Origin of the sequence: Massilia pseudoviolaceinigra (genome assembly GCF_030846505.1) — a bacterium.
Lineage (GTDB): Bacteria > Pseudomonadota > Gammaproteobacteria > Burkholderiales > Burkholderiaceae_D > Telluria_A > Telluria_A violaceinigra.
Window position 1 is genome coordinate 1 of sequence record NZ_JAVCWL010000027.1, and the last position, 57671, is coordinate 57671.

General features: G+C 63.0%; 42 protein-coding genes and 1 tRNA gene. 27 read left to right on the forward strand and 16 right to left on the reverse strand.

The window, feature by feature from the left end; genetic code table 11:
- Positions 1–644: class I SAM-dependent methyltransferase (locus RBA40_RS23560; RefSeq protein ID WP_306650441.1), on the forward strand; the 644-nt coding region annotated here is incomplete at its 5' end.
- 141 nt (positions 645–785) lie between these two features.
- Here the strand turns inward: RBA40_RS23560 and RBA40_RS23565 are convergent.
- Positions 786–1304: a hypothetical protein gene (locus tag RBA40_RS23565; protein ID WP_306650443.1), complete on the reverse strand. Its 519-nt coding sequence runs from the start codon at positions 1302–1304 to the stop codon at positions 786–788.
- Between the two features lie 311 nt (positions 1305–1615).
- On the opposite strand from RBA40_RS23565, the gene moaA reads away from it, so the two are divergent.
- From moaA to RBA40_RS23585, 4 genes are all read left to right on the forward strand, one after another.
- Positions 1616–2590 carry a GTP 3',8-cyclase MoaA gene (gene moaA / locus RBA40_RS23570; protein ID WP_306650445.1) on the forward strand — a complete coding sequence of 325 codons (975 nt, stop codon included), beginning with the start codon at positions 1616–1618 and terminating at the stop codon, positions 2588–2590.
- A gap of 64 nt (positions 2591–2654) precedes the next feature.
- Positions 2655–4601: a type IV pili methyl-accepting chemotaxis transducer N-terminal domain-containing protein gene (locus tag RBA40_RS23575; RefSeq protein WP_306650446.1), complete on the forward strand. Its 1947-nt coding sequence runs from the start codon at positions 2655–2657 to the stop codon at positions 4599–4601.
- 18 nt (positions 4602–4619) lie between these two features.
- Positions 4620–5279 carry a two-component system response regulator NarL gene (gene narL, locus RBA40_RS23580; protein WP_306650448.1) on the forward strand — a complete coding sequence of 220 codons (660 nt, stop codon included), beginning with the start codon at positions 4620–4622 and terminating at the stop codon, positions 5277–5279.
- 76 nt (positions 5280–5355) lie between these two features.
- Positions 5356–8004 carry a hypothetical protein gene (locus RBA40_RS23585; protein ID WP_306650449.1) on the forward strand — a complete coding sequence of 883 codons (2649 nt, stop codon included), beginning with the start codon at positions 5356–5358 and terminating at the stop codon, positions 8002–8004.
- Between the two features lie 7 nt (positions 8005–8011).
- Here RBA40_RS23585 and RBA40_RS23590 read toward each other — a convergent pair whose 3' ends face one another.
- Positions 8012–8257 (reverse strand): heavy-metal-associated domain-containing protein, encoded by a 246-nt coding sequence (locus RBA40_RS23590; protein ID WP_306650450.1) that lies wholly within the window; start codon positions 8255–8257, stop codon positions 8012–8014.
- 222 nt (positions 8258–8479) lie between these two features.
- Here RBA40_RS23590 and RBA40_RS23595 point away from each other — a divergent pair, with 222 nt between their 5' ends.
- Together RBA40_RS23595 and RBA40_RS23600 are read left to right on the forward strand one after the other, a co-directional pair.
- Positions 8480–9679, forward strand: a complete 1200-nt coding sequence (locus RBA40_RS23595; RefSeq protein WP_306650452.1) for an NnrS family protein — start codon at positions 8480–8482, stop codon at positions 9677–9679.
- Positions 9680–9732: 53 nt separating this feature from the next.
- Complete coding sequence (locus RBA40_RS23600) at positions 9733–9978, forward strand: hypothetical protein (RefSeq protein ID WP_099878816.1); 246 nt, start codon at positions 9733–9735, stop codon at positions 9976–9978.
- Here RBA40_RS23600 and RBA40_RS23605 read toward each other — a convergent pair.
- The 3 genes from RBA40_RS23605 to RBA40_RS23615 form a co-directional block, all read right to left on the reverse strand.
- The gene (locus RBA40_RS23605; protein WP_306650453.1) at positions 9959–11680 is read right to left on the reverse strand and encodes a L,D-transpeptidase family protein; all 1722 of its coding nucleotides are present in this window, start codon (positions 11678–11680) and stop codon (positions 9959–9961) included. The two genes, RBA40_RS23600 and RBA40_RS23605, sit on opposite strands and share 20 nt — an antisense overlap.
- 200 nt (positions 11681–11880) lie before the next feature.
- Positions 11881–12492 (reverse strand): hypothetical protein, encoded by a 612-nt coding sequence (locus RBA40_RS23610; RefSeq protein WP_306650455.1) that lies wholly within the window; start codon positions 12490–12492, stop codon positions 11881–11883.
- An 83-nt stretch (positions 12493–12575) separates the two neighbouring features.
- On the reverse strand, positions 12576–13751 hold the full coding sequence (locus tag RBA40_RS23615) for a glycerophosphodiester phosphodiesterase (protein ID WP_374710539.1): 1176 nt from the start codon (positions 13749–13751) through the stop codon (positions 12576–12578).
- Between the two features lie 222 nt (positions 13752–13973).
- On the opposite strand from RBA40_RS23615, the gene RBA40_RS23620 reads away from it, so the two are divergent.
- The 3 genes from RBA40_RS23620 (at position 13974) to RBA40_RS23630 (ending at position 20909) form a co-directional block, all read left to right on the forward strand.
- The gene (locus RBA40_RS23620; protein ID WP_306650458.1) at positions 13974–16685 is read left to right on the forward strand and encodes an RHS repeat domain-containing protein; all 2712 of its coding nucleotides are present in this window, start codon (positions 13974–13976) and stop codon (positions 16683–16685) included.
- 7 nt (positions 16686–16692) lie between these two features.
- Positions 16693–18030, forward strand: a complete 1338-nt coding sequence (locus RBA40_RS23625; protein WP_306650459.1) for an RHS repeat-associated core domain-containing protein — start codon at positions 16693–16695, stop codon at positions 18028–18030.
- Between the two features lie 1730 nt (positions 18031–19760).
- Positions 19761–20909, forward strand: a complete 1149-nt coding sequence (locus RBA40_RS23630) for a putative peptide maturation dehydrogenase (RefSeq protein ID WP_306650461.1) — start codon at positions 19761–19763, stop codon at positions 20907–20909.
- A gap of 22 nt (positions 20910–20931) precedes the next feature.
- On the opposite strand, the gene RBA40_RS23635 is transcribed toward RBA40_RS23630, so the two are convergent.
- Positions 20932–21186 (reverse strand): NHLP-related RiPP peptide, encoded by a 255-nt coding sequence (locus RBA40_RS23635; RefSeq protein WP_306650463.1) that lies wholly within the window; start codon positions 21184–21186, stop codon positions 20932–20934.
- Positions 21187–21286: 100 nt separating this feature from the next.
- The gene (locus RBA40_RS23640) at positions 21287–26293 is read right to left on the reverse strand and encodes a hybrid sensor histidine kinase/response regulator (protein WP_306650465.1); all 5007 of its coding nucleotides are present in this window, start codon (positions 26291–26293) and stop codon (positions 21287–21289) included.
- Between the two features lie 845 nt (positions 26294–27138).
- On the opposite strand from RBA40_RS23640, the gene RBA40_RS23645 reads away from it, so the two are divergent.
- The 3 genes from RBA40_RS23645 (at position 27139) to RBA40_RS23655 (ending at position 30401) form a co-directional block, all read left to right on the forward strand.
- Positions 27139–28068 (forward strand): choice-of-anchor Q domain-containing protein, encoded by a 930-nt coding sequence (locus RBA40_RS23645; RefSeq protein ID WP_306650467.1) that lies wholly within the window; start codon positions 27139–27141, stop codon positions 28066–28068.
- A gap of 303 nt (positions 28069–28371) precedes the next feature.
- Entirely contained in the window at positions 28372–29256 is an 885-nt protein-coding gene (locus RBA40_RS23650; protein ID WP_306650469.1) for an RNA ligase family protein, read from the forward strand.
- Between the two features lie 8 nt (positions 29257–29264).
- Positions 29265–30401, forward strand: coding sequence for an AAA family ATPase (locus RBA40_RS23655; RefSeq protein WP_374710540.1), 1137 nt, complete (start codon positions 29265–29267; stop codon positions 30399–30401).
- 123 nt (positions 30402–30524) lie between these two features.
- On the opposite strand, the gene RBA40_RS23660 is transcribed toward RBA40_RS23655, so the two are convergent.
- The 5 genes from RBA40_RS23660 to fusA form a co-directional block, all read right to left on the reverse strand.
- Positions 30525–32891, reverse strand: coding sequence for a hypothetical protein (locus RBA40_RS23660; RefSeq protein WP_306650470.1), 2367 nt, complete (start codon positions 32889–32891; stop codon positions 30525–30527).
- A 29-nt stretch (positions 32892–32920) separates the two neighbouring features.
- Positions 32921–32992 (reverse strand) — tRNA-Lys (locus RBA40_RS23665).
- A gap of 111 nt (positions 32993–33103) precedes the next feature.
- Positions 33104–33511, reverse strand: coding sequence for a hypothetical protein (locus RBA40_RS23670; RefSeq protein WP_306650472.1), 408 nt, complete (start codon positions 33509–33511; stop codon positions 33104–33106).
- Positions 33511–33978 (reverse strand): hypothetical protein, encoded by a 468-nt coding sequence (locus RBA40_RS23675; protein WP_306650473.1) that lies wholly within the window; start codon positions 33976–33978, stop codon positions 33511–33513. The genes RBA40_RS23670 and RBA40_RS23675 overlap by 1 nt, the downstream gene beginning before the upstream one ends.
- Positions 33979–34072: 94 nt before the next feature.
- Entirely contained in the window at positions 34073–36115 is a 2043-nt protein-coding gene (fusA, locus tag RBA40_RS23680; protein WP_306650474.1) for an elongation factor G, read from the reverse strand.
- A 567-nt stretch (positions 36116–36682) separates the two neighbouring features.
- Here fusA and RBA40_RS23685 point away from each other — a divergent pair.
- From RBA40_RS23685 to RBA40_RS23710, 6 genes are all read left to right on the forward strand, one after another.
- Complete coding sequence (locus tag RBA40_RS23685) at positions 36683–37870, forward strand: SEL1-like repeat protein (protein ID WP_306650475.1); 1188 nt, start codon at positions 36683–36685, stop codon at positions 37868–37870.
- A 136-nt stretch (positions 37871–38006) separates the two neighbouring features.
- Complete coding sequence (locus RBA40_RS23690; RefSeq protein ID WP_306620091.1) at positions 38007–38414, forward strand: MerC domain-containing protein; 408 nt, start codon at positions 38007–38009, stop codon at positions 38412–38414.
- Between the two features lie 327 nt (positions 38415–38741).
- Positions 38742–41375: a tail fiber domain-containing protein gene (locus tag RBA40_RS23695; protein ID WP_306650477.1), complete on the forward strand. Its 2634-nt coding sequence runs from the start codon at positions 38742–38744 to the stop codon at positions 41373–41375.
- A 445-nt stretch (positions 41376–41820) separates the two neighbouring features.
- The gene (locus tag RBA40_RS23700; protein WP_306650479.1) at positions 41821–42594 is read left to right on the forward strand and encodes an alpha/beta hydrolase; all 774 of its coding nucleotides are present in this window, start codon (positions 41821–41823) and stop codon (positions 42592–42594) included.
- On the forward strand, positions 42584–42967 hold the full coding sequence (locus tag RBA40_RS23705) for a ribosomal maturation YjgA family protein (protein WP_306650481.1): 384 nt from the start codon (positions 42584–42586) through the stop codon (positions 42965–42967). Before RBA40_RS23700 ends, RBA40_RS23705 begins: the two co-directional genes overlap by 11 nt.
- Positions 42968–43098: 131 nt before the next feature.
- On the forward strand, positions 43099–43872 hold the full coding sequence (locus RBA40_RS23710) for a PEP-CTERM sorting domain-containing protein (RefSeq protein ID WP_306650483.1): 774 nt from the start codon (positions 43099–43101) through the stop codon (positions 43870–43872).
- 125 nt (positions 43873–43997) lie between these two features.
- On the opposite strand, the gene RBA40_RS23715 is transcribed toward RBA40_RS23710, so the two are convergent.
- The gene (locus RBA40_RS23715) at positions 43998–45110 is read right to left on the reverse strand and encodes a DNA topoisomerase IB (RefSeq protein WP_306650484.1); all 1113 of its coding nucleotides are present in this window, start codon (positions 45108–45110) and stop codon (positions 43998–44000) included.
- A gap of 226 nt (positions 45111–45336) precedes the next feature.
- Here RBA40_RS23715 and RBA40_RS23720 point away from each other — a divergent pair, with 226 nt between their 5' ends.
- The 5 genes from RBA40_RS23720 (at position 45337) to RBA40_RS23740 (ending at position 51472) form a co-directional block, all read left to right on the forward strand.
- Positions 45337–46227: a TolB-like translocation protein gene (locus tag RBA40_RS23720; RefSeq protein ID WP_306650485.1), complete on the forward strand. Its 891-nt coding sequence runs from the start codon at positions 45337–45339 to the stop codon at positions 46225–46227.
- Positions 46228–46423: 196 nt separating this feature from the next.
- Positions 46424–47236, forward strand: coding sequence for an alpha/beta fold hydrolase (locus RBA40_RS23725; RefSeq protein WP_306650486.1), 813 nt, complete (start codon positions 46424–46426; stop codon positions 47234–47236).
- 269 nt (positions 47237–47505) lie between these two features.
- Positions 47506–50193, forward strand: a complete 2688-nt coding sequence (locus RBA40_RS23730) for a sensor domain-containing diguanylate cyclase (RefSeq protein WP_306650487.1) — start codon at positions 47506–47508, stop codon at positions 50191–50193.
- A 132-nt stretch (positions 50194–50325) separates the two neighbouring features.
- Positions 50326–50916 carry an acyl carrier protein phosphodiesterase gene (locus tag RBA40_RS23735; protein WP_306650489.1) on the forward strand — a complete coding sequence of 197 codons (591 nt, stop codon included), beginning with the start codon at positions 50326–50328 and terminating at the stop codon, positions 50914–50916.
- Positions 50903–51472 (forward strand): hypothetical protein, encoded by a 570-nt coding sequence (locus tag RBA40_RS23740; RefSeq protein WP_306650490.1) that lies wholly within the window; start codon positions 50903–50905, stop codon positions 51470–51472. The genes RBA40_RS23735 and RBA40_RS23740 overlap by 14 nt, the downstream gene beginning before the upstream one ends.
- Here RBA40_RS23740 and RBA40_RS23745 read toward each other — a convergent pair.
- Together RBA40_RS23745 and RBA40_RS23750 are read right to left on the reverse strand one after the other, a co-directional pair.
- Positions 51438–51974, reverse strand: coding sequence for a Cif family virulence factor (locus tag RBA40_RS23745; protein WP_306650492.1), 537 nt, complete (start codon positions 51972–51974; stop codon positions 51438–51440). The genes RBA40_RS23740 and RBA40_RS23745 overlap by 35 nt on opposite strands.
- A gap of 108 nt (positions 51975–52082) precedes the next feature.
- Entirely contained in the window at positions 52083–53270 is a 1188-nt protein-coding gene (locus RBA40_RS23750; protein WP_306650493.1) for an MFS transporter, read from the reverse strand.
- 136 nt (positions 53271–53406) lie between these two features.
- On the opposite strand from RBA40_RS23750, the gene RBA40_RS23755 reads away from it, so the two are divergent.
- Entirely contained in the window at positions 53407–53808 is a 402-nt protein-coding gene (locus tag RBA40_RS23755) for a GFA family protein (RefSeq protein ID WP_306650494.1), read from the forward strand.
- 12 nt (positions 53809–53820) lie between these two features.
- On the opposite strand, the gene RBA40_RS23760 is transcribed toward RBA40_RS23755, so the two are convergent.
- A complete protein-coding gene (locus RBA40_RS23760) occupies positions 53821–54558 on the reverse strand; it encodes a DUF481 domain-containing protein (RefSeq protein WP_306650495.1) in 738 nt (245 codons plus the stop codon).
- 2336 nt (positions 54559–56894) lie between these two features.
- Here RBA40_RS23760 and tnpA point away from each other — a divergent pair.
- Entirely contained in the window at positions 56895–57257 is a 363-nt protein-coding gene (gene tnpA, locus RBA40_RS23765) for an IS66-like element accessory protein TnpA (protein WP_306650569.1), read from the forward strand.
- A complete protein-coding gene (gene tnpB, locus RBA40_RS23770; protein WP_306650497.1) occupies positions 57254–57601 on the forward strand; it encodes an IS66 family insertion sequence element accessory protein TnpB in 348 nt (115 codons plus the stop codon). Before tnpA ends, tnpB begins: the two co-directional genes overlap by 4 nt.
- The last annotated feature ends 70 nt before the right edge of the window (positions 57602–57671 follow it).

Here is a 57671-nt window from a genome sequence, read left to right on the forward strand (position 1 = left end):
TGAACAATAGCGATCCATGGACGGATGCGGTGCGCAGCGGCGCCATCGCCAGCCGCACCCTCGTCACCAACCAGGCGATCGTCGACGCCGTGCGCAGGCGCGCGCCGGCCAGCGGTATCGATATCGGCTGCGGCGAAGGCTGGCTGGTGCGCGCGCTCGACGGGATCGCCATGGTCGGCGTCGATGTGGTCCCCGCGCTGATCGGGCAGGCGCGCGCGGCAGGCAAGGGCGATTTTCGCGTGCTCTCGTACGAAGAGATTGGCGCAGGCAAGCTCTCCATGGCTGCCGATGTCGCGGTCTGCAACTTCTCCCTGCTTGGAAAGGAATCGGTGGAAGGCGTGTTCCGCGCGGCCGGTTCGTTCCTGGCCCCCGGCGGTGCGCTGATCGTCCAGACCATCCATCCGGGGGCGGCCTGCGTCTCAGGCGACTACCGCGACGGCTGGCGCGCTGGCAGCTGGGCCGGCTTCAGCGACGCGTTTTGCGATCCCGCGCCGTGGTACTTCCGTACGCTCGCAAGCTGGCTCGGCCTGTTCAGGGATAGCGGCCTGAGCCTGGTCGACCTGCGCGAACCGGCACATCCCGAAACAGGCATGCCCTTGTCGCTGATTCTGATCGGCGAAACGAGGCACCTGCCAGCGGCATAGCAACAGGGCGGTCATCCGTGGTCTGAGCCCGTCCCCACAAGGGACCGCGGCGCTCCAAGGCTTGTCTTATTTAATCCCGGAAAGCAGCGCACTGTCGTAACAATCCGGGAGCCGCGCACAAGGCGCCGGCCGGGCTCGATCCTACTTCTTGTTCGGTCTCACTGATTCGGCCCTCACGCAAACAAGCTTTTCCCCTGTAGGACTCATACGGCGGAATTCACCGGTGGCGTTGACGGAACTTCCCGGGGCATCATGTGGTTCGCCATCCATACACAAACTATCCGGTAATTGATGCGCGTTCACCGTATGAAAATCATGCGCATAGGTATATCCCGGCCGCATGTCGATTTCGTTCTCGTACGTCCCGATCAGGAAATCCGTCGTCTGCCTGCTGATCGGCCAGCCCTCGATTCGGAAGGTGCTTAACTCCACTTGAAACACATGTTTGCCGGGTGCGAATTCGAGGACCCTGCCGCCATAGATGAAATCGACAGGCTTACCATCGATCATGCGGTACTTGCTGTTCGGACGCCCGTGAATGAACAGCAAGGCAAGCTCACTTCTATCGAGCGTCGGTCCCTGATACATGCGTGATGAGGCACATCCCGACAATGCCAGCAGCGGCAACAGCGCACCCAAGAATATTGCGTGTAATCTCATTCGTCGACCTCTCCAGTGAAGGCAATCATTGGCGGCTCTGCCACATAATTACTCGTTAATATTGGTATATTGTAAGCTCTCGATCCACATGCCGGTTCGGGTGCGTCGCTTGCGTCCATCGATCCGCATCATCGAACGGCATTTCCGGCGAGATCGCCGATGGAATGACGGTATCGCATTTCCCGTCACGATCAGTGGCGCCTGACGACATAGTCCTTTATGACTAGTCCAGCTAGCCCGTCATGGGCACATTCAAATCCACCCCATCCCGCTACAATCGGCCTGTCATTCATCTTCAGGGGAGTAGGGCTATGCTGCGCGACCGGTACGGGCGATCGATCGAATACCTGCGCCTGTCGGTGACGGACCGCTGCGATTTGCGCTGCAGCTATTGCATCCCCAAAGGCTTCAAGGGCTTCGAGGAACCGAAGCACTGGCTCACCTTCGACGAAATCGAGCGCCTGGTGGCGGCCTTTGCCCGTCTCGGCACGCGCCGCCTGCGCCTGACCGGCGGCGAACCGCTGCTGCGCCGCAACCTGGCCGAACTGGTCGGGCGGCTGTCCAGCCTGCCCGGCATCGACGACCTGTCGCTCTCGACCAACGCCACCCGCCTCGCGCACCATGCCAGCGAACTGCGCGCGGCAGGCGTGTCGCGCATCAACGTCAGCCTCGATTCGCTCGACCGCGCCTGCATGCAGCAGATCACCGGACGCGACAGCCTTGGCATGATCCTGGACGGCATCATGGCCGGCAAGGCGGCCGGTTTCGATCCGATCAAGATCAACATGGTGGCCCTGCGTGGCGTCAACGAGCACCAGATCGACGCCATGGTCGCCTTTTGCATCGAGCACCAGTTCGTGCTGCGCCTGATCGAAGCGATGCCCATGGGCACTACCGGGCGCGACGCCACCTGGCTCGATCTTGGCCCGATCGAACGCCACCTGCGCCGCCATTTCGGCCTGATCCACCAGTCGGCCACGCTCGGCGGCGGTCCTGCGCGCTACCTGGCCACGCCGGACGGGCGCACCAGCGTCGGCTTTATCACCCCGATGTCCCAGCATTTCTGCGCCGATTGCAACCGCGTGCGCCTGTCGGTCGACGGCACCCTGTACCTGTGCCTCGGCCAGGAAGACAAGGTCGAGATGCGGCCCTTGCTGCGCGGCGGCGGCAGCGATGCCGAGCTGGAGCAGGCGATCCGCGCGGCCATCGAACTCAAGCCCGAAAAACACGAATTTCGCGAGCAACCCGGAAAAATCATCCGCTTCATGTCGCAGACCGGCGGATGAGCGCCATTGCGGCGGGAACGTTTTGCACCGCAGCAGCGTATCATGGCGTCAGCAAGGAGTACCCATGACCCTCGACACCCTCATTCCGTCCCGCCACAAGCTCTCGACCAAGATCGTCGGTGCGCTGGTGGGTTTCCTCGCGCTGGCCCTGTTCGCCATTGGCGTGACGCTGTACCTGTCCTGGCAACTGGAAGGCAGCGCGGCCGCCATCAACGATACCGGCAGCTTGCGCATGAGCAGCTACCGGCTGGCAATCCTGTTGTCGCAAACGGGTGAGGGGGACGCCGCGAACGATGCACCGCGCCAGGCCAGCGCGGGCCAGCAGATGGCGCAGATCGACGCCACCCTGGCCCAGTTGCGCCTGGGCGACCCGCAGCGACCCCTGTTCCTGCCGCCCACCAGTTCCATCCTCGGCGAATTCGAGCGCATCAACACCGACTGGCAGCGCGAACTGCGTCCCGCGGCCCGGGCGCTGGCGGCCGGACAGGGCGTCGGCGACGGCGCCCTGCAACGCTACCTGGCGCGTACCGACCGCTTCGCCGGCCGGGTCAACGCGCTGGTCCAGCTGATCGAGCGCGACAGCGAAACCCGCACTTTCTGGCTGCGCGCTTCCCAGCTGGCCTTGCTGGCCCTGGCCCTGGTCGGTACAGTCAGCCTGATCTATCTGATGTTCAGTCTGATCATCGAACCTGTCACGCGCCTGCACGAAGGCCTGCACCGCATGAAGGACAAGGATTTCGAAGTGCGCCTGGCGGTCGACAGCGTCGACGAATTCGGCCAGCTGGCGCAGGGATTCAATCAGATGGCCGACCGCCTGCAGGCGCTGTACGGCAATCTGGCCGACCTGGTGCAGACCAAGACGGCCGCGCTGGAACACCAGAACCGCGAATTGGCCCTGCTGTACGACAGTGCCGCCTTCCTGCAGCGTCCGCAGCCGGTCGAGCCGCTGTGCCAAGGGTTCTTGCAGCGCATCAGCGACTATTTCCATGCCGATGGCGGCTCGGTGCGCGTACTCGATACCGGCCGCGACAACCTGCACATGGTGGTGCACCATGGCCTGTCGCCGCGCCTGGTCGAGCGCGAACACTGCATGAAAGTCGGCGACTGCCTGTGCGGCGAAGCGGTCCAGAAAAAAGTGACGGTGATCCATGACCTGCGCAAGCTCGACAAGGGTTACGAGCTCGAATGCCACCGCGAAGGCTTCGCCACGGTCTCGGTGTTCCATATTTATGCGCACCAGCAGCACCTGGGCTTTTTCAACCTGCATTTCCGTTCGGCGCGCGTGCTCGACGCGCGCGAGCAAGGCTTGCTCGAAACGCTGGGCCAGCTGCTCGGCACCGCCATCGAAAACCTGCGCCTGGGCGCGCGCGAACGCGAAATGGCGGTGTCCGAAGAGCGCAACCTGGTAGCCCAGGGGCTGCACGACAGTATTGCCCAGGGCCTCAACTTCCTCAACCTGCAAGTGCAGATGCTGGAGCAGTCCGTCGGCGACGGCAAGCTCGGCGATGTGGAAGAGATCGTGCCGGCCCTGCGCGCCGGCGTGCAGGAAAGTTACGAGGATGTGCGCGAGCTGCTGTACAACTTCCGCAGCCGCCTGGTCGAGGGCAGTCTGGTCGGCGCGCTGGAAACGGCGGTCGACAAGTTCCGCCGCCAGACCGGCATCGCCGCCGAGCTGGTTGCCGACGTCGACGGCGCTCCGTTCCCGCGCGAGCAGCAGCTGCAACTGCTGTTCATCGTGCAGGAAGCGCTGTCGAACGTGCGCAAGCACGCGGGCGCCAGCCGGGTGCTGGTGCGCCTGGAAGACAAGCACGATTTTTTACTCAGCATCGAGGACAATGGCGTCGGCTTCGATCCGGCGCTGCTGGAAGGCCGCGGTGACAGCCACGTCGGCATTCACATCATGCGCGAGCGCGCCCAGCGCATCGAGGCCACGCTGGTCGTTACGTCCAGCCCCGGCGCGGGCTCCACGATCGCATTGACCTTGCCGCAGGCACACCGCCGCGCCGCCTGATACTAATATAGAGGAATCATGGACACCACGAATGAACCGATCCGCGTGCTGCTGGTGGACGACCACAGCCTGTTTCGCAGCGGCATACGCTCGCTCCTGCAGCGCCACGCCGAGTTTGCCGTCGTCGGCGAGGCGGCCGACGGCGTCGAAGGCATCAAGCGCGCCCGCCAGCTGCAGCCCGACGTGGTGCTGCTGGACCTGAACATGCCGGGCATGTCCGGTGTCGAAACGCTGCAGCTGATGCGGCAGGATTGCCCGGATGCGGCCATCGTCATGCTGACCGTGTCGGAAGAGTCGCACGACCTGGCCACGGCGCTGCGCGCGGGCGCCAGCGGTTACCTGATCAAGAACATCGACACCGATTACCTGCTGCGCGCGATCCGCCGCGCGGCCGCCGGCGAAACCGTGGTGGCCGAAGCCATGACCGGCAAGCTGGTGGCGCAGTTGCAGGCGGGTGGCCCGGGCGACGCTCCCGCGTCCGAGCTCGACAAGCTGACCCCGCGCGAGAAGGAAATCCTCGAGAGCCTGGCGCGCGGCGAAAGCAACAAATGCATCGCCCGCAACCTGGACCTGGCCGAAAGCACGGTCAAGATCCACGTCCAGAACGTGCTCAAGAAGCTGAAACTGGCCAGCCGCGTGCAGGCCGCCGTGTTCGCCGTCGAGCACCGCCTCAAGTAGCCGATGCATAGCTGGCGTGACTTGCCGCGCGATGTTGAATAAAATTACGTTATAGAAACATACAACAGGACTCTCGATGCACCTGATCAAGGCCATGCTGATCGCCGGACTGGCCTGGGCGCTGCCCGCGCCGGCCCGGGCAGCGGCAAATCCCGCTGCCGATACGCCCGCACCGTACGCGGTGATCGATTGGCCGGACCCGAGCAACCCGCGTTTCGTCACGCTCGGTGGCGACCACTACCTGCTGTCGGTGCGGGCAGGCAAGCAAGTCTGGGATGCGCGCAACAATGTATTCAGCATGGCCAGGGGGTTTCCGGCACACACCGGCGTGGAAAGGCAATGGACTGCGCTCGCCGGTGGCACCCTCATCACCGGCCGCGCCCACACCGAGGCCGATCTCGTTCACGATTCTCTGATCTGGTGGGACCCGCGGGCCCGGGCGTTTTCGGCGCCGCTGGCGTTTCCCCCGTCCACCGTGGTGCAGGCGCTGGTGCCGGTCAACGCGCAGTACGCGCTGGCGTGCCTGGGGTCGGGCAAGGGCGGCAAGAGGCTCGATTACGATGACCTGGCGGCCAGCGCGGTGCTGATCGGGCTGGCGGACGGCAAGCCGCGCATCGTGGCGCCGACGGCGGCCACGCGCGCCATGCTGGCCGCGGCCGGTGTGCGCGGCACGCTCGATGGCCGGCAGATCGCCGATGGCGCAGCCCCGGCCATGCCCGTCTTGTTCGACACCAGTACATGCCGCTGGGATGTGCGGGCGCGGCCACCATCGCTGGCCAATGTGGACGACCTGACGATCAGCCACCGCCGCCTGGCGGACGGGCGCGTGGTGGTCACCCATGCCGACTTTGTCGACCCGGTTGCCAGGCGGCGCGGCACGCTGGGTGCCCCCTTGCTGTGGGACGAAAAGGCGTCGCGCTGGATCGAACTGCCCGCTCGCGGGCAAGGGGGCGGCCGTCCCGATGACGTGTCGAACTATGGCATCGGCGACCCTGTGGTCGCTCTGGCATCCACGGATTCCACCCATGTCGCCTTTCTCGATCCGGACAGCCTGCACTGGATACCCTCGGCCCAGCGTCTGCCCGACACCTACGGGCCGGAGCTGGCGCCATTGTCGACGGGGGAAGCGCTGCTGTTCACGCGCGGCGATGGTGCGGTGCGGCGCATTTACCGTGTGGGCGCGCCGCAGCCGGCGTGGCCGGCCGCCAGGCAGTCCGACCCTGCCGGCCTTGCCCCGTCCGCAGGCTGCGCCGGCGCGGCCGGGCCGCCGCTACCCGAAAAGGCGCGTTTCGCCGCCATCGCCGCCGAAGCGCGCCGCCGTGCGCGCCAGGAAGACCCGGTAGCCCAGAGCTGGAGCACGCTGGACCGCGCCACGCTGGCGCGCATGACGCGCATGCCCGACTTCGTCGCGCTCGACAGTACCGCCAAGGAGGCGCTGATCGACCAGGCGGGCGCCTGGGACTTGCTACCCTTCGACAAGCCGTCCGACGCGCAAGCGCTGTGGGCGTTCTGGTATCCCGAGCGCGGTATCGACAAGCCGGTCGGGCCGCTGGGTGCCGGCAGCGGCATCATCCGTCGTCCCGACGTGTTTTATGCGGACGCCGGCTGGGGCAGGGAAGCCGGCGCCCAGGTCGCGCTGATGCGATGTTTGCCCCCGCCGATATGGCACGTCCAGCACACCGAGCCGATGTTGTGGGCCATGGAGAACGGCGTTTTCTGGGGGCTGCCCCATGAATTCGGCCAGTGCGTGCGCATGCAGAGCAACGACAACCGCCCGGCACCAGACGTGCCGCTGACGGCGCGCGGCGCGGGCTCGGCCGCCATTCTGGAACAAAAGCTGAGCGACTACCTTCTGGCGCAGCGCTGCGCCGGCAAGGGTGCGGACAGCTGCCTGCCGCTGCTGCATGCGCTGATTTCACTTAACCCCGACGCAGTCCGCTTGCCCGCCATCCTCAATGCCATCGAACCCGGGTTCGCGCTGGCGACACCGTTGCAGATACCATCCCACCTTGCGGACCGCAACGGCGACTTGAGCGCGGCCGAAAACGCTGACCTGATGGCGCTCAAGCGCGTGGCGGTGCACCGGCTGATCTTCATCACGGCAAAGCTGTCCGTGCTGCTGCGCCATACGGCTCCCTGGCCGCCAGGCGAGCTGGAACAAAGCTGGCGCAAGGCCTTCGAGCTCGGAATGCTGCTGCACACGGCGAACGCGATGCAGGCCAGCTTGCATGACGGGCTCAATGTGGAAACGTCCGCGTTTGCCAATCCGTGGGCGTTGCTTCCGAAGGAGGCGACCTTATCCCCTGCGACACAGGAGATTGTCGTGCGACTGGGCCGGGAATACGCGGCCGTGCCCGGTTGCGCGCCTGACCTGTCCGGCATCGCCTGGCTGCCCGACGCATTCTGGATTGCCTTCGCCATCGACAAGATCGGGACGGAGCAGACCACTTGCGGCGTGTTCTCGAACAACGACGGCATGGGACGCCGCTACGCCGCCGCGCTGAACGGCTATCCCGGCGCGCTGGCGCCCCTGGCGCCGCTGCGCACGTATCTCGGCCAGCCGGGTCCGGCGCGCGAGGAGGAGTTGGGCATGTTGGCCTCGGGGTGTCCGACAGATGGCAAGCTCAAGGCCGGCCAGACCGACCCGTGGAAAGTGTGCCGTCACGTCTGGACGGCACGATCGTCGGCGCCACCTGCAAAGCGCCGCCCGCGCAAGCGGCGCTGACCCTGGCTTAACCGCCGCAGCCGCCGCAGCAGCCGCCGCTGGCTGGCGCCGCCACCGTAAAGCCGGCGGCGGTCACGGCGAAGCGCAGCTGCTCGGCCGAGGCGCGCGCCTCGTCGTAGCCGACCCGCGCGCGGCCGGTGGCCAGGGTCAGTTGAACGGTCTCGACGCCGGCGACGGCTTCGAGCGCCTGGGCGACGGCCAGCGCGACGGTCTGGTTCTGCATGGCGGGAATGGTGAGCAGGGCGGTTTGCATATGTTCTCCGATGATGGGCGTGGTTGATGCGAACAGCGTAAAGCGCCGCACCGCCACGCGTCCAGAAGCCCGTGTGATTTGTTCGAAAAGCATAACCTGCATCAAGAATGGCGCATTTCTCCGGCAGCGCGCGCGATCTCCCGTCAAAACACGCGCGATAGTCGTTGCCCGGGGCGGCGCTGTAAAGTAGTATATTAGATATAACTTTAAACGGGTGATGAAATGAGTCTGCTGACAATCGACGAACCGGCCGCGCCGGTCCACCATGCGCCCTGGAGCGCACAACACCCCGTGTGGGCGCTCGGCTTTCGGCCCTTCTACATCCTGACGGCGGCGTTCGCGGCGCTGGCGGTGCCCTTGTGGCTGGCGCAATATCTCGGCTGGCTGACGATGCCGCACGGCGGCCTGGGCTGGCACGCGCATGAGATGGTGTACGGCATGGCCATTGCCGTCATCATCGGTTTCCTGTTCACGGCCGGGCGCAACTGGACCAATCTGCCGACCCCGCACGGCGCTCACCTCGCGGCCCTCGCCGGCGTGTGGCTGGCCGGGCGTGGCGCGATGCTGTGCGCGCCGCCGCTGGCCGCCGCCGTGGTCGACCTGCTGTTCCTGCCGCTGGCGGCCTGGCCCTTGTACCGCGTGCTGAAACAGTCGGGCAACAAGCGCAACCTGTTCCTGATCGCCTTGCTCGGCTTGCTGACCGTGGCCAATGCGCTGTTTCATGCCGCCACGCTGGGCTGGATCGGCCTCTCGCCGCTCACGCCGGTGCATGCGGCGATTCTGGTGATCGTCATCATCGAAGCGGTGATGGGGGGGCGTGTCATTCCGATGTTCACCACCAACGGCGCGCCCGGCAGCAAGCCGCTGGTGCGCCCGCGTTACGACCGTATCGCGCTGGGCCTGACGGCCGCGGCCAGCATTGCATGGGTGCTTTCGCTGCCGGGCGCACTGACGGCCGCGCTGATGATGTCCGCCGCCTGCGCCATGCTGCTGCGCCTGGCCGGCTGGCAGCCGCAGCGTACCCTGCACGTGCCGCTGCTGTGGATTTTGCACCTCGGTTACGCCTGGATCGCGCTGGGGTTTGGCTTGCTGTCGCTGGCCGCGCTGGGCATCGGCACGGCCAGCGCCGGCTTTCACGCGCTCGCGGTCGGGTCGATGGCCGGGCTGATTCTCGGCATGATGACGCGCACCACGCTCGGCCACACGGGCAGGATGCTCAAGGCGGGGCGCTACGAGCCCATCATGTATTTTCTGATCCAGGCCGGCGCGGTGCTGCGCTTGCTGGCGCAGTTCGTTCCCGCCGCGTGGCGCAATGGCGTGCTGCTGGCGTCGGGTGTGTGCTGGAGCCTGTCGTTCGTGCTGTTTTTGCTGGTCTATACGCCGTATCTGTGGCGTGCCCGCATCGATGGTCGCGAGGGCTGAGGCGAAATGGTAGGATGTGCGTCCGTTCCACCAACTGAAGTGATCAAGAGAAAATGACGACCGTATTTGCCATGCCCGTGTTCGATGCCACGGTAATCTTTGAAGGAAATGAACTGTTCAAGGGAAAGGGGTCGGCCAGCATGTGGGCCGAAAAGCTCGCCGCCGAGATTGGCGGCGAAGTAGGCGTGCAGAAAATCGGCACCGGCTGGGTGTTAACCGGCCGCGTCGATGGCGACGACTGCCTGTGGGGCATCCACGGGCAGCGCCTCAAGCGCGTGGTCAGTGCGCCTGCGCAATAGCATCGCTACGCACCTTTAACGCTTTTTCCAGCGCCGGATCGCGTTTGTAGACGTCTTCCGGGAACAGGGCCAGCCCTTCGCGGTCGGTCACGGCGGTGGAGTAGAACAGCACCACCGGAATCGGCTTTTTCAGGCTGACGGTTTTCATCGGCGCCGGTTTCATCAGCGTTTCGATGGCTTCCGGGGTCATTTGCGGCTGGTCGCCGAACACGAACTTGGCCAGGCCGAGCGGGTTTTCGACCCGGATGCAACCGTGGCTCAGGTCGCGCCGGCCGCGCTTGAACAAGCTCTGCGCCGAGGTCGAGTGCAGATAGATATTGTCCGTGTTCGGCATCGCAAACTTCACCGCGCCCAGCGCATTGCGCGGACCGGGACGCTGGCGCACACGGTACTGGCCGGCGCGCAGGCCGTCCAGGGTCTCCGCATCGACCACCGACACCGGGGCGCCGCCGCCCAGCGGCACTAGTTCCATCTCATTTTTGCTCAGGTAGCCATGATCGCGCGCCAGCTTCGGAATGATTTCGCCTTTTTCTATGCTGCGCGGCACGTTCCAGTACGGATTGAATTCCACGTACCGCATCGAGCCCACGAACAGCGGCGTCGGCGTCTTGACGGCTGCGCCGACGATCACGCGCATTTCGATCAGCGGGTTCTTGGCGCCGGGGCCCAGTTCCAAGGCCCACAGGCGGAACGAAGGCAGGTTGACGGCGATCAGGCGGCCGTCAGGAAAATCGGGCAGCCAGCGCAGGCGTTCCAGGCCCAGTTCGAGCTGGCGCACGCGGCGCGTCAGCGGCACATTCAGCGCCGACAGGGTGCCGGTGCCGATCACGCCATCGTCATTGAGCGCATGGCGGGCCTGGAAATGCTTGACGCCTTCGGCCAGGGCCGCCGTGTAGACGCCGGCGCTGGCGGGCGGCTCGGCCGGTGCGCTGGCGCCCAGGTCGCCCAGCTGGATCAGGCGCGCGCGCAGGATGGCCGCGCCCGCGTACGGCGCGCCCGGTTCGAGCTTCTTGACGCCGTCGGGCAGCGGCGGCAGCGCCGTGAATGGCTGCTCGGCCAGTTTGCGATAGGTCGCCAGGGTGGCCATCACACGCCGGTACAGAGGGATGCGTGGCTCGGAGGCGGCCACGGCCTGGTCCAGGCGCTGGCTCAGCAGTGCCAAGCGCAGCTGGTCGACCGGATCGGTCTTGGTCAGGCGCGGGTCGGGCAGGGTGGTGTGGTATTCGGAACGCACGCGCCCGACGCGCAGGTCGGCCAGGTAGTGCAGCATGGCTTGCGTCATGGCGGCGTCGAAACGGGCGCTGGTGCGCGCGGCCGGGTCGGCCAGCTGGCGCGCCAGCCCGTCGGCGTTGTATTCGGCGGGCGAAAGACCATGCAGCGATGCATTTTGCAGCAGGGCGATGGCGGCGCTGGCCTGTTTGTGGCCGCGGTCCTGCCAGGCTGGCGCATAGGCGCGCGCCACGTAAAAGCGGGCCAGCCAGTCGCGTTCGTCATAGGGGCGCGGGGTGCGCGTGGTCACCGCCGCCGCAGTGATCGCCAGCGTGCGCAGTTCGGCCGCCATGCCCGTCAACGCCGGCTGCGCGACGGTGGCAATAGGGGCCGCGGGCGCCGGAGCAGCCGCGCTGGTGCCGCCGGAGGGAAGCCAGACCACCAGTGCCATGGCGATTGCGCTTAGGCGGAAGCTTCGTTTGCCGACGATCATTTAAGTTTCCATACAGTAAAAATCCGACCATCTTAATCGAACCTGAACCGGGTGACATGACTGTTGCCGGAAAAGTTATAAAAAAGGTAGCGTCAGCGCAACAACCGCCTGGTTTTGGGGATTGGACCGGCTTGAACCGAGAACAGGATGCGCCCATTTTTGCGCATGCGCAACGGCGGACGGCAGGCCGGCACGCTGCTTTATCCCGGCATCGTCAAGGGCCGGTGGGGTTGCCAAAACGGCACTATCTGTCGTGTGGAGTCAGGGAGCACATAAAAAAATCGTGGCCGCGCGACAGTTTGTGTCTCGGCAAGTGCAATTTCGCCCTTGAGGTCCGGTAGCGCCTGTTTGCGGACCTGCTCGAACGCCTTGAGGTCGCGCCGCAATTCCATGCGCTTCTCACGCGTGTAGATAAAGTCGCCGAGATAGACGATGCGTCCCGCCGGGGCGTTAAAGGCCGTCGCCTTCCCGCTCGGCTCGTCGATGAGCCGGCCGTAGGCATAGTTGCCGGCCGGTACGTCGAACGCCACGTACTGCACCGGCCCCGGCACCGATGGGATACTGCCCTCGGTCCGGTTATAAAACAGGCAGCCGCCGGTGATGGCCTGGTCCGCCAGACTGTATTCTTCGAGCTCGACGGCAAATCGCTGAGCATCCCAGGTTCCCTCCATGCCAATGCCGTAGACCACGACGGCGCGCCAGAAGAAGCTGGGCGTCCCCCCGGACGGCAGGGGCCGGGTGGAGTTCATCAGGCAGCCGCTGAGCAGCAAGCACGCCGCCAACGGCGCCAACAGGTAGCGAAAAGAGGGCATCGGGTCCTTGAAAGGCTTGGGAGGATGCAGCGGAGTACCGCTCGCTCCCGGTGCGCATTAGACCATAGTGGCGGCGTCAGGATCTAGTAGCCGATCTCCCGGAAATAATCGGCGCGCGCGGCCAGCGCCGTATCGGCGAAGTCCGAGAACACGCCATCCACCCCGAGTGCATAGAACTGCTTGTATTCGAGCTTGGGGTCGCCCTTGTAGTCGAGCGGCAGGCGCCGTTTTTCGTTGCGGAAGGTGTAGGGATGGACCAGCAGGCCGGCCTTGTGCGCGTCCGCCACCAGGGTGGTAGGTGCGGTGGTGGTGGTATCGGCTTCGTTGACCTTGCCGTCGTTATTGGCGTCGACCAGCTTGCCGTCGGCACCGGTGCTGCCCTTGGTGCTGACGATATAACGCTTCCACGGGCCGATGGCGTCGGCGTAGGTCTTGATCTCGGCCAGGCCGGCCGGCGTGACCATGGCGCTGAACAGGCGCTTGTCGCCCGCCACCGCCCAGTCGTAGGGACGGTCGAAGGGGGCGGCGTAGGTGAGGGCGCCGGTTTTCAGGTCGACGTCGTCGGCGTCGATCAATTGCACCATGCGCACGGTCGAGCCCTTGCCGCGCATGTATTTCAGGCTGCCTGGCTCGAACGATTGCACGAAGACCGGCGCGGTGCTGCTGTTCCAGCCGGCGGCGCTGAGCAGGGCCAGCAGCTTGTCTTCCAGCGGCAGACCGTTTTGACGGTGGAAGGTCGGGTTCTTGGTTTCCGGATACATGACGATGTTGCGGCCGCTTTTCTTGATCATGTCGACGATTTCCTGGATCGTCGCGATCTTGTAGCGTCCGTTGAACTGCTGCGCTCGTTCGGCGTCGGTGGAGATGCCACCCAGGGTCTTGATCTCGGCCAGGGTGAAGTCGCCGGCGAACCAGCCTTCCTCGACCAGGCCATCGACGTTCATCTTGCGCTTGCGGCTGGCAAACTCCGGGTGCGAGGCGACGTCGGTGCTGTAGACCAGGTTGGGATCGTGGCGGGCGATCAGGACGCCGTCCTTGGTCGACACCACATCCGGTTCGATGGCATCGGCGCCTTGCTCGATGGCCATGGCGTAGGCTTCCACGGTTTCCTCCGGCAGGTAGCCGCTGGCGCCACGGTGCGCCACCACCAGCGGTGCCTTGCCGTCGAGGGTGTTAAGGACGACCGGATCGTCGCCGCCGCACGCGGCCAACCCCATGGTGGCGGCGCACATGACTGCCAGATTTCGTTTCATTGCCATTGCTGAGTCTCCCTGTATTAAAGGCGGAATTCTAGGTGGTGGAAATGACAAGCTGATGACGGACCGTGAGGGGAGGGTATGCGGTGGCTGAACAAACTCCGCGCAGAACCGGTGATTAGTGAATATTGCCGTATCGCAATGACAAACGGTTGAAGAGCGCTACCATTGGGTTTCCAGCAGGTAATTTACCGCCGACGTTCTCTCGCAGAAGACAGGAAAACCATGCCGCTTCCGGCCGCCAGCAATGTTCCGGCGACTGTTCATTTTATGCGTTTCGCGCTGCTGTTCTTTGTCCTGCTGCATGGGCGTGTGCATGCGGAGAATGGCCTGCCGGAGGGAACGCTCGGCTGGTGGTCTTACACGGCGGGGGTGCTCAATCAGGATCTTTATGTGCCCGACCCGGTTACTGCTTGTCAAAGAACAGCGAGGAATCACACCGGACTGCAGCTGGTCTTGATGCGGCCTTACAAAGGCCGGCGCGACTTTTTTCAATGCTATTACAGGCTTTCTTCAGGAGGCAGCGTTTCCTGGTATGCGAACACCCACCTGCAATGTGAGCCCGGATATAAAACTTACGAACAGGGCGTTTGTCGAAAGGAGGGGCGGGAGATTCCTGTTGCCCTGAAATGTGGAGAGGCAGCGGGAAACCCAGTGCAGTATGCCAGCGGCGCCAAAGTCCAGCATGAAACCGACTTGGTCGGAGGCGCCAATGATGCACTGCGTGTCCAGCGCACCTACCGCAGCGTGCGCGAAAACGCACTTGGCCAATCCGCCGGCATGGGCTGGTCGTTTTCGTTCGAGCGTGTCTTTTCCGCGCCGCAAACAACGGGGCGCGCGACCCGGCCAATAGTGAGGGGTGCCTTGAGCGACGGCAGCGTTTTTCAATTCTTGCGGAAGGCCGATGGTCGCTACGAATCAAGCTACGACAAGGGCATGACCTTGGACGTGCAAGGCCCTGATGACACCGTTTGGCTCCTGACAACCCCGGGTGGGACGGTCGAACGCTACCTCCGGTTCGGCGACGATTTCAGGCTCGGCAGCGTACACGCCCGCCACGGCATGGCGACGCACTACACCTACGATGAGAAAAATCAGCTCAGCAAAATCGTTGACAGCAACGGGCGCAGCCTGACGATCACATGGGAGGAGGACCTCATCGCGTCGATCTCCAGCGCGACGGAGAGCGTACGCTACGAATATGCACCGGCCGCCTTTGCCGGCGGCGTGACGATCGAAGGAATGTCGCGCCTGATCGGTGTGCACTTCCTCGACCTCTCCGGTACCGGCATTGCATCGCGCGCGTACCACTATGAAGATGCTCACGATCGCTTCCTGCTTACCGGAATCACCGATGAACACGGCAAGCGCTTTGCCACGTACGCGTACAACGGCGACGGGCAGGCCGTGCTGTCGGAGCATGCCGGCGGCGCCCAGCGCTACACTTTCGCCTATCCCACCCGGACCGGCCGAACCGTCACCGATCCGCTCGGCAGCAGCCGCAGCATCGACCTTGCGTACGACGCCAGTGGCCAGAGCCGGATTACCGCGGAGAGCCGACCCGCCGGCGCTGGCTGCGCTGCGAGCGCTAGCGCCACGACCTACGGCGCTGCGGGCGATGTGACAAGCCGTGCTGACTTTAATGGAAACAAGACCTGCTTTATCAGCGATCCCATCCGTGGGACCGAACTGGCACGCATGACGGGCCTAGCCAAAGATGCTGCGTGCCCCGCGAGCACCGATACCGCGCTTCCGGCAGGCCAGCGCAAGACGAGTACGCGCTGGCATCCGGATTGGCCCCTGGCCAGCAGTATCGCCTCGCCGGGGCGCGTGGAAACGACGATCTATAACGGGCAGCGCGATGCCAGCGGGAAAGTAGTGGAGTGCGCCGGAGGCGCAGTGCTGCCGAATGGGAAACCAATCGCTGCCGTGTGCCGCGCGACCGTCCAGGCCACTACCGACAGTAACGGAGGACTCGGCTTTGCGGCTGCCCGAACCGGACCTGTCCAGGAATGGCGCTACACGTACAACCGCGCCGGACAGGTGCTGACGAGCAGCGGTCCGGTTGATGCCTATGGCAAGGCTGTAACGTCGAGCATGGTCTATTACGCCGATACCAGCCCAACTCACCACCCCGGCGACCTGGCAAGTGTGCGCAAAAGCGTTGGCGAGATCACCAGTTACTTCGAATACAGCCCGGAGGGCTTGCCGGCAAAAATTCAACTTGCGACGGGCCAGATTGTCGGATTGGAATACGGCCCGCGCGGGCGCTTAACGTCCAGCACTATCCGCGCCGCTGGTGGACACGCCGAAACCACGCGTTACGAGTATGATGTGGCCGGACAACTGATACGCATGATTGCACCCGACGGCTCGGCGCTGAGCTACACATACGACGACGCCCACCGCATGACCGGCTTGCGCGACCGAGCTGGCAACAGCATCGACTTTACGCTCGATGCCATGGGCAACGCCGTGCGCCAGGAAGTGAAAGACCCGAGCGGCAAACTGGTGGCGCAGACCACGCGTGCGTTTGATGCGCTCAGCCGCCTGCAGCGGGAACAGCGCAGTGCCAATGACCCCGGCGCGCGCTTTGAGTACGATGCGGCCGGCAATCTGATATCGAGTACCGATCAAATGGCGCGCGTCAGCAAGGGAACTTACGACACGTTCAATCGTCTGATTCAACAGACGCTGCCTGCGACGGACGCCACAGGCAAACCCGCACTGATCGATTACGGCTACACGCAGCAGGATCAGCTTGCATCCGTGCTCGACCCGCGTCGCTTGCGGACGCGCTACGTTGTCAACGGACTGGGACAGCAATGGCAGACCGTCCGCGTTGAGTCTGATGCGCCCCGGCGCCGTGCGCACGACGATTCTGAGCGAAGTGGCGTACCAGGCGTTCGGCCCAGCGCGCTCGTGGTTATGGGGTAATCACAGCGTGGGCAGTCCCAACAAATACGAGCGCCAGTTCGATCTTGAAAACCGTCTTGTCAGCTATCCGCTTGGCCACCTCAAAGTCGGCGGATCGATGCGCACGCTCAGCTACGATCCCGCCGGGCGGATCGTGGCCAGCACGCACGCGGGGAACGCCACGTCTAGCAGACTGGACCAACGCTACAGCTACGATGGACGTGACCGCCTGATCAGCGTCACCAGCGCCATCGCCAGCCAACGCTTCGAGTACGACGCGAACGGTAACCGGACCAAAGTTATTCTGGGAGCCAATAGCTACCTCAACAAGATAGATCCCGGCAGCAATCGATTGACTGCCACTTCCGGGCCGTTGCCGGCAAAACGCAATACGTACGACGCCACGGGCAACCTCATCAGCGACGATACGATACGCTACACCTACGGCAACAACGGGCGTCTCAGCAGCGCGTCAGGCGGCGGTGCTGCAGCTCAATATCGCTACAACGGACTTGGACAACGGACTACAAAGGCGGATTCAACAGGGGCAACGAGTTACTTGGTGTACGACGAGTCTGGCCGCATTCTTGGGGAGTACGACAGCGCTGGCACGCCGATGCAGGAAACGATATATCTTGGAAATATACCGATCGTTGTAATCAAACCGCGCCCGGCGGTCACTGGGGAGAATGCATACTATATCTATGCAGACCATTTAGGAACACCGCGAGTAATCACGCGCGCCAGCACCAACCAGATGGTGTGGCGCTGGGATAGCTCAAATCCGTTCGGGGACGATGCGCCTGATGAAAACCCGAATTCTCAAAGTAAATTTACTTGCAATCTGCGTTTTCCGGGGCAGTATTATGATCGCGAGACTGGCCTCTATTACAACTACTATCGACACTACGATCCCCAAACGGGGCGGTACATTGAAAGCGACCCGATCGGGTTGATCGGCGGAATCAATACGTATGCATATGTAGATAGTGATCCGCTTGGTTCAATAGATCCCTTAGGGCTTGCAAAGGTGCATGGGAATTGGTGTGGTCCTGACTGGACTGGCGGGAGAAAAGAACAGTACTCCCCTGCCAATAATGCTTTGTACAAATCCACCACCACTCCATTAGACACAGCGTGTAAAACTCATGATATCTGCTACTATCAATGTCGAAAGGATAACCCTTGCGACGCTTCGAAAAGGTCTGCGTGCTTTCAATCTTGTGATGGAAATTTAGCGGTTTCCGCATCAATGACAAGTGAAATGATGTCGGCTGTTGTTGTGCGCGCAATGCAAAGAGACGGCATTCGTCCTCCTGGTGATAACGCCGCCTCCTGCCCAATGGCGTGCGAATATAAAAAATAGAAATGAGCCTGTGATGATGCAGTTTATGTGGAGGAAATAATGTACATATCGATAATCTTAACAATATTTTTCTCATCGGTAGCTGCATTTTTATGTCGCTATCTGAAAAGTCCAGCAACTAAAATGTTGATCGTCGCGGCGGTTTCATTCTGCGTCTCATATGCTATCTACTGGATGCCTGTTTGGTTAGGTGCAAAGGACGACCAATACTCATCATGGGCCCCTGTGGTTATTGGAATTTGCTTTGGCGCTGGCACCATAACTGGTAGTGCTGGACTGTTGTTGATGAGGTGGGCAGAGCGGCAGGCCAAAGGCAACAAAGAAACACAGTAGCGATGCTAACGAACCGGCATGAGAAAGTGCTGTTTTTTTGCTGACAACAGAAATCTGCACATTCAAATCCGAAATCCAAACAAGCCAGTCAAATGATAAAACAAGTTAGTCAAGAGAGGCTGGCATCTAGGCGCGCGGGTTATGGGGTAATCACAGCGCGGGCAGCCTGAACAAACGCGCAAAACAGAGTGTGGATGCAGATAATGATCGATACAACGCGTTCATTCGTATATTTTCTGATGGGGCTAGGAAGCTTGGCGATATCGTTTTACGCTACATCTATAGCTGTATCGTTAACGAAAACTGGCCAACATTATTCTTCGAGTTTGACACTTTGCTTGACCATTGCCATTGTTTTCATTTTGGTGGGGGCTGTAAATTTTTATACGGCTTATGGGTTTAAATTTGGCAGAGTGGATGAAGTCGTTGGGTCGCTTGATTCGGCAATTTTTCGTCGTTCTGGTAGAAACGTGCGGGATGGGGTTCGCATTCAATTTGTTAGGGTCCTTGGCACCGACGACTTGAGCTTGACCGATGATGAAAGACGCGTCCTTTTCATAAGTGGCTGGCTTCCCTGGGTGTGTAAATTGAATAAGTTTCATTGTCAAAAGCCGTAGTTGCAGAGGCATGAGGAAACAGCGGGGGGCGTGCCGAAAAAGAGGATTCATGAGCGGGGGATCAGGTACCCATTCGTCGCCGGCCTCACTTTTACGCCCGTAGGCTTCGGCTGTTCCTCAGCAATAACCTGCTGGCATTCGATGTCGCGGCAGAGAGGCGCGCGGAATCGGTACTTGGTAAGCGTTTCCTGATGAGGGAAACCTACAATATGCGCAAGCGGCAGCTTGAGCATTACCTACCGGGAGAAGGGTGCTCTCCGACGCCGCAGCATGGCTTTAGTGTCAGAATTGCGATCTGATCCATTCGCACCGGGGTTGCGGCACAGGTGAAAAACTCTGTGGCGTGCACACCTCGAAGCCCCGTCAGGGACTAATCCTCACGTCGACCGAAATGGCTGGTTGACGGCGGTCAGACGATCGGACAGGCACCTGCACGCTCTCGGCAGGGTAGTACACGCGTTCTACGCGCACTGGTGCCAATGGCCGAGCATTCCGATGCGATGAGTGCCGTGCGGGCTTGCACTTGCGTTCCTCCTTTAGTCGCCATTCTTCTCCCTCGTGCGCTTCACCTTGCATTTGCCTGCCGTTGAGATGTGAAACGCACGTGTGGCCGCTCCGCTCGCCGCCCGGGATGCAGGATGAAGGTGCGAAAACGATAAGGACGACATACCCGGAATTGCCCGTAAATCAGATGCGCGCGAGGTCTGCACAGGCTATGATATTGCTTCATACCAGCACTCATCCAGCCGGGCAGCGCCTGGCCTCGAAAGGGCGGACCTTATGAAGATACGGCGTTGCGCAGTGCTGTTCATCGAACCGCGCGAAGACCTTGGCATCGATTGGACGGCCCTGTTTTCCGGTGCGGGGGCGCTCAGCGCCTCGCTGCGCTGGGTGGCGCTGGCGCCGCACCTGGACCGCGAAACCACCATCGACACCGCCCAGGTGGCCGCCCTGGGCGCCATCGGCCAGACCGCCTGGACCGAACGCCTGGATGCCGAGCGCCAGCTCGGCGCCGCCATGGTCGACAGCCTGCTCGCGCTCGGCCTCCTGCTCGACGACGGTGCAAGCGACAACCCGGCCCGCGAACGCGACGCCTTGCTGCGCGACCAGCACTGGCGCCCGCTCTCTGCCGCCGCCCACATGTTCAGCCGCTGGGATGGCATGCAGGTCGACAAGGGCATGCACTTCCCCAGCTTCGAGGAACTGGTGCAGTCCTACGGCGCGCCGCCGGCGCCGGCCGTCAGCCGTGGCGATCCGGAGGCGGCGATCAAGCTGCCGCCGCCCTCCAGCGGCCCGCTCGACGCCCAGCTGATGCAGCGCTACACCGGCCGCAATTACGATCCCGACGCCGTGCTGCCGCTGGACGTGCTGGCGCGCCTGCTGCAGCGTACCTTCGGCGTCCAGGCCGAGCGCATGGTGGCCCAGGAAGCGCTGGTCTTCAAAAAAACCAGTCCCTCCGCCGGCGGCCTGCATCCGACAGAAGCCTACGTGCTGGTGCAGCGCGTGCCGGGCGTGGCGCCCGGGCTGTACCACTATCATGCGCTCCACCACGCGCTCGAACCGCTGACGATGCTCGATGCGGCCGCCGCCAGCGAGATGGCACGCCAGTTCGTGGCCGACCAGCACTGGTTCGTCGATGCTCCGGTCATGGTGGTGATGGCGGCACGGGTGGCGCGCAATTTCTGGAAGTACCGCAATCACGCCAAGGCGTACCGCGCCCTGATGCTCGACGCCGGTCACTTGTCGCAAACGTTCTATTTGCTGGCCACCGAAGCGGGCATGCCGGGCTTTGTGACTGCGGCCATCAATGAGATGGTGATCGAGCGCGCGTTCGGGCTCGATCCCTTGTCTGACGCGGTGGTCGCTGTATGCGGCTGCGGTGTCGCAGCTGCGGGGCAGACCACGCTGGAATTGCGTTTCGAAGAGTGATGCGAGGTGTGAGAATCCCGGCTCAGGCAGTACCGGACAAAAAGAACGGAATCGCGCCGGCAGCGCTGTCCAGCTTCGACATGAAGGCCATCCGGTCCAGGGCAATCGCATCCTTGGCCGGCAGGCAGCGCTCGGACGGAATCTGGCCGGCGTCGAGCGCAATGCCGAGGCTGCCTAGGGCCCCCACCGGGTCGCCCAGCAGGCGCGCGCGAAATACGTCATCGCTGGACAATTTATGGAGCAGGGAGTCCAGGTCGCTATGCAGGTGGGTTGTCATGGTAAGGGCCTTTCGTGTAGGAAAATGACGAGTCACGTAGGTAAAGCACTTATCCATAGTAGGACACTTATTGATCAGTATCAAGGTTTACAAATCATAGCTAGGTGTTTTTCTCCCGACTGTTGGCTCCGTCCATCACCTCGTCGAACAAGCGTAGGAAACCAGGCAATATTTCCATTGCGGTCTTGCCATCCTTTGCCATCAGACGCTCTTCCAGCTCGCCCGCGGCGCCGTACAACTGCTGCGCCGAGAGGTTGCCGGCCGCGCCCTTGACCTTGTGCACCAGCAGCGCCGCGTTGTCCAGATCGCCACCGTCGACGGCCTGCACGATGGCCTCGTGGGTCCCGGCAAAATCCTTGGCGAACATGGTCAGCAGGCGCGTGAGCAGCGGGCCGTTGTGGCCAAGGCGCGCCAGCGCCGCTTCCACGTCGATGCCGGGCAGGTGGTCGGGCACGCCGCCCACCTCGGGCTGCGGCGTGCTCTCGGCCGGCACCCGGGTCGGATCGGCATGGATCCACCCGGCCAGCACGGTGTACAGGATGGCCGGTTCGATCGGCTTGGACAGGTAATCGTTCATGCCCATCGCCAGGCAGCTGTCGCGGTAGCCGGCCACCGCGTGCGCGGTCATGGCGATGATCGGCAGCTCGGCGTGGCGCGGGTTGGCGCGGATGCGCGCGCTGGCCTGGTAGCCGTCCATTTCCGGCATCTGGATATCCATCAGCACCGCGTCGTAGTCGGTCTGGTCGACCAGGCGCACCGCATCGACGCCGTTGCCGGCCAGGTCCACATGCACGCCGGCGCGGCGCAGGATTTCGCTGGCCACCTGCTGGTTGACCAGATTGTCGTCCACCACCAGCACGCGCGCGCCGCGAATGTGTTCGGCCGCCTGGGACGGGAAGGGCGCCGCGTCGCGCCCGGGCACGGCGGCGTCGAAGCCCATGGTCGCCAGCACGCTGTCGAGCAGTTGCGAGGCGGTGACCGGCTTGACCAGGAAGGCGCCGATGCCGGCTTCCTCGGCCGCCGCCTTGATATGGTCGCGCGCGAAGGCGGTGACCATGATGATCGACGGGATCGACGCCAGGGTCGGGTCGTCCTTGATGCGGCGCGCCGTTTCCAGGCCGTCCATGTCGGGCATGTTCCAGTCCATCAGCACCAGATCGTAGGGTTCAAGCTGCAGCGCGAACAGGGCGGCGGCGCCCGAGCCGACCGCGCTGGCGTCAAAGCCGAAGCTGCGCAGCTGCAGTTCGAGCATTTCCCGCGTGGGCGCGCTGTCGTCCACCACCAGCACCTTCTTGCCGCGCGCACCGGCGCCGGCCTGCAGGCGCGCCGTGCCCTGCGCCGGCGCCACGTTCAGGGTCAGGGTGAAATGGAAGCGGCTGCCGGCGCCAAGTTCGCTGTCGACGCCGATCTCGCCGCCCATCTTGCGCACCAGCTGCTGCGAGATCGCCAGTCCCAGCCCGGTGCCGCCGTAGATACGGGTGGTGCTGGCGTCGGCCTGGGCAAAGGCCTGGAACAGGCGCTCCTGCTGCTCCGGGCTGATGCCGACTCCGGAATCCTCGACCGAAAAGCACAAGCGAACCTGGTTGTCGTCGCCGCTCCAGTCCTTGGCGCGCTCCACGCGCAGCTGGATGTGGCCGTGCGCGGTGAATTTGAGCGCGTTGCCGACCAGGTTGATCAGCACCTGGCCAAGCCGCAGCGGGTCGCCCATCAGAATCTGCGGCACGTCGGGCGCGGCCCAGATCACCAGTTCCAGTTCCTTTTCGGCGGCGCGCCAGGCGAACAGGTCGACGATGTTGGTCAGCGTGTCGGGCAGGTCGAACGGCACCACTTCCAGTTCCAGCTTGCCCGCTTCGATCTTGGAAAAATCGAGGATGTCGTTGATGATGTCGAGCAGGTTGTTGCCGGCCCGGGCGATCTTGCGGAAGTAGTCGCGCGGCTTGGCGTCCAGTTCCAGATGCGTGCCCAGGCCCGCGAAACCGAGGATGGCGTTCATCGGCGTGCGGATTTCGTGGCTGATATTGGCCAGGAACTCGCTCTTGGCGCGCGTGGCCGCTTCGGCGCGCGCACGCGCCTGTTCGATCAGACGCAGCGCATTGGCCTTCTGGAAGGCCGACACGAACGGTTCCTTCAGGGCCTTGAGCAGTTCCAGGTCACCCTCTTCGAGCGGCACCTGGGGCGCACGGTTCTCGAACACCAGGAAGCCTTCGATGCGGTGCTCGATGCAGATGCGTACCGCCAGCTGCGCGTGGCCCGCCTGCCCCGGGATGACGCCGGCGCGGGTCAGGTAAATGTCGGTGGTGATCATCTCGCCCGCGTTGACATAGCGCGCTTCGGCCTCGATCAGGTCCATGCGCTCTTCGACCGGCGTGCCGCCGTTGCGGTCCCACACCGCGCGCACGGCCAGGGTGTCGGTGTCGGCTTCGCGCACCAGCGCCCAGGCGGCGTCGATGCCCTTGATGAACATCGATTCGCGCAGGATTGTGTGCAGCAGCGCGTCGAAGTCGAGCTGCTCGTTGATCGACTTGACGATGGCGTTGAGCTTTTCCAGGTGCTGGGTGCGCGAGTACACCAGCGCCTGCAGCGCCGTGCGGCTGCGCTGCAGCTGGCTGACGCGCCAGCGGTACAGGCCATACGCCGCCGCCGCGCCGGCCAGCCCGTAGCTCAGGTAGGCCCACCAGGTCTGGTGCCAGGCCGGCAGCACGCGCACCCGGATCGACAGTTCCTCGTCGGCCCACACGCCGTCGCGGTTGGCGCCGCGCACGCGCAGGCGGTAGCTGCCGGGCGGCAGGTTGCTGTAGGCCGCCACGCGCCGGTTGGCATCGTTTTCGACCCAGTTCTGGTCGTAGCCTTCGAGCAGGAAGGCGTAGCGGTTGCGCTTCGCGTCCGAAAAGTCGAGCGCCGCCACTTCGATCTCGAAGCCCTTGATCCCGGCCGGCAGGATCAGGCGGCTGTCGCGCTGGGCCAGCACCTGCGCGCCCGCCACCGGATGGCCGTCGGTGCGCAGGGAACTGATGGCCAGCGGCGGGCGGAATTCCCAGTTGGCCAGGCGCTCCGGATGGATCACCGTCAGCCCGCCGGTGGCGCCGAACAGCAGGTCGTCTTCCGGCGTGGAGGCGGCCGCGCCGATGAAGTAGGTCGGAAAGCCCAGGCCCTCGGCCCGTGCCAGCGGACGCGCCTTGAGGCTGCCGCTGTCGATCACGGCGATGCCGTTGCCGGTGGCGGCCCACATGCGCGCGCTGCGGTCCAGGCGCAGGGCCGACACCGCGGTGCTGGGCAAGCCGTCGGCGAGGCCGAGGCGCCGGAACACCGGCGCGCCGAGCGGGGTGCGCATTTCCAGCACATTGATGCCGCCGCCGTGCGTGGCCACCCACAATCGCCCGCGTCCATCCATGGCCAGCGCGCTGATCACCGGATCCGACAGGGCACTCTCGTTGCTCGGATTGGCGAGGATCTGTTCGATCTTGCCGGTGATGGGGTCGAGCCGGTTCAAGCCGTTGCGGGTGCCGATCCAGAGCGCGCCGCCCGGATCGGTCATCAACGCCTGGATGCGGTTGTCGGACAGGCCTCCCGGGCCGGTGACGTACGACGCGAGCGTATTGGCCGCCGGGTCGTAGCGCAGCAAGCCCTCGAAGGTGCCCAGCCACAGCTGCCCGGCCTGCGGCGCGATGGTGCCGATGCGCGGGTAGGGGTTCGCCTGCGGCAGCGCGATGCGCTCCACGCGCCGGCCCTGGTCGAGGGTGCGGTACAGCCCAAGCTGGGTGCCGATCCAGGCGTCTTGCGGGGTGGCCTCGGCCATCGCCAGCAGCACGCGGTTGGGCAGGGCGCTGTCCAGGCGCGCCGGGTCGGGGCGCAGGGCGGCGCTGCGCGTGCCGTCCGGGTCGACCAGGTCCACCCCCTGGTCGGCCAGGCCCAGCCAGACGCGCCCGCCGGAGTCGGTCATCAGCGCGGTGACCGCCGCTTCCGGCATGCCGTGGGCGCCGAAGACGGCGGCCACGGCGCGGTTGTTGGGGTCATGGAAATCGACGCTGCGCTCGTTGCTGATCCAGATCAGGCCACTGCGGTCGCGCAGCAGGGCGGCGGTGCGGTCGTTGGCCAGGCTCGATGGCACGGCCGCCTGGTGCAGGATGCGGCGCGCGCGGGCGCTGTCGGCCTCGACGTCGATGATGCCGCCGCCATAGGTGCTGGCCCACCAGCGGCCCGGCACGATCTCGGTAATGGCCAGCACCATGTTGGCGTGGGGGTCGGGGACCCCCACCAGTTCCATCATCCTGCCGCGCGCGGCGCCGGCGTCGACCACGCCGATCCCGCTTTTCAGGGTGCCGAAGGCGATCTGCCCGCGGCTGTTTTCGCCGAACGAGAGCACCGCGTCGCGCCAGGGAGCGTCGATGCCGTCGGGGCCCACCGGCACGGCCGTGAACTGGCCGCTGACGGCGTCGCGCCGCGCCAGGCCGCTGCTGGTGCCGATCCACAGGTTGCCCTTGCGGTCCAGGTGCAGCGCGCGGATGCGGCTGTCCGGCAGGCTGCCGGGCACGCCCGGCTGGTGGCGGTAGTGGCGCACCGCCGTGCGCGCCGGGTCGACGTAGTCGAGCCCCGAGGGCGTGCCGACCCACACGCCGCCCATGCCGTCGCTGGCAATGGCATTGATGGCGGCATCGGCCAGGCCATTGGCGCCGGCCGGAAAGCGGATAAAGCGCTCCTTGACCTTGTCGTACATGGCCAACCCGCCGGTGGCTGTGCCGATCCACAGGCGCCCGCGCCGGTCCACGTGCAGGGCCTGGATGAAATCGGCGGGAATCGAATACGGGTCGCTTGCGTTATGCACGAAGGCGAGCATGCGGTAGCCGTCCCAGCGGCCCAGGCCGCGCTGGGTGCCGATCCAGATGAAGCCGTCGCCATCTTGCGCCAGCGCCATTGCAACCGGGTGCGGCAAGCCCTGTTCCAGGCCGATATGCTCGAACAGCGGGGTGGCCAGCTTTTCCCAGCGGTCGGGAGCGGCCGCCGCTGCCGTCGAACTTGCTGTTATGCAAATAAGAAGGTAAAGGGCGGCGATCAATGGCACCAGCCATTGGCGCCCGTGCAGGCGGTGTGGGAGGGTGGTGGGCGTCATCGCTGGTCCGCGCGACGTGAGCGGAGAGCGCGCCGGAGGGCGCGGGTATGGCGACGGACTGATGTGTCGTGGACGTTCAAGTCGGGACGCGCTCCTGTCGGTGAAATCGGATGCCGCGGCGTCCCCCGGACGGGCTCGCCTTTCCTGAAAGCATACGCACTTGTCCGGGCACTGTCTATTCGCTGAGCGGTTCGCATATTTCTTTGGCAATATTGCGCTGCCGTTTAGCGCCCAACGTGTTGCGATAATCCAAAACGAAGGCATAACGGCAAGCAACGCGCGACGCATCAGGTGAAATTGCCATTGATTACAGGTGAAAAAAACCTCGAAGAAAATCCGAACCTTGGCGCTTGATCGGCCTCAAACCAAGCTTTCACGCTTTTGGAAGAGGAACTTCGCATGAGTAAGATTGCCTTGATCACTTTGGAGCATCGAGCCGTGTTATTTGCCTGCAGCGGTTTTTCCTTGTTACTCGGCGCTTGCGGTGGCGCAGGCGGGGAGAGCGAACGCGCTCCCGCCCCGGCCCGCACGGCGGCCCCCAGCGTGCCCGCCGCCACGCCGCCGGCGCAGGCGGCCGAACCCGATCGCGCCGATCCGGCCGGCGACGGCGCGGTCGACGCCACCAGTGCCAACGCCGCGCCGGTGCCTGACATAGCGCCCGAGTCGTTCGCCATGTCCGGCTACGCGCCGGAGGGCGAAGACCAGGCGCGCGCCGCCGCCAAGCAGGGTCGCGCGCTGTACGTTTCGCCGCACGGCTCCGACGCCAATGCCGGCACCGACACGCGACCGTTCCGCACGCTGGCGCGCGCCGCGCGCGCCGTTGCGCCGTTGCGCCGGGCGTCACCGTGTTCGTCGCGCCGGGCACCTACAGCGGCGGCATCCGCACCACCGCCAGCGGCCAGCCGGGCGCCCGGATTGCCTACGTGTCCACGGAACGCTGGGGCGCCCGGATCGTGCCGCCGGAACGCTCGGCCAGCAAGGCCGCGTGGGACAACCGCGGCGACTACGTCGATATCGTCGGCTTTGATGTCGACGGCAGCGAACACCGGGGCGGCACGCGCTGGAGCTCCGGCATCTACAACGGCGGCTCGCACGACATCATCCGCAGCAACCATGTGCATCACATCGCGCAGCACGTGGCCTGCACCAGCAACGGCGGCGCCGCGATCGGCGTGGACGGGTATTATCGCGGCGTGCAGGCGCAGGTGCTCGCCAACCTGGTGCACGACATCGGACCGGCCGGCTGCCGCTTCGTGCAGGGGATCTACGTCAGCACCACGGGCAGCGTGAAAAACAACGTGGTGTACCGCGTCGCCGAAGCGGGCATTCATTTGTGGCACGACGCGCGCAATGTGGTCGTCTCCAACAACACCGTGACCGGCTCGAACACCGGCATCGTCGTCGGCGGCGGCGACTTCTATCACACGTCCGGCCCGAACGACCATACGGCGGTGTACAACAACATCGTATACGACAACAGGATGGGCATCTCGGAGCAGGGTCGCACGGGACGCAACAACAGCTACCGCAATAACCTGGTCTACAAAAACAGCGGCTACGACTGGCGCCTGAAGAATGGGCTGGCGCACAGCGGCACGGTCAGTTCGGCGCCGCTGTTCGTGGGCGACATCAAAGTCGCCTTGCCCAACTTTAGTCTCAGTGCCAGCTCGCCGGCGATCGGGCGCGCCACCCCGATGCACGCCGCCCCAACCGATTTTAACGGCCGTCCGCGCAATGTGTTTTCCGGCTTCGACATCGGCGCGTACCAGCATTGAGCATGTGCGGCGGCGGCCATCGTCCGCGGTGGCGGTGGCCGCCGGCGCGCAATCGGCGTTCGATATTTTTCTTTACATCCGCTTCAAGGCCGGGTTAGTATCTGCGCCTTCGCAAGAAAACCTCACTACTGAATCGAGAACCTGACGTGCCTGTACACAGCCAACCTATCTGCTGACGATATCGGATTGACCTGCCCGGATTAGCAACCCGGTAGGCTGTGCATGCCGCTTTCCCACGACCGTTGCTGTCGTGGCGTAGTTCTCCCTTTGTCGTCAGCTCCCGTCTACACCATGGAGCGCATCATGACGAACTTCGTTCACAATCTGGAATTACATAAATACCCTTCCACCCGTCACCTGGAAGGCTCGCAGCTGCAGCAAGGCGACGACGGTTTCGACAAACCGGGCAAACGCAACGATCCGCGCGCGGCCTATGCCGCGCTGGCCGGCCGCCATATCGTCGTCGAAGAAAAGCTCGACGGCGCCAATGCCGGCGTGAGCTTCAGCGAAGGCGCCGAACTACTGCTGCAAAGCCGTGGCCACTACCTGGCCGGCGGTGGGCGCGAGCGCCAGTTCAGCATCTTCAAGCGCTGGGCCGCCGCGCACGAGAGCGCGCTGATCGAGCGCCTGGGCGACCGCTACGTCATGTACGGCGAGTGGATGGGCAAGAAGCACAGCGTCTTCTACAACCATCTGCCGCACCTGTTCTGCGAGTTCGACATCTACGACCGTAAAAAAGGCATTTTTCTGTCGACCGCCGCGCGCGCCGCCTTGCTCGATGACGCGCCGGTGCTGGCGGTGCCGGTGCTGTATGCCGGTGTCGCGCCACGCAAACTGGCCGACCTGCTGGCATTCATCCGCTTTTCGCTGGCAAAGACGCCGGCGTGGAAGACCGATTTTGAAGCGACCGTCGCACGCGAAGGGCTGGACCTGGCCAAATGCTGGGCCCAGGCCGACAAGTCCGATCTGGCCGAAGGCCTGTACATCAAGGTCGAGGAAGACGGCGTGGTCACGGCACGCTACAAATGGGTGCGCAGCGACTTCGTGCAGGCCATCCTGGACTCGAAGATGCACCACTCGCAACAGCCCTACGTGCCCAATCAGCTGGCGCCCGGGGTCGACATTTACGCACCGCGCCTGACGACGACATGGGAAGACCTGGGCCTGGTAACCGAAGGAGGCAAATGATGGACAAGCTGACCTATAAGGCCATGGCGGCGCACGTACCCGCGCCCGGCCAGACGCCCGACTGGGCCTGGTTCCTGCACGCAATTCCCGAGCTGGTCTTGCTGGCATCGACGCCGCAGGACCCGTATTACCACGCCGAAGGCGACGTGTGGATTCACACGCGGATGGTGATCGAAGCGCTGATGCGCGGGCCGGACTACATCGACGGCAGCGACGAGGAACGCTTCATCCTGTTCTACGCCGCGCTGCTGCACGATATCGCCAAGCCGGCGACGACGGTGATCGATCCGGACAGTGGCCGCATCGGGCAGCCGGGCCACTCCAAGCGCGGCGCGATCGATGCGCGCATTTTGTGCTGGCATGCGGGCGTGCCGTTCGCCGTGCGCGAGCATATTTGCCGCATCATCACCGTGCACCAGCTGCCGTTCTTCGCGCTGGCGGGGAACAAGAACGGCCAGTCGGCCGAGTTCCTGATCCGCAAGCTCTCGCATGAACTGGACCTGCGCCTGCTCGCGGCGATGGCGCAGGCCGACATGGAAGGGCGCACGTACGAGAAAAAGGACGACTGCCTGGTCGACATCGAGCTGTTTCGCGAAATGGCGCGCGACGAAGGCTGCTACGGCACGCCTAAGGCGTTTGCTGATCCGCACACGCGCCTGTCGTACATGCGCGGCGCCGGCATCGTGCCCGATTTCACGCATCACCAGAACCCGGGGTCGCGCGTGACGGTGATGTCGGGCTTGCCGGCGTCGGGCAAGAACCACTGGGTGGCGGCCAACCGGGCGCGCTTGCCGGTGGTGTCGATCGACGACGCGCGCGAAGAACTGGGGCTGCGCCACGGCGCCAACGAAGGCGCGGTGGCGCACCGGGCGGTCGATTTCGCCAAGGAGATGCTGCGCGAAAAAGCGCCGTTCGTGTGGAACACCACGCACCTGAGCGCGCAGATGCGCAAGAAGACGCTCGACCTGCTGTATGCCTACGATGCCGAGGTCGAACTGGTGTACCTTGAACAGCCGCCGCAGGTCATCTTCAAGCGCAATACGCAGCGCGATACCAGCCTGCCCAACAAGGCCATCGAGCGCATGCTGTTCAAATGGGAGGTGCCGCTGCCGACCGAGGCGCACATAGTGAGCTATTTGTCCTAGCTGTGCGCGACCCTGACGGCCGGCGCGCATGCAGGAAACAATGATGTCCCGGCCCTGCCTGACAAGCCGGTCACGGATTCATTCGAAGCCGCCGGCATGCCCGACCACGCAACAACGTCGTGTTCACATGGCCAGCATCCAGTGAGGCGTGCATGAATATCCGAGCAGTCTGCGCGCACCGCTCGCCACAATCGCCGGCTCGTCCAGCGAGCGGTAAGCGGCGGCCAGTTCCAGCCCTGCCATGGCGGGAGCCAGGCGTTTGCGCAGCCGCCGCGACTGTGGCCCCAGATGCGCATGCGCCCAGGCGATCAATTCGGCTGTGGCAGGGGCAGGGGCCAGCGACAGGAAGAAGATCATCTGGCGCCACGCGTACGCGGCGTTCTTGACCGCGCGCAGTTCAGCGTGGCTGTTGTCGCGCCGGACCTGCTGGTCGCGGCAGATCCACTCGAAGCATTGCTGCGCCATGCCGTAAAACCGCGGCCGCAGTTCGTCGACCAGTCCGAGCGACGATACCAGTGTGGCCAGGTTCTGGGTGGTGAGGATCTGCTGCTGCTCGATAATCATGGCATTGCCGGCCACGCGGCCATTGCCGTAGGGGATGCCCGCGCGCTCCTCACACAGGTGAAGGAGCTCTTTTTTGTCGCTTGAAGCCTTGCCCGTCGCCTTGGCCGGCTTCACGAGTTCACGTAAGCGACCGCGCTGCCGGACATCGATGCCGTAGTAGCGGCAGTACAAACTATCGTCCAGCAGCGCAGTCGCGTGCGCGGCCACCTTGGTGAATTTGGGCGAGAACGCGCCCTCGAAAATATCGGCGGCCAGTTCATCCACCAGCGGCAAGTCCAGTCCCGCGTTCGCCGCCAGCGCGCTCATTTCCTGCAACAGCGGATTAGGGATCATCGTGTGGGGGAACGAAGTCAGTGTCAGCACGGTGATTTCTTCGAGCGTCCTGCGGGCGAGTGTCCGAGGCTGCAGGCCGTGCTGCCGCTCGGCGTTGACGGCGGCAAGCCACGGCAGCTCGTGCAGTTGCACCTGATGTTCAAGATTCTGCAACAGCAGGGAGCGGCGGCGACGGAATGCCTGGTACAGCGCGCCGTAAAGGTGTTTCAGCGAGGGGTCTTCGATCGCAGCGCCGTTGATTGCGGCGCTCAACTGCGGCAGCACGCAGCCCAGTGCCTCGGCCGAGCGGACGACGCCGCGTTCGACCAGCGCGGCGATGGTATCGATGTGGCAGCGCTGGAGCTTGGCCAGCAGGGAGGAAGGAATCGCGCAGCCGGCGCCTTCGCCGAGATTGGCCGCTTCCGCCGCGGTGACTGTCACGCCGAGCGGCGCCAGATCATCGATTCCGCCTTCCTGCGGGTAGGCACGCAGGCGCTCGGCCAGTACGCCGGCCAGCAGATGGTGCGGCACGCCTCGCACCTGCCTGGCCTGCTCGCTGCGCAGCGCAGCGCATCGGGCCGATCCGGGGAGGCCGCGTTTGCCGATATACCTGGCCAGGATGAGACGGATCCTGCCGACGTCGCGCCCGGTCAGCGTGGCCGGTTCCATCACGCAGATGCGCAGATAGTCGAGCAATTGCGCCACGCTGTCGTCCTTGCGCCGGGCCACGCTGTGGCCGACCCACTCGTGCAGCAGGGCCTCGCCACGCGCATGCCATTGCGCTGGGTAGTGTCGGCACGGCCAGCCGCCAGCGATGCGGAATTTACCGCTGGCGGCGTCGCGCCATGCTCCGCTGGCATCAATATCGATCGACGGCGGCTCGCCCTCGACGCTATCGATGAACAGCTGGACCGCGCGGTCATACAGCGGCAACACCCGAACGGTTTCGCGCTGCGTCATAATGCGGCGGTTCGGCGCGCGCCGTTTGTTCAAGGCCAGCGCCACGTCACGCACCGGATTGAGAAAGAGGCGCTCGCCAAAGCGGCGTGCTTGCGCAGCGGGCGCTGGGAAAAAACGCAAGCGGTCGAACCAGGGCGCGATGGCGCCCAGCACCTCGCGCGCCGCATCCGCTTTGCCATGGCGGGTGAGCCAGGCTACGACAAGCAGGGCGCCTTCCTCGGGCACGTTGACGTCGTAGCAGCCTGAGTCGAGCAGGGCGTAAAGGCCCGCCATCCCGTCGTCGGTCAGCAGACGCGCGTTGAGCCACCGGCGCGCATCGGCCGAAGGCACCATGCCGGCCGCGGCGAGCGTCTGCAGTTCGTGGTCGAGCAAAGCGCTACCGGCCTTGAATTCGCCCGTGGCGAAGCCGCCCTTCACGACGTCGGGCGTGACCCAGGCCGGGACGCCGGCCAGCGGGGTGCGCGAGCCGACCTCGATCGATCCCGTGAACGTTCCGGCCATGACCTTTTCCCACTGCCGCGCCTTGACGCGCGCGCGTTCGCGCACCTGCGGATCGGGGTGGTCGGTGTTGGTGCGCAGGGCGGCAGCCAGTTGCAGTGCCGCATAGCCGGGCGCACTGCGGAGAGGTTCCGCGCCGGGAGTGTCGTTATCCACGTGGTATCCATTGAAATGAAATGCTGGGGGTCCGGAAGCTGGAATCGAACCAGCACCTACTCAGTAAAAAGCCGAGTCCTCTGCCATTGAGCTATTCCGGAATTGTTTGCATGGACGCGGCGCCCAGCAGCATTGATGAAAATCAATGCTCAGACGACCACACTAGCAGCTTTGCCAACTTTACTCAATGCACTGGCGAAAAATGTTTTGTTCTATGGCGCCGTTGAGTCGACCGGCGCATACAGTCCTGCCGCGCGCAACGCGTCGCGCATGGCCATCACAGTGGCCATCTGATAACAGCTGATGTTGGAATCGGTGCTGTTGTACGCCCCGTCCACGACGCGGATGCGGCAGCCGCTGAGATAGTCGCCGTCAAACGCGTCTTCTGCCAGCACGTGCTTGATGCTGCTGATAACCGCGTCGAGGAACAGGACAGGAATCTGTTCCTCCGACACTTCCCAGCTTAATGTGCATCCATACTCCGGTACTGGTTCCAGTACCAGATCGATCACGCCGAAACGCCCGGGAGGCCCCATCTGGCGCACGAACCTGCCGGTACCCGTGCAGCGCGTGTGCAGCGGGACGCCACGAGACCCTGTTGGAACCAGGTAGATTTCCATCAATGCCGTTCCGGTGCCTGGCGCGACTCGATTGCCTGAACTCCGTCGCATAAAGGGCAAAACGAGGTGAAAGTATCGAGCATGGCGTCGGCCGGCATGGCCGGGAAAATCGCCTTGATCAAATCGGACGGCGCGTCGAACAGCTCCGCGAACCCGCACTTGCTGCATCCGTGGATATGCCAGGAGGCGCGTTCCATGATGTACTTCTCGCTGACCATCAGCGGGTGGCCGGTGCCGGTGGCAATGAAGCGGATCGATTGATTGATGCGTACAGTCACGAGCTGCGTCGGAGAGACGATCACCCGTCCGGTAAAAATGTCGCCCTCGACGCCGCTGATGGTTACCCATGCGAGTTCGGGATGCAGACTGGTGATGCGCCGGCCGCCGTCGTGGATGATGACCTGAATGTCGTCCGGATGATTCGGGTGAAGCTTGCCCGCCAGGGCGGGATGCGTGCGCCATTCCATGACGTTGTCTTTCTTATGAATACGATTGCAGCGCGTAGCGCGGAAAAAAGGGCCGGAAATCGCTTCCCGGCCCGGAACTTACTTTACAACATAATTACGCAGCGACTGCCTCGGCACGTTGCTGCATGCGCGGCGCGTGTCTTGCATACACCGCGCTGGCAAACGCGCGCCCTTGCGAGAGCGAACGCAAACTGGTCGTGTGACCGAACAGATTCGCCAGCGGTACATCGGCAACCACCTCAACGCGGCCGGTCTGCTCTTCGATGCCGAGCACCTTGCCGCCGCGGCGCTGCAGGTCGCCGATGACATCGCCCGCATTCACCGCCGGTGCATCGACGCTTACCGTCATGACCGGTTCCAGCATCAGCGGATGTGCACGTTTGAGCCCGGCCAAGGTGCCTTCCTTGGCCGCCACCGTGAACGCCATGTCGTTGCTGTCGACGGCATGGTAGTCGCCATCGAGCAGGGTCACCCTGACGCCCGTGACCGGGTAGCCGAGAGGACCTTGCGCAAGCGCCTGCCGCACGCCTTTTTCGATGGCCGGAATGAAGTTCGCAGGTACAACTCCGCCCTTGATCGCATTCTCGAAGGCAAACACGCCATCGAACTGTTCCACCCGCAAGACGACGCGTGCATACTGCCCGCTGCCGCCGTTTTGCTTCGACACTTTGCCTTCCAGTTCCACAGCGGGCCCGGCGATGGTTTCGCGATAGGCAACCTGAGGCGCACCCACCGTGACTTCCACGCCCGTTTCGCGGCGCACACGTTCCAGCACCACGTCCAGATGCAGTTCGCCCATGCCCCACAGCACCGTCTCGCCGCTGAGCGGATCGCTTTCGAGGCGCAAAGACGGGTCTTCGCGCCGGAAGCGGTCGAGCGCGGCGAGCATCTTGCCGCGATCGCCACCCTTGCCCGGTTCGATCGCCAGCGCCACCACCGGTTCACCTGCGTGAATGGATTCCAGCACCAGCGGCACGGCCTTGGTCGACAAGGTATGCCCGGTCAACGCATCCTTCAGGCCGGCGATGGCAATAATACTGCCGGCCTGCGCCTGGCCGACGCCGGTACGGCGGTCCGCATGGATCACATACAGTCGACCCACGCGCACCGTCGTTTCGAGCGACGCATTCCACAGCACATCGCCTTCGCGCAGGGTGCCGCCGTACAGCCGCACATACGACAGCGAACCGTGCTCGTCGTGCACCACCTTGAACACCAGCGCCGCCAGCGGGTCGGCGTCGCCGGTGCCCACCGTCGCCGGTACACCGTCCAGGTGCGCCACGGGGGCGGCGCGTTCGTCGGGCGAAGGCAGCCAGTCGATGATGGCGTCGAGCAGCGGCTCGATGCCGGCATTGCGGTATGCCGAGCCGGAAAGCACCGGCACTGCGCGGCGTGCCAGCGTCATGGCGCGCAGCCCGGCACGCACGTCCGCCGGCGACAGCGTGTCGTGCGCCAGGAAGGCGAGCGTGAGCGCATCGCTGGCATCGGCCGCCACCGCGGCGGCGTGCGCATAGGCGGCCTCGGCCGCCGCGCGCAGATGCGGGGGCAGGGCGCTTGAAGTCATCACGCCAGCCGCATCCCAGGCCAGGAAGCGCTTGCCGAGCACGTCGATGGTGCCCTCGAAGGCATCGCCGGCGCCGACCGGAATGCTCAAGGGCACGGCCAGGGCGCCGAGGCGCGAGGCGATCTGACCCACCACGCGGCCGAAGTCGGCACCGGTGCGGTCCATCTTGTTGATGAACACAATGGTCGGCACGCCGTGTTTCTGCGCCTGGCGCCAGACCGTTTCGGTCTGGGGCTGGATGCCGGCGACGCCGCACAGTACCGTGACGGCGCCGTCGAGCACGCGCAGCGAACGTTCGACTTCAATGGCGAAGTCGATGTGGCCGGGCGTATCGATCAGCGTGAAGGCGTGGCCGTTCCAGGCGCAGCGGGTGGCCGCCGCGCCAATGGTGATGCCGCGTTCCTTTTCCAGATCCATGCTGTCCATGGTGGCGGTGCCCTCATGGACTTCGCCGGTGCGGTGGATCTCGCCGGTTTTCAGGAGAATGCGTTCGGACAGGGTGGTTTTGCCAGCGTCGATGTGGGCAATGATACCGAAGTTGCGCGAGTTGGCGCGAAGGACTGTAGCAGTCATGATGGTGCTTTCTAACATAGCGAGCGGTCGTGGATTGTCTTTGGGGACAAGCGCCGCGGGAGCCATGCGACCACCCTTGTTCAGTGATCCCGCGCGCGTTCTTCGTCGGCTGACTTCATGATATATATGCTCCTAAGCAACTACTGTGTGTGGGTGTGGAAAGCGAAACTGCGAAAACAAAAAAGGCCCGGAGTGGGCCTTTTTTGATGGGTGCTCGTCAAGAGCGAATCAAGGGGCGCACTGTCGCGGCCCGGGACGTTGCGAGCAACGTGCCGGGAGGGCGAAGGTAAAAAAGAGGATGTCCATTGAGTTCATGGCCGCAAGCTTATTGCCCCGTTCGCGAAATGTCAAGGGCTTATTCTGTTGTTGATTCGTCACGCAGAAGCGCGTTCCAGGCCGTCCCTGCCACGTCGGGACCGGTATTTTTATCCAAACATTGAATATAACCAACATTTCAGCGTGCTCTGATGGGAAAATACTGCTCTGTTGCACAATCAATATTTACGCTGGCGCGCACATGCCGCGCGAGTGCCCGACAACATCGCAAAACACAGCAGGAATTCGAATATGAAACACCTCTCCAGCCGCTATGCGTGCGGCCTGATCGCCGCGCTACTGCTCTCGGCGTGCGCCACGCAGGAAAACGGAACGGCAGATGCGGCATCGGCCGGCGCTGGCGCGGCCCCGGGCAGCCTGGTCGCCGACGGCAAACTGACGCCGGAAGGCGAGCTGCGGCGCGAACGCGCGTTCAAGGCTTACCAGGCAGGGAACAAGGCGCTCGCATATTCCGAATGGCTGGGGATCGCCGAGCAAGGCTTCGGCGAGTCGCAATTCAATATCAGCGTGATGGAGAGCGATGGCGACACCGGCGCAGCGAACGTGACCAAGGCCCTGGCGTGGCTGCAGAAGGCGGCCGACGCCAATTATCCGGAAGCCCAGTTCCAGCTCGGCCAGCGCTACAACAAGGGCGATGGCGTGCCCAAGGACGTGCCCAAGGCCGTGGCTTACTGGCGCAAATGCGCCGCGCTCGGCGAAAACCGCTGCGCGTACAACGCCGCGGTGGCGCTGGCATCGGGCCTGGGCGTGCCGCAAGACCGTGCCGGCGCGATCGCGCTGTTCACCGAAGCGGGCAGCGGCCCGACGGCCTTGGTGCCGGCGCAGTCCGAGCTGGGCAAGATGTATCTGCAGGGCAGCGACAAGGAGCGCGACTACGCCAAGGCGCGCCAATGGCTCGAACTTGCCGCCGCCGGCAACGATACCGATGCCCAGTACAACCTCGGCGTGATGTATGGCCAGGGCTTTGGCGTCAAGGCCGACAAGCGCAAGGCTGTCGCCTTGTACCAGCGCGCCGCCAAGCAGGGGCATCCGATGGCATCGAATAATCTCGGCGGCGCCTACCGCTTTGGCGAGGGCCTGCCGAAAGACCAGAAAAAGGCCGTGGCCCTGTTCAAGCAAGCCCACGACGGCGGCGACATGCAGGGTACCGTCAACCTGGCCGACATGACGTTCAAGGGGTGGGGCGTGCGCGCCAACAAAACGGCGGCAGTGGAACTGTACAAGACCGCCGCCGATGCCGGCCATCCGGTCGCACGCTGCCGTTACGCGCAGGCGCTGCGCCATGGCGACGGCGTGGCGAAGAATGCGGGCCAGGCCAACCGTCTGCAGGAAGCGGCGAACAATGCCAGTACGCCTTGCGACAGCGATGCGCCGCTCGGCGAGTGGGTGGTCAACCGCAGGACCAGCGGCCGGTCCTGAACGGCATGGATGAGCGCTGGCAGCGGCGCGGGAAGGGCAGCGCGCATATGCAATCCGGTTGCATTTGCGCCCGCCTTCGGCTATGATCGTGTTTTGCAACACAGTTGCACCAAGCAGCGCGAGTCTGGTCAGGTCGATGATAAAACAAGTAATTGGAGTGGCGGACTACGCCGGCATGACGGCGGCCGCATTGTGTCTGCTGCACTGCCTTGGGCCGCCGCTGCTGATGGCCGCTTTTCCCCTCATGAACTGGTTTCCGCATGACGATGGCCTGCATGCCTGGCTGCTGGTCCTGGTCGCGCTGCCGGCGCTGATTGCCCTGGTAGCCGGCTTTCGCCAGCACCGGCGCGCGCTGGTGCTGGCCCTGGGCGCTTGCGGTTTTGCCTGCTGCTGCGCGGCGGTGCTGGTCGCAGGCCCACGTTATGGCCACGGTGCCGAAGCCATATTGACCAGCATCGGCGGTCTGTTCATCTTCGCCGCCCACCTGAAAAACCGTTCGTTCTGCTCCGGCTGCACGCTGGCCAAACAGCCCGGCTGCTGCTGACCGTTCAGTTGCGCGCGGCGGGAAGTCTCCGGCCGCGCAGCCATTCCCGGCCCTGCGCCGCCAGTCCGGCAACGTTTCCTTCCCCCCCATTCCCTTGCCATGTACGAAGCGGGCCGAACGCGGCTGCGCGTGTCGGCGAACATGAATCGCATACAATGCCTGTCGCGTATGCCTGAGCCAGCGTCGATGCCGATACGCCCAAGCTATCGCGAGCAATTGTCCCAGCTCAGCCGGATGAGTCGCCCATCCCTTACGATTACCTGACTCTCCCGTGCTTTCCATAAAAGTTCCCATTAAACATACCCGGGAACTCCGAACTGCCTGCGCATGGACGTTGCGGAGGCGATGCCTGCTGTGCGCAGGGCCTTTTACCCATGGAGCGGAACCATCAATCGTGAGGCAACCGTGAAAACTGAACCAAACGACACGACCGGCGGGAATAATCTCGCCACGGTCAGCAATAACGCCGCTCCGGTGGAGCATGGAATGCAAGACGCAATGGAAAATGCCCCCGGTATGATTAAGAATTGCGTTATCGATGGCGGGAGCGTGCCTGGCACTTCATTGCCTAATGGGACAGCAAAGGGTATTGGCTTCATTCCTCCCGCCGGCCTCACTGCGATAAATGTGCAGGATGCCATAGAGGAAGTGAATGCTCGTATGATGATGGGAGCAAGGCCAGGCGATACAGCATCTGGTCTGTTCACTTTCAATACCCGCACAGGAGAAGTAATCATCACCGGAAATAACGGGATGGCGGGCTTGGACGGTAAACCATCGGCGGCGGATGATATTTCCGCCGATACTGTATTGAATGTGGCAGCCCTGCGGTCGGTTGATTCCACCGGCGTCACCGTGATGCGCACCAGCGGCTATTACACAGCCAGTGACGGCGGTGCCGCTACCTATTACCTGGACACCACGGACATCGATACGCCCGATGATGGTGGTGCGGTTATTGTGGCGACCGATGGCGGCCGCTGGAAATTGGTCAGGAATGCACCCTTTACGGCACGGCAGTTCGGCGCGCGTGGCAACAGCACGATCTCCTTTGCCGGTGCCGACGACACGATCGCCCTGCAGCGCTTTATTAACTTCCTTGGAGCTGGCGGCTACCGGGGGTACATTCCGGGCGGGCGATACCGCATTACCAGGCGGCTCGACATTCCCGATACCTGCGCGCTGTACGGAGACGGCTGGAAGGATATACGGGACATCAGCGGTTACAACGCGCGTAATTGGGCAGCAAGCAAAGTGTACGGCACCATCATTTACGCGGATTACGTCAATGCCAGTCCTGAGACGTCGGCAGTGTTTTATGTGGTGGGAAATAGCTGTATTGTCGAGGATATGGAGTTCGAGTGCCTCCAACCCTTTCCTGCGGCCGGGTGGGTGTCCAACGAAACGCCTGTGGCAATCTGGTGCTTTCGGGACGCATATGCGGAACAGGGCGGAAACAGCATCCTCTTGCATAACTTGATGATTCGGAATTTCAAGCACGGGGTCAGGATGTTCGGGGCGGCCCGCGGGCTGATCGATGGATTATTCGGAGAATGCTTTGGAAACTTCATCGACATTACCGCCAATTATGACGTTGTCCGCATCCACAATCTGCATGCAAATTTCCCGTTTTTCTCGGGCCATCCGGCTGTTTTTCGTCACCTTGGCGAGAATTCAGTAGGCATCCTGTGCGGGCGCGCGGATAATCCAGTGTGGAGTAACATTTTCATCTTCTATGCCCGTACCGGTATCAAATTTTATACCGATACCACGCCCACTGGCGGATTTGAAGGAGGCATTACACAGCGTCTCCAGATTAGTAATCTGGGCATTGACCTCTGCAATACCGGAATTTATTCCACAGATGCTTTACGGTTATCCATCTCCAACTTTTACGTGCTGTGCCGAAGTGATCCGACAGAATCGTTCAACAACGACAGCCGATGCTTCCATAGCGCCGGGCTACTCGGTGGCGGGTACGTTCCCATCAGTCTGAATCTTGTCAACGGAGACTTTGCTGGGTCTGCCCTGGAAGCATTGCGTTTTGACGTTCCTGGCGTGGTCAATTTGAGTAACGTAGTCATTCGTAACTTTGGTTTGGCCAATGCGGGAGTTCCTGCTATCTCGGTCGGTAACGACGTAAAGGTGTTCGCGGCAAACGTCGGGCTGGAAGACGCCAACCCGGCGCCCATGGTTGAAACCTTCGGCACCGGAACTTATAGCGATGCTCACCTGGAAGGCGGCGAAGGCGGCGTGCCAGGCGTAAGGTCTTTTAATAACCGAACCGGTGCTGTTACCCTGAATGGGGCTGACATTGTCGGTGCAATCGCTACTGCGACGGCGCCGGTAAGCACGCCCAGTACCATCCGGGTTACCGGCAGAACTGTCCCTGCCGGCGGTACCGGTACTGAACTTGCCTATGATCCCAATTCCTCCTCGAGTTACCTGATTGCCTATGACCGTGTGGCTGCTGCCTACAAGGATCTGGCAATCGCGGGCAAGAATATTGTATTCAGGAGCGGAAACGGGGAGGATGCGGCAACGTTTGACAGCAATGGTTCCTTGTTGATTGGCTACCGAAGCAGCAACGGATTCAGATACGGGCTTGAGGTGAATAGCCAGATATATACGACGTCGGCCGTGATCGCTACGTCGGACCGGCGCGTCATGCGCAACGTCAAGCCCCTGAAAAACGCCCTGGCCGAGGTCATGAACCTCAGGCCGGTCACCTATTCATTCCGCGCTCACAAGGTTCACAATTTCCCGAAGGGTACGCAAGCCGGATTCATCGCTCAGGACATTGAAAAATCCCTGCGCCACGTGGAGTATCGGGATGGGATCGTCGCTACCAACGATGACGGTCTGAAAGGTCTTGCAGAGGTCAAGCTGGTTCCTCTGCTGGTGAGAGCGTTGCAAGAGCTGAACGATAAATTCGAGGCGTACGCAAAACTTCACCCATGAAGCTTGCAAAAGGAAGTGCGGGCCAGCTAAACATTCGGGAACAGGCGTCCAAGCGCTCGGATGCCGAAATCAGAAAATGAAACGCAGTATCCGGGATATGACATGCCACAGCGCTTTGGGAACATCGTTATCGCCGTCTTCCGGTCATTTGCCGGCGCCCGCAATCACGCTGCCTCCTTGCGCACGCCATGCATCGTGGCAGGCCGTTATCTGGCGGGTCGAGGCGGCCGCCGGGCAGGTGCACTGCGCGCACACGGTGGCGACGGAGGCATTTGCCGTCCCGCAGCCCAGGCACGACCAGATGTAGTCAGGGATGTGGAATGATGAGAAAAGAGAAGCTGCCGATGATACACGCTGGCGCCGGCAATATTGGCAAAGCGCTCATCCAGGCACCGTGCTTTCTTGTATCATGAGCGGCTTTGATTTTCCGGTCAGGATCGCCCCGATGTTTGCTTTGAAATTGAGCGCCGCTGGCGCTTTTTCCGCCGTGCTGTCGTGCGCCGCCATGGCGGCCGACACGCAGGTGCGCCAGTCCTCCCTCGAGCTGTTCGACCGCGCGCGCCAGCGCGCGGTGCCGGTGGAACTGTACTTTCCGCCCGAGTCGCGCGGCTGCGCGCCGGCGCGGCCGTGTCCCATCGCGATCCTGAGCGCAGGTACCGGCATCGGCATCCGCGAGTACGGCTTCATCGCCAGGCCGCTGGCGGCGCGGGGCTACCTGGTGGTCAGCGTCGATCACCAGCTCCCGACCGATCCGGCGATGCCGCGCGCGGGCGACCTGGCCCCGCACCGGCGCGCGCTGTGGGAACGTAACGCCAACAACATCCGCTTCGTCCAGGCGGCATTGCGCCCGTCTTCCGCGAGCTACGTGTGGGACAAGCCGCTTCTGGTCGGTCATTCGAGCGGGGGCGATTCGTCGGCCTGGATCGAGACCGAAACGCCGGGCTTCGCGTCGGCCATCATCACGCTCGATCACCGCCGCGCGGCGCTGCCGCGCGGAGCCACGCCGCCGGTGCTGTCGATCCGCGCCAGCGATACCGAGGCCGATGCGGGCGTGCTGCCCACGGCGCGCGAGCATGCCGCGTCGGGCACGGTCATCGTCAAGTTCGCCAACGCGCGCCACAACGATATGTTCGACGGCGGCGGCGAGGAACTCAAGGCGCGCATCCTCGCTGAAATCGAAAAATTCTTGCAAAAACAAGGCGGCCCCAATGGCGCGTGACAGACGCTGGATTGCCGCCGGAGGCGTGATCGTGGTCGCGTGCGGCATGGCGACGCGCAAGTATCCCTCGGTGTTGTCGCATTACTTCGGAAACTATCCGGGCGATGCGCTGTGGGCCTTGCTGGTGTTCCTGTTGTGGGCGTTTTGCCTGCCGCGGGCAAAAACCGGCACGCTGGTCGCGCTTGCGCTGGGCACCGCTTTCGCGGTCGAGTTTTTGCAGTTGTACCAGGCGCCGTGGATCAGGCAGATGCGCGCCACGAAGCTTGGGCATCTGGTCCTCGGCAGCGGCTTCGACTGGCGCGACCTGGTCGCCTACACGGTGGGCGTGGGCGTCGGAGGCTTGCTGGACCGGGCGCGCGCGATGCTGCGCTAGTGCCGTTACGCCGCACCTCTTTTTCGCTATCAGAAGATCATTGCCGGCGGCGGAGAAGATGGTGGGGGCATCCCACGGCAGCCTGCAAGAGTGGTACAACTGACAATCTTAAACAAATATACGGGAAATGCATGAAATCGCATATCGCCGGACTGATCGTCGGACTCACGCTGACCTCATTCGCGCAGGCTCAAGTGGTCGTCTTGGACTTCACCGCAACGGTGGCCAGTATCAAGAAGGAGTACGGCACGCCTGAGTCGGGTCCTGCTTATATGATGAACGGCGCGCTGATGAGTGCGGGCTATACCCTGAGGGGCACGCTGAGCATCGACCTGAACACGCGGCTGCCTGGTGGTAGCGCGATGGGCAACTATTCCTATGCCTTCTACGAAGACAATAATGGTGTGGCGAATAACGGGACACGTTTTTCCGTCGATCAGACCGGATACGCCTACTCGTCGGGTCCGAAGCCCGGCACCTCGTTCGGCGTCTTCGACCACGTACCGGGCACCGGATCGGATCAGTTTTCTGCCAGTTTCATGAATGGTACCGATCCCGCGAATGGCAAGCTGGAGACGTCGGAAACAGCGTCGTTTTCGTTCGAGCAAGCGGATGGCAAGATGCTGGGAGGCCACAATGCGGACGGCCTGCCGCTGCTGCCCGCGGCATTGAATTTCGCCGGCTTCAGTTCGGCAACACTGAATTACAGGTTCGCGGATTACATCAACCTGCCGGGCAGCTCGCACATCAATAGCGGTTATCTGGTGAGCGCCAATATCACGTCACTGGCGCTCCACTCGACCTCGCCGGTGCCGGAACCATCGGCTTACCTCATGCTGGGAGCAGGCACGCTGGTGCTTGGAACGTCCATGCGCCGGCGCCAGCGTCAGGGCCGCAAGGACTGAACCAGCGCCGGTGCGCCGCTGGCGGGCATTTGCTGCGCCGGCGGAGCATCAGCGGGCCGGCCATTGTGAAAGCGGCGCTCATCCCCGTCACAATGCGCCAATTACGCCCGGGCGGAAAGCCGTTCTTAAGCAGCGGCCTTGCGCTTGACCGGCGGCTCCTGCAAGCGCTGCTGCAAAAACGCCACCACGGCCGCTTCTTCCGGCTGCAACTCGTGCAAATCCTCCACCAGCTCGCGCCGCGTGCTCTCGCGCATGGCTTCGAGCACGGTGCCGTCGAGGTAAGCGTCCAGAATGGCCGGGTGCACATAGCACTTGCGGCAGATTGAGGGTGTATTGCCCAGCTTTTCGGCCACCGATTCGATCGCGCGCACGATGTTTTTCTTGGCTTGCGCTTCGGAGTCGACCTTCTCGAACTCCTGCAACGCCAACGCCGCCAGCACCGTGCCCGACCAGGTACGGAAATCCTTGGCGGTATACTCTTGGCCGGTAATTTCGCGAAGGTAGTCGTTCACGTCGGACGAGTCGACCGTGTGCGCGTTGCCGTCGTCATCTTCGTAATGGAACAGTTCCTGCCCCGGCAAGTCGCGGATGCGGCTGATGATGCGCGCCAGGCGCCGGTCTTCGACCTTCACGTTGTGGAACACGCCGCTCTTGCCGCGGAAGCGGAACTCGACCGCCTTGCCGTCGATGCGCACATGGCGGTCGCGCAGGGTGGTCAGGCCGAAGGACTTGTTTTGGCGCGCATATTCCTCGTTACCGATCCGCATCATGGTCGCTTCCAGCAGATACACGATGGTGGCCAGCACCTTTTCGCGCGGCAGGCCGGGGCGCTTGAGGTCGGCGTCGACCGTGCGGCGGATGGCGGGCAGGGCCTTGCCGAAGCTGATCATGCGCTCGTATTTGACTTCGTCGCGCAGGTTGCGCCATTTGGCGTGGTAGCGGTACTGCTTGCGCTGTTTGGCGTCGCGCCCGGTGGCCTGCAGGTGGCCGTTGGCCAGCTTGCAGATCCACACGTCGGCCCAGGCCGGGGGAATGGCGAGCGCGCGGATGCGTGCCAGGGTGGCTTCGTCGGTGACGGTCTCGCCGCCGGCGTCAAGGTAGATGAAATTCTTGCCCTGCGCCCTGCGCGTGATGCCGGGCGTGCTGTCGCTGACGTAACGCAGTCCGGCGGATTTGGCGGCGGCAAGCACATCGCCGGATGGGGCCGCGCTTGCGGCGCCGGGTTCGTCTCTTTTCATGGTTGACTCGGTCGTAGTGGGGGCGTGCGCGGTGCTATTGGTGGCATGCCAAATACTACACGCGGCTGGCCTGACAAGCGGTTCGGTTGGCAGTGGCCGAATCGATGCCGAGCCGCACGGGCGGGGGGCTGATGTGATTGCGCACCATGGGTATGCATTCGTTTTCTGCCAATTCACATTCTAACTGTGATATTTTTCCTGACTTGAACAATAACCAGTACCAGCCATGAAGCTAAACGCCCTCGCCAACGCCATTTTGCTCGCCTTTGCGGCTGCGGGCCTACCCGCAATAGCACAGGAAGAAGCAACCATGTTCGAGCCTGGTTCCATTTCCGACGGGGGCGTGTTCGGGCTGACGTTGTCGCCGGACGGTGCGCACGCTCTGTGGGTCAACTCTGGTGGCAAACGCGACAAACTGGTCATCATGGAGGCTTTTAAAAAGCACGGGAAGTGGCAGCAGCAGACCGTTGTGCCGTTCTCCGGCAACCCTGAGTGGAAAGATATTGACCCGGCCTTCAGTCCTGACGGCAGGCAGGTCATCTTTCAGTCCACTCGACCGGTTCATGGCAAGCCTGACCGCAAAGGTTTCGATATCTGGTCTGTTGCGCGCACCGACAGTGGCTGGGCCGCGCCAGTTCACCTGGGTAATGTGATCAATACCGATGAATCGGAATCGTCGGCATCGATGGCCAGCAATGGCAGCATTTACTTTCACAAGGCCGTGGGCGGTAATTCGGATCTGTGGGTGTCACGCCTGGTGCGGGGGGCATATCAGACGCCCGAGAACGTGGGAACGCCGATCAACACGGCAGCGGAGCGCGAATCGAATCCGTACGTCGCACCCGATGAGAGTTATTTGATTTATTTCTCGACCATCGATCGGGCGCAGGATACTCCGGATCTTTTGATCAGCCTGCGCGAGAAGGGTGGCTGGGGTACGCCGACACGGATCGCCCCGCCGATCAATTCAAACGCATCGGAGTTTACTCCGTGGATGCACGCTAAACGGTTGTACTTCTCGCGCCAGGTGAAGCGCGAGGGTGGGTTCATCGAGAACATTTATTCGCATCCGTTTGATCCCATGGTGCACAAAACGAAGGACGCGCACGGAAAGTAGCCACGTTCCTGAGCAAACGTCAGCCGTTGGTGTGGTTCGTCCGGCGGCAGGCGAGTTCCTGGAAAAATGATCAACACGGATGAGTCCGAGCCGTCAGAGAGAGCGTAATGAGGTTGATCGACAAGACAGCCAAGGCAGTGTCGGCAAGATTTTTGTCGGCCTCGAGTCTGGGCGGGAATCTTCAAGAAATTTTTGCATGCGCATTCGTGACATCGACCTGAACGTCCGTCTGGCGGGCAGCGGTACGCCGTTCCTCTGGGCGCACGGGATGATGTCGTCCATGGAGGCGGAAGACGCGCTCGACATTCTCCAGTGGCGGCACTTTCCCGATTCCTTGCGCCTGGTGCGCTACGACGCGCGCGGCCATGGCGGCCATGGCGGCAGTGCGGCAAGTGCGCCGGCGACCTGGCAACAGCTCGGGCAAGACATGCTCGGCCTCGCCGACGCCCTTGGCGAGAACACCTTCATCGCCGGCGGCTGGTCGATGGGTTGCGCCAGCGCGCTGCACGCCGCGTTGCACGCGCCCGCACGCGTCGACGGCCTGGTCCTGGCCCTGCCGCCCACCCTGTGGGAGGCGCGCGGCGCCCAGGCCGCCCTGTACCGGCGCGCCATCGCGCTCGCCCGTTCGATGGGCGCGGCGCGCTTTGCCAGACTCATCGCCAGCGACGCGGGCGGCGCGCTGCCATCCTGGCTGCTCAATGCCGCGCCGCACCTGGTCGCGGCCGCCCGGCGCGGCATGCGCGACCTGGACGCGCCGGCCATGCTCGCGCTGTTTGACAGCGCGGCTTGGTCCGACCTGCCGCCGCGCGCGGCCCTAGAAGCGCTGGCGGGCACCCCGGCCCTGATTGTCGGATGGGCCGAGGACCCGACCCACCCGCTGGCCTCGGCGCACGAGCTGCATCGGCTGCTTCCCCGCTCAAGCTTGTTCATTGCGCAAAACCATCAGGACCTGCTGGCCCTTCCCACGCGCCTGCGCGCTTTCGTCCAGGCGACGGCCGCCAGGCGCTGAGCGGCAAGTTTTGGCGTAGCGCAATTATCGCCGCCCAAACTGTTGTTGTTACGTCCCGGGCTGATATTTTCCAAGGGAAATAATGTACACTCAGGAGCATCAGTACGCTGGCGCCACTCCCTGCGCCGGCCGTGCACCGGTTGGCGCCCGTACGCAAGGCGGCCAGCCGAACTCCCCCGGCCCAGCCCCGCCGATTCGTCGTTTTTATCATTGCCCCGACAATCGCCAAACACCTCATGTTGACCCGACGCCGCTGGATTCCTGGCCCCATGTCACTCAAAGCCCGCTTTTCGCTGGCCGTTGGCATGCTGATCGTCCTGACCGCCACGGTGCTGACCGTCGCCGCGGTGGTAATCGTGCAGCGCGGCATAGAGACGGTGGTGGGCGAGCGCGAAGCGTCGCTGATCAGCCAGGTGGCGCGCGACCTGGACAACAAATTCCTGATCCGCCAGCAAGCCCTGATGCGACTGGCGCACGACCTGGAAGTGCGCCCGCACCCATCCGCCGCTTTCCAGGACAAGCTGGAGCAGTATCACAGCATGGATGGGTTTTTTACCAATATGTCGGTGCTGGACGCCCAGGGCGAGCACGTCGCCAACATGGACTATCCGGATACGCGCGGACAGCTGAATTTTTCGACACGCGACTATTTCCTTGACACCATCCGCACCGATGGTCCGGTCATCTCGCGCCCGCTGCGAAGCCAGCTCAGCGGCCGGCCGGTGGTGATCATGACCGCGCCCATCCACGACAAGGGGGGCCAGATCAGCCATATCCTGGTCGGCACGATCGACCTGGCCAAGGACAGCTTCATCAAGGAACTGTCGATCGGGCAGGTTGGCAAGACCGGCTACTTCTATATCCTGAGCCGCGAGGGCGTGTTCGTCTCCCATCCGGACGAACGGCGCATCCTGCGCAGCATCGACGACGGCGGCAAGCGCGCGCCCTCGGTCGACCTGGCCCTGGGCGGCTTCGAAGGCACGCTGCGTTCGAGCGCCGACAACGGGGCCGACGCGCTGGTGTCGTACAAGCGCCTGGCCGCCACCGGCTGGCTGCTGTGCGGCGTGTACCCGTCCGCGGAAGCGTTTGCGTTCGCCGACAAGATGCGCTGGAACGCAGCCATCATCGCGGCCTTGCTGATGCTGGTGATCGGCCCGGTTGCCTGGTTCATGATCGGCCGCCAGCTGCGCCCGCTCAAGCGCCTTGGCGCGCGCATGGCGGCCGGGCGCGGCGCGGTGACGCAGGAGGCGCCATATGCGGACGATGAAATCGGCGAGCTCTGGCGCGCTTTCGACACCCTGATGGCCGAGCGCGACCAGGCCGAGCGCGCTGTCGCCGACAGCGAGCGCCACCTGCGCATGGTGGCCGACAACGTTCCCGCGCTGGTCGGCTATGTCGACCGGAACGAGCGCTTCGTCTTCGGCAACGAGCGCTACAGCGCCTTTTTCGGCATCTCGGCGCGCCAGATTCCCGGCAAGAGCGTGCGCGAGGTGATCGGCGAGGCAGTCTACAAGGCCAGCAAGGCTTACCTGGACGCGGCGCTGAGCGGGCGCGCGGTGCAATTCGAGCGCCAGGTCATGCGCCGCGGCGTGCTCCAGTGGGACCGGGTTGCCTACAACCCCGATATCGATGGCGACGGCGTGGTGCGCGGCTACTTCGTGCTGGTCGACGACATTACCGAACTGAAGGCCACCCAGCAAGTGCTGGCGATGAGCGAAAAGCGCATCCGCACGATTGCCGACAACATGCCGGCGCTGATCGGCTACGTCGATACCGAATACCGCTACACCTTTTGCAACCGCGCCTACGCCACCATCACCGACATTGCCCCGGAACAGATCGTCGGCCGGACGGTCAGCGACGTCTTCGGGCCCAAGGTGTTTGCGGCGGTGGCGGCCCAGATGGCGGCCGCGCTGGCCGGCAGGCGCGTGTCGTTCGAGCGTCCCGCCGCCGAGCTCAAGGGCGAACGCTACCTGCAGACCGAATACATTCCCGATATCGGCGCCGACGGCAAGGTGGCCGGGTTCTACACGATGGTGATGGACATCACCGAGCGCAAGGCGGCCGAACTGGCCCTGGCCGCGCAGCAGCGCCTGCTGCATACGGTGACCGACAACCTGCCCGCGCTGGTCAATTTCATGGACCGCGACGGCCGCTTCGGCTTCGTCAACCGGCATCACGAAAGCTGGTTCGGGCGGCCGCTGGCGCGCATCCACGGCAGCGTGGTAAGCAGCCTGTTCTCGCCCGAAGAGGCCGAAGTGCATCAGCGCGCCTTCGACGAGGCCATGACCGGCAACACCGTCAAGTTCGATTTCGCGCGCATGCAGGGCGGCGAGCGGCGCCACTACCAGGCGACCTACATTCCCCAGGTCGACGCCGCCGGCAACGCGGTCGGCGTGACCGGCCTGGTCAACGACGTGACCGATTCCAAGCTGCTGGAAGAACAACTGAGCGCACTGGCGCGCTTCGACGCGCTGACCGGTTTGCCGAACCGCACCCAGCTGACCGAGCGCATCGGGCGCGCCCAGACCCGCAGCGCCCGCAGCGGCAACGTGATGGCGGTGATGTACCTGGATCTGGACAAGTTCAAATCGATCAACGACAGCTTCGGCCACAGCGGCGGCGACACGGTGCTGGTCGAGTTCGGCCGGCGCCTGTCGGCCTGCGTGCGCCAGAGCGACACCGTCGGGCGCCTGGCCGGCGACGAATTCGTCATCCTGCTCGAAGGCTTGCAGAACGTGTCCGAATGTGCCGTGGTGGCGCGCAAGATCATCAAGGTCATGGAAAAGCCGTTCGACATCGACGGCGTGGCGCGCATCGTCAGCACCAGCATCGGCGTGGCGACGGCGGAAAACGGCCGGGCCGGGGTCGACACGCTGCTCAAGCACGCCGACGATGCGCTGTACCGGGCCAAGGATTCCGGCCGCAACCGGTATGCCATGACGTCGATAAAGTAGGCGTTATCGTCTCGATGCACCACAGAATGGAAAAATTTTTCCCATGTCACGCCCCCGCGTTTCTTCGCCTTTCCCGCAGGAAAACACGAAATCTGGCATTCTGCGCTCTGGTATTCCATTTGCAGGCTGTGCATGAACTATCTCGCTCATATTTATCTGGCCCGTTACAGCGACGAGGCGATGCTGGGCGCCTTGCTGGGCGACTTTGTCAAGCCGAACTCGGGCGCGCAGTTCAGCCCCGACACCGAAGCCGAAATCCTGCTCCACCGCAAGGTCGACACCTTTACCGACAGCCACCCGGTCGTGCTCGCCGCCAAGGGCTTGTTCGATGGTCCGGGGCGGCGCTATTCCGGCATCCTGCTCGATGTCTTTTACGACCACGTGCTCACCCTGCGCTGGGCGCGCTACTCCGACGTGCCGCTGCCCGACTTCATCGCGCGTTTTTACGGCGCACTGGATACCCATGCCGGCGTGCTGCCGCCCAACCTGGCCAGGATCGCGCCTTACATGATCGAGCAGGACTGGCTAGGTTCGTACCAAAGCTATGCCGGCATCGACATCGCAATCCGGCGCATTTCGACGCGCCTGTCCAAAAACGGCGACGTGATGCGCGATGCGCTGCACGACCTGAAACGGCATGCCGAGGCCATCGCCGACGGCTTCGACGTGTTTTTCCCCGAATTGATCACTTTTGTAGAAAGCCAGCGCAATGAAAGACAATAAACACTATGCGGCGATTTGCCGGTTTTATGGCGACACCCGGGCCGAGCGCTCGGGCGTGCTCCTGATTGCGCATATCGATGAAGGCATTGCGCTGCTCGACGCGATCGGCGCGCCGCTGCGCGCCATGGAAGCGTTCTGCATCCATCCGCTGGTCCAGGACGATGGCGCGCTGCTGGCCGCGCTCGCGCCGGAATCGGTGTTCAGCGCGCACCAGCCCGATGCAGCGGTGGTGGCGCTGGCGATGGAATACCGGCGCGTGGCCAATGCCTATTTATCGCACCATTGCGAGCGCGCCGACGATGCGATCGAACTGAGCTGCGTGGACGAGGTGAACCAGATGCTGATCGCCGATAAAGTCCAGAACCGCAAGGATTTCGAGCGCCGTCACCTCGGCACGCATGCGCGCAGCGATATCTTGCAGCTGTACTTTGCTAACTGGCTGCGCCGGCTCGGCGTGTCGGAGGAGCGCTACGCGCAGCTATGCGGGCGGGCCACGGCTGCGGCTGCGGCGCCGCAAGGGCTTATTTCGGCCGCGGTGGCGGCAGAACCGGGTTGAATTCCATCGACCAGATCACCGAATTGATTTTCCAGCCGTCGGTGGTGCGCACCAGCTGCCAGCTCTCCTGGCCCCAGTTCGATTTGTAGCCGTCGGCTACATAGCTGTAGTCGAAATAGATCTGGGCCACATCGCCATTCGAGTCGATGCGCACATTGTCGAACGTTTCTTCCACCGGATGCGGACTCTCGACGATGTTGTCGATAAATGCGGTCGCGCTGCCGGTCCCGGAAATCTTTTTGATATCCGGTTTGGACTGGGCCTTGCGCCGCTCGTTGGCCATCTTGACGCTGTTATCGGTGACCACGCCGATCCACGGAATCGAGGGCGAGTACAGCAAACTCATGAAGGCCGGTTTATCCTTCTTGATCACGGCGGTGCGAAACGTCTCGACCACTTTTTCGAGGGCCACGACATCGGCCTTGGGCGTGGTGCTGCTGGCGGTTGCGGCGAATGCCGACGCGGACGAGAAAACCAGTGCTGCGATGAACCAGTGTTTCATGTAATCCTTTACGTTGAATGGCCACGGCTACCCAGGCGGATGCCGGAACGGCAATGTAACACGGCAATCGACGGCAAGATTGGCTTTTTGATATGCATATCCGGCAGCCTATTTCAGCCGCACGCGATGCGAAAAATGGAGCGCCACGGCCAGCAAGCCAAGCGCGCCGCCCACCAGCAGCGCGGGCGCCCCGACGTGCGCGATGAGCAGGCCGGCCACGCCCACGCCCATGGCCTGGCCCATGAAAAAGCAGGATGCGAACGCCGATACCGCCGCACCGCGCCGCTCCGGGGCCATCTGGGTCGCATTGGTTTGCAAGGTGTTGTGCAGCATGTAAAAGCCCAGTCCCGCGCAAAAACTGGCGGGCATGGCCAGCCACCACAGCGGCGCCAGGCCAATCGCGGCCAGCGACAGCGCAAGCACGATGCCGCCCCAGCGCGCCAGCCCCCCTTCGCCCAGGCGCCGCAGCATGGCTTTCGATCCCACGGCGAAGGCGAAGCCGCCGAAACCGAACAGCATGATCACCGCGCCGGCCAGCGCCAGCGACATACCGTGCCGTAAGTGCAGGTGGCTGGCGATGAAGGCGAAGGGGCCGTACAGCAGGCCGCCTTCGAGAAACGCCGTGAGCAGCACCAGCCGGGCCCAGGGCAGGGCGGCGATGTGGGCGAACTCGGCGAGCATGTGGCGCACGGCCCCGCCGGCGACAGGACGCATGCACTTGGCATGCGGCGGCAGGCGCCGGTTAAGCGCCAGCAATCCCAGCCCGACCAGCAGGAAAATCGCCGCGACCAGGAAGAACGGCAGGCGCCACTGATGCGCGTCGGCGGCCATTCCGCCCACCAGCACGCCGGCCGAGACGCCGAGAATTTGCCCGATCAGAAAGCGCGCCAGCACCGGTTGCCGCTGTTCGTAGGCGATCACGTCGCCGATCCAGGCCATCGACAGGGGAATGATGGCCGCCGCCGTGGCCCCGGCCAGCAAGCGCACGGCGAGCAGTGCGGGCAGGCTGGTGGCGGCCGCGCACAGCAGGGCGGTGGCGGAACTGGCCAGCGCCGCCAGCGCGATCACCAGATATTTGCCGTAGCGGTCGCCTAGCGGGCCGAAGCCCAGCTGCGACAGGCCGTAGGCGATCGAGAAGACGGTAATGACCAGCGAGGCCTCGCCCAGCGGCACGCCAAATTCGGCCGAGAGCAGGGGCAGCAGCGGATCGGCCGCGCGCATCGACATGCCGCTGCCGAAGGCGGCCAGCGACAGCAGCGGCACGGCGCTGGCGGGAATGGGGGAGGTCGGCGTCATCGGTGTGGCGGATTTATTTCAACAGCGCAATTATCCGCGCAATCGGGCCTGCCTGCCGGCGGCGCCCAAGTAGCTGGCGCCATGCGCCTGCGCGCAGCGCTACACTGGGGCAAACGTGGCATACATGGAGAAGGCGATGAGCTTACTGGGCGGGTGTTGTTGCGGAGCGGTGCGCTACGAAACGTCGGAGCAGGTATTTCATCAAACTATTTGCCACTGCCCGACGTGCCGGCGCGCATGCGGCGCGCCCAGCGTGGCCTGGTTCAGCGTGGCGCGCGGGGAGTACCGCGTCACGGCCGGCACCCCGGCGCAGTTCCATTCAAGCATGGATGTCACGCGCACCTTTTGCGGCGCCTGCGGCACCCAGCTGACCTACGCCCACGACGGCAGTCCGGACCAGATCGACGTCACCACCTGCAGCCTCGACAACCCGGAAACGCTGGCCCCGCTCGACCATACCTTTACCTTCTACCGCCTGCCATGGGACACTGGCGAGGACGGCACGCCGCAGTACCTGCGCACCCGTAGCGAAGGCTGATGCGGACGGCGCTCAGAACGAATAGACGAGCGTGAGCGAGGTCTGGGTATCGGTATTTTTCTTGTCGGCCGGGACATTCGTGTCGTTTCGGGCGATAAATGCCGCCTTCATCTGCATGGTGCCATTGATCTTGGTGCTCAGGGCCGCCTCGGCAATCGAGTGCGTGTTCGAGGTGCCGCGCTCGACGCTGACGATCTGCGAGAACAGCGCGTTCTGGCTGACCTGCCAGCGCAAGGCGGCGGCGCCGCGCACGGTAAAGCCGCTTTCGGGTTCGCCCGTGGCGCGTTCGCCGCTGAAATAGCCCGGACCGATTTCGATATCGACGCTGGCCGCCGGCGAGTCGTACCAGCGCGTGCTGCGCCCGACCGCCATGGTGTTGTACCTGCTGTAAGCGCCAAACTTGTCGCCCACGTGGGCCGCCAGCACGAACAGCTTTTCGTGGTCCTTGACCAGTTTGTAGGCCGCCTTGGCCGAGAGGGAATAGCGTTCGGCCGAGCGCCTGGAGGTACTGTTGCCTTCGCCGTCGCTCACTTCGTCTTCCTTGAAGTGTCCGGCGGCGATGTACTGGTTGCTCCAGTCATCGAGTTCCTGGCGCACATCGATTTTGCCCGAGACCGAGGTCCCGGCGGTGTTGCCCGAGGTACTGATGGCGCCCAGTTCGGCGGAAGTGTGCCAGCTGGCGTCGGGGCGGTCGTCGGCGCAGGCCGGCGCGCAGGCCACGGCCAGCGCGAGAAGCGGTAGGAGTTTCATGAGCGTGTTGATGCGGGTGAAAGATTGCCTGCATTGTAACCGAGCTCGGGCTTTGCTGCCCGTACGGGTGCCGATCTCATCCGCCTTCTCCTCGTTTCATCCCGAACGGCCGGCGCGGCGTTGGCAATACTTTGGCAATAAGCTTGCCGTACAGACGTTCGCCCATCCTCGTCCACAAGGCTGCGCCGTTGGTGTCACTCCAGTTCACGTCATAAAGGGCAGAACACAGAATTCGGGAAAAATAGCACGCTAAGGTTCGTGTTACAGGCTAAACGGTGGAAATGTCCATCCGGTCATTGCACAAAGCTGTTGCAGTTGGCAACGCAATCGCAACAGCTTTGTGCAACGATTTACCCCCGGTGAGTCGATAAAAGTGTTGTTCGTGCGCAAAGGTTCGTTTGCGCAACGTCTTAGCGTGCTATTTTTTCCGAAATCCGTGACTACCCCCAGGTAAGCTTAAGATTGGACCAATGTGGATCAACGGGGCCGGATTGGATTGATGATGCGAAATCGAGTCCGTTCCCGAGCCTTTCCTCATTTATTAAGAAAGGGGCCAGATTACTTTTTAGATGAAAAGTAATCTGGCCCCTTGAATGCTAAAAGCCTGACCCCATTGATTTGGTATTGATTCTGCTTTGGTTCGATACCGGGACAGCACGGCCTACACATCAGTGCGGCTTTTAATCTTATCGAGTATGCCCTGATAAAGCATCAAATCATTGACCGCCTCGATCGCGTCATCGGATTCCTCAGTCCATCCCATATCACTGATGCATCATGCTCCGCACCCTATTTCAATGATTTGTGATTTAAAACATATTTTGTTTTTACGAATGTGCAACACTACATGTGTGGCGTTTTCCTGCGTGGATTGGTCATCACGGGGGGGTGTGGCTCAAGATGCATGCGTCTATGCAGTAAGCCTGTGTTCGCCATCTTAAGGCCAACATTGCGTTCGAGAGGGGCGCGCGAAAACCGGGGCGCCCCACAACTTTACGTTGGGCGTTCGCAGCACCGCCTGGTTGTGCCGCATATTCACTAGGAGATTCTCATGCGTACTACAAGCTCGAAAAGCCTGATTAAGAGATTTCGTGTCTATTTACATAGAAGCGTCCTCATGAACCACAAATCATTTGTAATAGCCCTAGCCTTTATCCTTGCCAATAGTAATGCCTATGCAGTCTGTTTGGGTCTAGGCCCTGCGACACCAAAGACAACTAATATCTGCGAAAGACTTGTTGACAGATTAGTAATTCCACAAACTAAAGTTTTTTGTGACCTACCTTGGTATGCTCGACTTTTCATGCCCCAATGTAATTTACCCGGTGCCTGTCATGTAGACCCGGTTTGCAAATCTTTCGAGGTAACAAGGGAAGTAGCAGAGGTGGTTCTTAATGCGGGAGATTAGTACTGTGACTTCAGACAAGTTACACCTGAACGGATTATAGAGGGCATACGTGATCAAACATTCACAGATATTGTTAAACTAACAAAAGGTGGGACATCAAGCACTCTATTTGATGTTGCAAATCGACATATCGACATCATGTCATGCAATGGTTCGCACCTTAATGAAAAATTAAAAGAATGGGTTGCTTGCGTTGCATCGAAAAGTACAGTCCCGCAAGATACGTACTTTTATCCCATCGATGTGAATCGCGCCGTAATTATTAGCAAGACAAACCCAACAGCCGACCTTTACTTACGACCCGGATTTAACGCCATTACACTAGATGATCTAGTGATCATAGAGGACCCTGAATTTCCGATTTTGAGGAATTGGAGTAAAGGTACAGGAGAGGCATTGAATGTTGCTGAACAAAGCGCCCTTAAAACAATGATTCACGAATTAGTTCATGTTCGACAATATAGAAATATTGGAAAAGAATCATTTATCAATTTATACCTTGCTGAAGCAATAGCCAACAGTTATGCAAATATCAGTATGGAACAAGAAGCAAGACAGTACGGAAATTGGGCCTTTTCCATTTTGAGCACCCCGAATTTATGCGCACAACAAACTACTCCTCAGGAGCCCATGCCCCCATCGTCGCAGACACAGTGTTTGGCAGGCTGTGCCTCAGAACGAGATTCGTGTATGGCTGATGTTGCGACTCGGGGTGGTCCGCGTCCCCAACAGTGTGTAGCACAATTTCGAGCTTGTAGTGCCAGTTGTCGGCCATGAGAACTTGATCGACTTCTTGAACTGATCCCACAAGATATGGCTAATGGGATCATATGGGTAAGCGTCCGCGCAGCGCCGTCTATTCATAACCGATCCCGACTGGCAAAGCAGTTCCCGTTACTTTTTGGTGGGAACTACTGTGGACACTAAAGTGGAGTCGGGCGGTCGGAGGGGAGGCCCAAACTATCCAACTGAATTTAAGCAGCGGCTTGCGCAAGCTGCCTGTGAGCCTGGCGTATCGGTGTCGAAGCTAGCGCAAGCCCACGACATCAACGCCAACATGGTGTTCAAATGGCGTCGTGAGCTGCGGGCCAGCCAAGGCGCAATGACAGTGCCGGCCTCGGCGAACCTGTTGCCGGTCGTTGTGCAGCCCGAATCGTCCCAGACATCACTGCCCACCGCCGTATTGCGCGGGTGCCCGATTGAGATCGTCATCGGGGATGCCACCGTGCGCGTCAGTGCAGATACCAACGCCGCACTGCTGCGCATGGTTCTCCAGAACCTGCGCGCATGATCGGCCTTCCCGCCGGAACCAGGATCTGGCTGGCGGCCGGCATCACGGACATGCGCGCTGGGATGAATGGTTTGGCTGCCAGGGTGGAGACTGCGTTGACTGAGGATCCATTCAGCGGCCATGTTTTTGTGTTCCGCGGCCGGCGCGGCGACATGATCAAGGTGTTGTGGTGGACAGGCGATGGCCTTTGCCTGCTGGCCACGCGCTTGGAACGGGGCCGCTTCGTCTGGCCGCAGGCAAGTAGCGGCAGCGTGGCCTTGACCCAGGCACAACTATCGATGCTGCTGGAGGGAATCGACTGGCGTCGGCCAGAGCGGACATGGAAACCAACGTCAGGCTTGTAAACGAAGCAGCCTGCGCGTAAACTTGACCAATGCTGAACGCCGCCGACCTCCCCAACGACATCGAAGCCCT

Bases quoted from the DNA above. Each gene is read 5' to 3' on its own strand.
- RBA40_RS23565 (WP_306650443.1), bottom strand. From the start codon at position 1,304: ATGAGATTACACGCAATATTCTTGGGTGCGCTGTTGCCGCTGCTGGCA.
- moaA (WP_306650445.1), top strand. From the start codon at position 1,616: ATGCTGCGCGACCGGTACGGGCGATCGATCGAATACCTGCGCCTGTCG.
- RBA40_RS23575 (WP_306650446.1), top strand. From the start codon at position 2,655: ATGACCCTCGACACCCTCATTCCGTCCCGCCACAAGCTCTCGACCAAG.
- narL (WP_306650448.1), top strand. From the start codon at position 4,620: ATGGACACCACGAATGAACCGATCCGCGTGCTGCTGGTGGACGACCAC.
- RBA40_RS23585 (WP_306650449.1), top strand. From the start codon at position 5,356: ATGCACCTGATCAAGGCCATGCTGATCGCCGGACTGGCCTGGGCGCTG.
- RBA40_RS23590 (WP_306650450.1), bottom strand. From the start codon at position 8,257: ATGCAAACCGCCCTGCTCACCATTCCCGCCATGCAGAACCAGACCGTC.
- RBA40_RS23595 (WP_306650452.1), top strand. From the start codon at position 8,480: ATGAGTCTGCTGACAATCGACGAACCGGCCGCGCCGGTCCACCATGCG.
- RBA40_RS23600 (WP_099878816.1), top strand. From the start codon at position 9,733: ATGACGACCGTATTTGCCATGCCCGTGTTCGATGCCACGGTAATCTTT.
- RBA40_RS23605 (WP_306650453.1), bottom strand. From the start codon at position 11,680: ATGATCGTCGGCAAACGAAGCTTCCGCCTAAGCGCAATCGCCATGGCA.
- RBA40_RS23610 (WP_306650455.1), bottom strand. From the start codon at position 12,492: ATGCCCTCTTTTCGCTACCTGTTGGCGCCGTTGGCGGCGTGCTTGCTG.
- RBA40_RS23615 (WP_374710539.1), bottom strand. From the start codon at position 13,751: ATGGCAATGAAACGAAATCTGGCAGTCATGTGCGCCGCCACCATGGGG.
- RBA40_RS23620 (WP_306650458.1), top strand. From the start codon at position 13,974: ATGCCGCTTCCGGCCGCCAGCAATGTTCCGGCGACTGTTCATTTTATG.
- RBA40_RS23630 (WP_306650461.1), top strand. From the start codon at position 19,761: ATGAAGATACGGCGTTGCGCAGTGCTGTTCATCGAACCGCGCGAAGAC.
- RBA40_RS23635 (WP_306650463.1), bottom strand. From the start codon at position 21,186: ATGACAACCCACCTGCATAGCGACCTGGACTCCCTGCTCCATAAATTG.
- RBA40_RS23640 (WP_306650465.1), bottom strand. From the start codon at position 26,293: ATGACGCCCACCACCCTCCCACACCGCCTGCACGGGCGCCAATGGCTG.
- RBA40_RS23650 (WP_306650469.1), top strand. From the start codon at position 28,372: ATGACGAACTTCGTTCACAATCTGGAATTACATAAATACCCTTCCACC.
- RBA40_RS23670 (WP_306650472.1), bottom strand. From the start codon at position 33,511: ATGGAAATCTACCTGGTTCCAACAGGGTCTCGTGGCGTCCCGCTGCAC.
- RBA40_RS23675 (WP_306650473.1), bottom strand. From the start codon at position 33,978: ATGGAATGGCGCACGCATCCCGCCCTGGCGGGCAAGCTTCACCCGAAT.
- fusA (WP_306650474.1), bottom strand. From the start codon at position 36,115: ATGACTGCTACAGTCCTTCGCGCCAACTCGCGCAACTTCGGTATCATT.
- RBA40_RS23685 (WP_306650475.1), top strand. From the start codon at position 36,683: ATGAAACACCTCTCCAGCCGCTATGCGTGCGGCCTGATCGCCGCGCTA.
- RBA40_RS23690 (WP_306620091.1), top strand. From the start codon at position 38,007: ATGATAAAACAAGTAATTGGAGTGGCGGACTACGCCGGCATGACGGCG.
- RBA40_RS23695 (WP_306650477.1), top strand. From the start codon at position 38,742: ATGGACGTTGCGGAGGCGATGCCTGCTGTGCGCAGGGCCTTTTACCCA.
- RBA40_RS23700 (WP_306650479.1), top strand. From the start codon at position 41,821: ATGTTTGCTTTGAAATTGAGCGCCGCTGGCGCTTTTTCCGCCGTGCTG.
- RBA40_RS23705 (WP_306650481.1), top strand. From the start codon at position 42,584: ATGGCGCGTGACAGACGCTGGATTGCCGCCGGAGGCGTGATCGTGGTC.
- RBA40_RS23710 (WP_306650483.1), top strand. From the start codon at position 43,099: ATGAAATCGCATATCGCCGGACTGATCGTCGGACTCACGCTGACCTCA.
- RBA40_RS23715 (WP_306650484.1), bottom strand. From the start codon at position 45,110: ATGAAAAGAGACGAACCCGGCGCCGCAAGCGCGGCCCCATCCGGCGAT.
- RBA40_RS23720 (WP_306650485.1), top strand. From the start codon at position 45,337: ATGAAGCTAAACGCCCTCGCCAACGCCATTTTGCTCGCCTTTGCGGCT.
- RBA40_RS23725 (WP_306650486.1), top strand. From the start codon at position 46,424: ATGCGCATTCGTGACATCGACCTGAACGTCCGTCTGGCGGGCAGCGGT.
- RBA40_RS23730 (WP_306650487.1), top strand. From the start codon at position 47,506: ATGTCACTCAAAGCCCGCTTTTCGCTGGCCGTTGGCATGCTGATCGTC.
- RBA40_RS23735 (WP_306650489.1), top strand. From the start codon at position 50,326: ATGAACTATCTCGCTCATATTTATCTGGCCCGTTACAGCGACGAGGCG.
- RBA40_RS23740 (WP_306650490.1), top strand. From the start codon at position 50,903: ATGAAAGACAATAAACACTATGCGGCGATTTGCCGGTTTTATGGCGAC.
- RBA40_RS23745 (WP_306650492.1), bottom strand. From the start codon at position 51,974: ATGAAACACTGGTTCATCGCAGCACTGGTTTTCTCGTCCGCGTCGGCA.
- RBA40_RS23750 (WP_306650493.1), bottom strand. From the start codon at position 53,270: ATGACGCCGACCTCCCCCATTCCCGCCAGCGCCGTGCCGCTGCTGTCG.
- RBA40_RS23755 (WP_306650494.1), top strand. From the start codon at position 53,407: ATGAGCTTACTGGGCGGGTGTTGTTGCGGAGCGGTGCGCTACGAAACG.
- RBA40_RS23760 (WP_306650495.1), bottom strand. From the start codon at position 54,558: ATGAAACTCCTACCGCTTCTCGCGCTGGCCGTGGCCTGCGCGCCGGCC.
- tnpB (WP_306650497.1), top strand. From the start codon at position 57,254: ATGATCGGCCTTCCCGCCGGAACCAGGATCTGGCTGGCGGCCGGCATC.